Origin of the sequence: Proteiniclasticum ruminis, assembly GCF_900115135.1 — a bacterium.
Classification (GTDB): Bacteria; Bacillota; Clostridia; order Clostridiales; family Clostridiaceae; genus Proteiniclasticum; species Proteiniclasticum ruminis_A.
Map to the genome: position 1 here is coordinate 692,059 of NZ_FOVK01000001.1, position 57,671 is coordinate 749,729.

The following is a 57,671-nucleotide window of genomic DNA, read 5'->3' on the forward strand; positions in this document are numbered from 1 at the left end:
CTTCTACAGCAGGATTTTTCGCAGAGGTCACCGTATCTCCGACACGAGCATCTCTTACATTTTTTATACTGCCTGTGATATATCCGACATCACCAGCCTTCAATGCATCCACTGGCAAGTACTCCGGAATAAACACGCCTACTTCAGTTACTTCGTACTCTTTTCCCGTTGCCATAAACTTGACTTTCATTCCTGGTGTAATGGTTCCTTCCTTTACACGAACAAATGATACTACTCCTTTGTAGGAATCATAGGTGGAATCAAAGATTAAAGCTCTTAATGTGCCGTTCTCATCGCCTTCTGGTGCAGGAATATGTTGAATGATCCCTTCCAGTACATCCGGAATATTTAAACCGGTTTTTGCTGATATCTTCGGACAGTTTTCTGCTTCCAAGCCAATAACATCCTCAATCTCCTTCACTACCTCATCAACTCTCGCGGAAGCTAAGTCAATCTTATTAATCACTGGAAGAATCTCCAAGTCGTTATCCAGCGCGAGATAGCAGTTCGCAAGGGTCTGGGCCTGAACACCTTGTGTTGCATCAACAACTAGGATGGCACCTTCACATGCCTGCAGACTTCTTGAAACTTCATAATTAAAATCCACATGACCTGGTGTATCGATCAAATTCAAAATATAATCGCCATCTTCACGATGATAAATCAGCCTCACCGCTTTTGACTTGATCGTGATGCCTCTTTCTTGCTCCAGTTCCATATTATCAAGGACTTGTTTGTCCATTTCTCTTTGTGACAGCGTTCCTGTATATTCAATCAAACGGTCTGCAAGGGTGGATTTTCCATGGTCAATGTGTGCAACGATGGAAAAATTTCTAATTTTCTTTTGTCTTTCACTCTGCATAACTTTCACCTCATAATTTTTTCCCACATTATATTATAGCATAATCGATACTCTTCTTGATTATTTCTTTGAATTTATTTACCCGAACTGTTAGAATAATACTTTATACTTTATAATCAAATACATTTAACACTTCAATATACCTACCGATTTGAATCATTAATCACTCTTTTCTTCTTACAATGGTTTCTTGCCCTAGTAAACTCCTTTTCTTTGTTTCTCTTTTCAAACAAAAGTTACTTTTCAATCAAGGAAATCGAGTCTTTAATCATTATCACATGATTTTCTTCTTGAATATAATCAGTGGTGATGATATAATACCAATGTTAATGACTCGCAAGCATATTTCCCCAAATTGCTAGAGTTAACCCTTTAGAAGCTGTTGAGAAATTACAGCTTCGAAATATGATTGGAGGGGGTGAAAAAGTGGCAAATATTAAATCTTCAAAGAAGAGAATTAAGGTTACACAAGCAAAGACACTTAGAAACAAAATGGTGAAATCCGCGCTGAAGACTTCTATCAAGAAGTTCGAAACTGCAGTAACAGCAGGAAACGCTGAGGAAGCTAAGGTACTTCTTGGTTCTGCGATTAAGTCCATAGATATGGCTGCATCTAAGGGAATTATCCATAAGAACGTTGCTTCAAGAAAGAAGTCAAGACTTACCATTAAGTTCAATAAAATGGCATAATTAATACCCGAGAGTACTAACGTATTCTCGGGTTTTTACGTTGTCTGAAGAATCAGACCAATAAGCAGCATCTCATTTTATATCCCTTGAGTTCACCATCGAAATAATCAGCATCTCCAATAAAGCGCTGCTCTCAACCGATGTAGTCTTCAGCATATACTCATGCTCAAGAAGCACACGAAAAAGTTTGCTGTATTCCTTAAATGACAAGGAACCACTAATCTTTGACATTCTATCAGCATACCAGGCACTACCTGTTCTTAGATGCTTCATAATCTCTTGGGAAGAAGCACTTCTATCTTGAAGAATTTTCACTTTGAAAAGCACTCTAAGCCTTGATCCAACGAGGCCAATGATCATCTCGGGTTTCTCCCCTCTGTAAAGCAGATCATTGATCAGATTCAGAATTTCCTTAATATTTCTCCCCAGACCTTTTTCTGTAAATATCAGATCCAAAAGATTCATTACATGACGCTCATCTGAAACTTCCATAATGGCTAGAACATCCTCTTTTCTTATTTCGCCACCGTCAGTATAGGCAATTAATTTCTCGATTTCTTTCTCTAGCTGCAAGCTACTTCCTCGAAAAACTTCGCCAATAAAGACAGGTATATTCTTAGAAACCTGAACGTTCTGTTTCATAAATAAATCTTCGATAAGTGAAACCATCCCTTTTTGCTTAAGAGAATCTATAGACTCAATGAAAGAAAGCGATGGAACTTTTTTCTTCAGTCCATCCAGATAACTATTTCTTTTACTTAGATCATTCTCATACTTATACGTCGCAAAAAAATAAAGTTCTTCTCTTGGATTTTTCAAGTAATCCTCAATGATTTCTTTCATCGGATGCTGCGTAGCACTCTCCATAAAGTTACAGTTGGAAAGCTCCACCAATATATCCTCTTGAAACATCGAGTACGTGTTTAGTGCATTCTCAAGATCCAACGGTGTACAGCGATTTGCGTCAAGCTTTATATGACTCATTGAATTCTCATCACCTATGACTCTTTTCCGAAGTATATCACGGATTTGAAACAACAACTGCTCATCTTCTGCATAAAGAAAATAAGCTCTTTTTTGATTTTTACTTGCAATCTCTTTAACTTGTGTAAACTCCATTAATGTACCTTATATACCAAATCTCGCCAGAATAAAATATGATGATGTTTTTGTACACCTCGATAGTACGGAAGTTCATCTGATAAACTCAGAGCTTTACCGTTGACAAGAATACTTGGCACTCCTTTCTTGATGAGGTGTGGCTTAATTAATACAGTCTTTCGACCAAGTTTTAAAGATACTTCCCCCCTAAGAGGTATAAATCCTTTTTCTGCCACTCTATAATCCATCATATCATATTTGCGAAAGTTATGGATAACTCGAATATATGGCTTTCCATAGTTACTATAAACGCTGACACTTGTTCCCAAAGGGAGGCTTAGGCACAGAGCAAAAATCATCACCATAAAAACCATTCGTTTTTTATGGTATCTGTGCAGAAGATACACTGTAAGAATCCACGGAACATATTGAAGCGAAAGATGTTCCAAGTTCACCGAGCTGTTATATGCACTAAAGAATCTCCCAACGTAAAAAGAAAGCAGAAAAAAAGAATCAATAAACGGATATAGTACCGTTTGAAGCACTGGTATTCCTGATGCCAATACCCCTAGGAAGGATATATACGTTATGATGGAATAAAGTGGAACTAAAATGAAGTTGCCGATAAAAACACCCATCGAAAAATCTGGACTGAATGATAAAATAACTGGAAATGACAGAAAAAGTGCTGAGCATGTGAGTGCTATTGAATCCCTAATAACGCCTGGCAAAATCTTTAGATACCGTAGAAAGTGGGGATAAAAAATCAATATCCCTAAAGATGACAGATACGTGAGAAGATATCCTTGTTTGAATATGTAGTAGGGCATAAAAAAAGCCTGAAGAAACATACCCACGAAAATCCCTGTGAGAGCATTCGTATCTTTTTTTATAATCTTTCCGAACATCCTATAAATTAAGGAAATAATCGTTCTGTACCCCGGAATGCTGTCCAGAAAAACACCATAAACTATCAGCACCAATGGCGCAATCTTTTTCATCCTGAGTTTCATTAATGCACCTTCCAATAAACTGAAATGGAATCCAGAGATTGAAAGAATATGCATTATCCCTAAATCCCCCATATTCTGAGCTCTCTCTTCATTCATAAACTTCTGATTCCCTAGAACTAGGGATCCCATTAGCCCTCCATAGTGCTCTCCATACCTCATAATAAGAAGATCCATAATCCTGTTCTTAAAAGCACGAAACCGTCCTATAGAATCCGTATAAATTTTATAATTGCTTCCTTTTAGCGTACAGATTACACCTTGCTCCGTATTTCCAGACCCTCCATAAAGAAAGTCTCCCATCAGTCTGTCTCCTGCCTCTACAGTACTTATCTGCTCCTCCAACCAGTAAAGCCTAACCCCTGAAGAAACCAATAGCCGATTATAATAGATTTTCTCAACTTTCACCTCATCTGGAATACCTTCAGCATAATACAGTGAGACAGAAATAAACGCTAGAATCGGTATCATCACATAAATCTTCAAGTTTTTTAGTTTGCTTTTTATCACCAGTACCACCACGAAAGCACTAATACTAATCCAGAGTAAATATAAGTTCAAGATCCAACAATACAAGCAGATGAGAAAGTACAAAACATAGGAACCTAATATATACATTCTTTCTGATCCAGCAGACTGATTAACTTCTTTCTTGCTCTTTTCTCTTCTCTGGACACAAAAACCTGGGATTTGTTGATAAGTTCTCCGATTTCTTTCTGAGACAAGTCATCGTAATATCGGTACACCAGTATTTTTTTCTGCAACGGAGTCACTTTTTTCAAAAGATCATCGACCATGATTTTATCATCAGTTATTTTCTGATGGTTCCATTCGTCTTCCCAGGATTTTCGTTCATAACGGATGTAATCCATCGCTTCCTGTGATTCCATCACGACGCCGTCACTATTCCGTATTTGAATATCGGACATGGTCATTTCGCGCTTGGAATGCTCTTCATAGATCCTCTGAACTTCCCCTCGTATGAGATAATAAGCATAGGTAACAAACTTGTTTCCAAGCTCAGGTTTAAAGTTTCTGACAGCCTTAATGAGCCCCAAGCACCCAGCCTGATACACATCTTCCATGTCGAGTACATTCTTCGACGCATAATAGTAGTCTTTGATTATCTTATATATTAGCGCCTTATTGCTTTCGATAATCTCTATTTCAGCATTACGATCTCCATTTCGTATCTTTTCAATCAGTTTCTCGTTACAGTATATATCAATCATCTCCTTTCATCTCCTTCTTAAATTACCTTTGTTTACGGAATATCACAATAAAAAGGAGTCGACAAACAAAAATCAAATGTCATTATAAGCTATTATCAATATTTTTAATTCATTTTATTATATTAATAAATGCTTTATTGTATTTTTATTGAATTGAAATATATAACTGATTATATTGTATATGTATATATTTTTTCTATTTAAATTGCTCTTTCATTTTTGATTTTAACTTAAAAATATAGATTTTAATTTAATGTAAAATATCAATTAGAAGATTCATCACAGAATATCAATATTACAATAAAATTTAATTTAAAAACCTTCACAACCTTTGACGAATAATAAACATGATAAATAAGTGAATAAAAAATACGGAGCAAGCTAGAAGCTTGCTCCGTAAATGAAAATTACTATTTTACATAATCGGAAGGATTTCTATGTACACCATTTACTCTAATTTCAAAGTGCAGATGCGGACCAGTAGATGTTCCGGTAGAACCTATATACCCGATGGTTTGTCCTTGAGAAACTCGCTGACCATAACTCACGGCAAAACCACTTAAATGAGCATATAAAGAGGAAACGCCATCTCCATGATCAACGATGATGTAGTTGCCATAGGAAGCATGGTATTTCGCTAGAATAACAGTTCCTGATCTGGTTGATGCTACAGGCACACCATAACCAGCTGCATAGTCCACCCCGGTATGGAATCTCCTGTCCCCGTATACAGGGTGTATTCGGTATCCATAGGGCGATGTCATCCGACCACTTACCGGTCTTATGTAACCCGTGGATGGTCTTGGAGTCTCAGGAGTGGTAGTGCTGCCTCCATTTTGGGCTTCTTCAGCTGCTTTTCTCGCCTCTTCTTCTCTTCTTGCTTTTTCCTGAGCTTCCCGAATCAGTTTCTGAATCTCCGCTTCTAGGGCAGCATTTTCTTCCATGATATCGCCAATCTCATTTGCTACCCTTCTTTCTTCGGCAGAAAGACTATCAAGAAGTGTCTTCTTCGCCACTTCCAGAGACCGTTGATTATCAAGCTCTCGCTCTAAAGTTGCTTTTTGTCTTTCAAGACTGGTTTTTTCTTCTTCTAGAATAACTTTGTCTTGTTCCAAAGTGAGTTTAATCTCTGACGCTGCCTTCTGGCTTGCTTCAAGCTTTTCACGTTCAATCTCTAGTGTTGATATAATGGAATCGATAAGTTCCATAATTTCGTGATCTTTGGAAACCATCCGCTCAATAAACAAAAGTCTTTCAGTGAAGTCCACGATACTTGTTGACTCAATCAACGTAAAAATAATATTATTGACCGAGTTCGTTTTATATGCCGCACGCACTCTTGTGGCAAGCAGTTCTTCCTGTTTTCTGAGCTCCTCTTCCTGCTCAGAAATTCTTTCTTTTTGCACTACAATATCTGCTTCGATCTCCTGAATTTTCAGTATCATCTCCGCTATCTCTTCTGTTTTAACTCTAATATTCTCTTCTTTGCTCTGAATACTGCTGTTCAGATTACTGATAGTATTTGAAGTGTTTTTGATCTCATCAAGAATTGCATCCAGTTCAGAATTAACGATTTTTTTGTTCTTCTGCAGATCTGACTTTTCTTGTTCCAAAACATCTATTTTTTCATTGTTATCATTAACCTGATCTTTAATGTCATTTGTATTCACAGCAAAAACTGGAATCGATGCAGTAAGTAACGTTGTGACAAGAAGTATAGTAATTTTCTTTTTCATGGCGACCTCCTACTCATAAAGCAATTTTACACCATATACACAAAGAATTTAATATTATTCAAAAACTTTCACATTTATAATTTTATTTTATTCAGTTTATTTTAATTTTTCTATCGATTGCACCTAAATTAGATTATTGTTCACTAAATATTAATAAAAGTCACCGGCACTGCCGGTGACTTTATCAAGCATTCATCTGTTCTACTTTAAATTTATAAACTGTTTTTGCACTGTATTTTTCCCCGCCTTGAACGATCGAATTTTCCATGTTGACTCCGTTCTTTCCAATAGGAAGATTTTGGAACTCCAATGCTACCGACCTTCTGTTTTGCAATATACCGCCACATTGGACATGCTGGTTATCTGTGTAATTCTGTGTATATACCACAACGCATTCTGCTGTAGAGTCTATTTCAAGCACCCTTCCAGAAAATCTATGCGCCAGTCTCACTTTTGGAGAAGCGTCAGGCACTAATAGAAACGGGTGATCATAACCATTACCAATCAGAAGTTGCGGGTGTCTTTCTTTAATATCTTCTCCAATCTCCCGCATATATCTGAAGTCAAAAGGAGTTCCTTCCACTTCCAGCAGTTCTCCTGTAGGTGCTGATGTATCATCAACTTCAGCAAATTTCTCAGCTTTGATCATGAGCACATGATATAGAATACTTTCTTCAAATGAACCAGATAAATTAAAGTAAGTATGATTTGTCATATTGATCAACGTATCTGCTTTTGGAATTGCTTCATAATGAATAGCAAATTCATTATAATCATTCAAGGAGTATGTAACCTCAACCAAAACTTCCCCTGGATACCCCTCTTCTAAATGAGGAGATAAATATCTCAGTGTAACTGATGCATTGTCATTTAGATTACTGCACTCAAACTGAAAGTTCCTTCCCGAAAACCCTATAAAACCCCCGTGGCCCTGGTTTTCGCCGTAATTTTTAGATAGAGAATATATTGTTCCATTCAGTTCGAACTGAGCATTTTTAATTCTTCCCGAAGTTCTTCCAATAATTGCTCCAAAATACCCTGGATTTTTTAAATAGTCCCGATAATCTGTATGAGAAAGAACAACATTTTCATAATGCCCCTCAATATCCGGCACGAGAATCTTAGTGATGATTCCACCTAGAGTTAGAAATGCAACTTCCATCCCATGTTTGTTTTTCATAGTAATTTCATGAACTTCTTGATCAGATATATTGACTCTAGTTATTGAGATTTTCATGTATAACCTCTATAAAGCGCTGAAACGCTTTTTCACCTTGGTTGTCCTTTTTATATACTCCGCAATTTTCCAGCACTTTCATAAAAACATATCCAATTTCATCATATAGTTTTGCTTCGATTTCCTCTTCTGAGGCAAACTGATTTCCATCTAAGATTCTTCGTGCAAAATCACCATGTTTTTGAAGGGTTTCATCTGAATAGATACCGTCCAGATCTTTATTGAACATAAACTGTTTTAAAAGCTCCATCTCATCACGTAGTCTGGCAGGAAGAACAGCCAATCCAAGACACTCGATCAAACCAATGTTCTCTCTTTTTATATGATGATATTCCTTCTGTGAATGAAAGATACCAAATGGATGGTCCTCGTCCGTACGGTTATTCCGGAGAATCAAATCCACTTCAAATACATTATTTCTAAATCTTGTAATAGGAGTAATGGTATTATGTTCAGTATTCCCTGACTTTGATATGATCCCAACTTGCTGATCTTCATAGTTCTTCCAAACAGAAAGAACAAGTTCTGAAATCTTAACAAGTTCTTTTACATCTTTACCCTTAAGACGGATTACACTCATCGGCCAGTACAGTTTACATAGTTCAACCCCATTCTTCTGAAGAAGAGTTCTATCATACTCTTTAGCCTTTGACATCGCAAACTCATACCGACCTCCCTGAAAATGATCATGCGTGAGAATACTCCCACCAACAATCGGTAAATCAGCATTGGACCCGATCATATAATGAGGATATGCGGAAACAAAATCAAGAAGTCTTTCGATCGTTTTGCCTGATATCTTCATTGGTTCATGATTACCTTTAAATACAATGCAATGTTCATTATAGTACACGTATGGTGAATACTGCATAAACCAGGACTCGTCCGCTAAAGTAATAGGAATAATTCTATGATTCTGCCGGGCTGGATGATCCAACCTACCTGCATACCCTTCATTCTCCTTGCACAGTAAACATTTGGGATATTTCATGTTTTCTGTATTTAATCCTTTACTTGCCAAAGCAATGGCACGGGGATCCTTTTCTGGTTTCGAAAGATTTATGGTCATATCAATCAAACCATAGGGAGTTTCATACGTCCACTTTATATCTTTCGCAACTCGCTGCTCCCGAATATAGTTGCTTTTTTTTGCGAAATGATAATAATACTGTGTAGCTTTCTCAGGTGACTCTTCCCAAAGATCATAATATTTCTTTCTGAAATCTGAAGGTTTTGATACAAATACACTCATAAGTTTTGTATCAAATAAATCTAAAACCTCATTAGAATCATTAGGCACAAAATCAGTTTCCACTGCCCATTGCCTAAACTTTGCTAAAATATCCTCAACAGATTCATATCGCATGATATCTGCTCCATCAGAATAATACTCTAAATTGAGTATCTCCAGAATTCTATTCACAGCATAGACCCGATCCTCATTTTCTATGAGTCTTTCACGAACCGCATAATCCACAAGACTAGCAATTTCATTATTAATATTCATATCCATCCACCTCAACACATTTCTAACAGAGTGCTTTGCTTCAATAATATATAATCCATTTCTATCTTAATGTAGATTGTATGATTTATCAAGAAATCTGCATTTCATAGTTTCATTATGTCACCAAAATCAAATACTACAGTATATGGACCCACTGTATTTCAGGAGATCCTAAAACGAATCCTAATACTCTGTTGGATTTTGATATTCTATGCTAGAATATGAATATTATGTAAATTCAGGAAGTGATTTATTGAATAGTAAAACAACGCTATCATCTGGGTTCATCGACAGTTTTCCAATTATGACAGGTTACATCCCTATCGCCATTGCCTATGGGGTCATTGGTACTCAGGCCAACATACCCTCTTGGGTAGTCTTGTCAATGAGTATTTTCATCTATGCTGGCGCCAGCCAGTTTATGGCAATCAATCTCTTTGCGCTGAACACCTCTCCTATTCAGATGATGATTACCATTGGAGTGATCAACTTAAGACATTTGGTTATGGGGTTATCATTTTTCAATAAGGTGAATCTAAACCTAAAAAACCGTATCATCGTCAGTCTGGGTTTGACAGATGAAACCTTCGCGATTCTGTCTCTCAAAGAAAACCTCAGTGCGCCCTATATCAAAGGTGTGATGCTTGGTTTCTATTTATCATGGATATTTGGAGCAATCATCGGAATTCTATTCGGATCCATTCTCCCTGGAATAATTGCAGAAGGTATGGAGATTGCAATATTTACCCTTTTTATTACTCTGTTGGTGAACTCACTACACGGAAACAGCCGTTTAATCGGAATACCTATAGTAAGTATGATGACCAACTATATTGCATCCAGCTTTCTCCCTGGCGGTTTATCAATAATCCTCTCAATCATCGTAGGAAGCGCTGTAGGAATGATGATACAGGGAGATGACGAGGATGAATAAGTATATGCTGTCAATCATATTAATGTCTGCAGCTACGCAAATCCCACGGCTACTGCCAGGACTCAGCAGAATGTCCACGATAAAGAGTAATAAAATCAATAAGCTCTTACGAAGCGTACCTCTGGCCGCACTTGGAGCACTCATATTCCCAGGTATCTTAGACGTTGGTGACACAATAGTAACCGGCATAATAGCAGGCGTTTTTTCTTTCATTCTTGCAACAAAGAAAATCAATATCATGGTAAACATCTTAGTATCCTCTATTTTAACCTCGATACTCATTTATCTCAGTCAGTTGATTTAGGCATTGAATTATTAAAAAAAACCCTCATGATCATCAATCATGAGGGTTTTCTATTTTTCGCTCTTACTCTATAGAAAGATCAATATGACAGTATCCTCTAGGATTTTTCTTTAAATAATCCTGATGATACTCTTCAGCATCAAAGAAATTACTCAAAGCTTCAACTTCTACAACAATAGGCTTCGTATACTTAGGTTGCATTTTGGCAATAAATTCTAACGCTTTCGTCTCATCCTCTGGATGAATAAAATAGATTCCTGTTCTGTATTGGGTTCCTAAGTCATTTCCTTGTCTGTTCATAGAAGTTGGGTCAATGACTTTGAAAAACTTCAGTAATATCGTCTCTAAATTTATGACATTCTCATCATATGTTATATAGACTGTTTCAGCGTGTCCCGTTGTCCCAGTACATACTTCTTCATAAGTCGGATTTAATTTATGACCATTAGAGTATCCAGACTTTGTAGTCAGAATTCCTTCTTTTCTAGAAAAAAACTCATCAACCCCCCAAAAACAACCCCCAGCCAGTGCAATCTCTCTCATGACAAATCATTCCTCCTAATCTTCACTTTACAACTATTGTAACAGAAAATGGACATTTATTGACAAATTATCACGTGAGGAGAAGCCAAGATTTATGGAACTTGTATTTGCAAACGTTACTCACGTCGAACGTTTTGCTATTATAATAATCTTTATGATTATATACTTGAAAATCAGCAATAACTTAATTAAAAACACAAATTTGAATACCAAATTTGTAAATGTAATGAAATACTTATTATTTGCAAGTTTTCTTGCATAAATCTTTATCAATTCACCGTTGACTTGCATGTACAAATTTGCAATAATGTACATGAGAGAAACAAACACACAAGCACTAAAAATCATGGAGGTAATCGATATGAAGAACATGTTGAAAGTAGTTATCCGTTTCATTACAAAAGATGTAATTGCTCCAGACTTTAATCCATGGCTTGTACAAAGAGAAGTGGATGTACCAAAAAGATTCGTTTAATACTAATACTATATAAAGTCCCACCTTCTGTCATTCTTGGTTGGGATCACAGGATTAAAATCCTTGAATATAAAACCGCTGGGTGTCTCCAGCGGTTTTATATTTTTGTGTTTTTCCTTGATTCTCAAGGAAAACAGTATTTATTAGCTTTACTTAAAATATACTTTTTCATGTTCTGTTTATAAAAATATACCGTTCATCAATGCTTGAAACATAACTTATTATATTACTATTTATCATGATAAAAATCAATGTTTTCTCTGTTTTTATTTTACGACAGGCTAAATATTCTGATATTGACGAATATTGTTTCCTGATTTTTTAATTTGAACTATATTATTTTGGTTTTCATATTTTTCGACAATCACTCTTTCTAACATTGATTTTTTCGACTTGTATGGCAGTTAAATAAATTTATATTAATATTATTATTAATTTTGACTAAAACTTCGAATTTTTAGATAAATTGAAGGTTTTTTTTTATTATGATACGATGCACTCATAAAAGGCAATCAATATTTTAATGATAATAAAACCATTTGATAAAAAATAACGAGGTGTATTTATGAAGAAACTCATATCATTAGTAATAGCAACTTCTACTTTGATATCTTCTTACTGGACAATCAACATTCAGAATCGTAAAGATGTCCCCACTGAAGATAACAAGCAAATTGTATTATCCGAGGAAAGCGTAGCAGAAACCATCCATATATTCCAACCCACCGGGTTAGAAACAGAACAGTTCAAGGATGGATTCAGCTTTGATCTTCAAAAAAAGATGATCGAAGTAAGATCAGATCTTTTCTTTCAAAACTTCAAGAACGAACTCGCTGCAAAAGAAGCCAAAAAGCTGGCTGATCAGCAGGCAAAAATAGCTGAAGAAGAGAAAAAAGCTGAAGCAAGTGTTACTCAGAAGAAAACCAGCACACAAATCAATAAACCAGCTGCCTCTCCTGTAAAAACGAGCACAACCACTAAACCTGCTTCAAGCACAGCAGAAAAGGTTTCTCCAAAACCCGCTCCAGCTCCAGCTCCGGCTCCGGCTCCAGCTCCAGCTCCAGCTCCAGCTCCAGCTCCAGCTCCAGAAGCAGTTAATACAACTACTTCAAGCTTTGATTACTTAAGCAGTGTTGAGAAAGAAATCTTAACTGTAACAAACAGATATAGAAGCGAAAACGGTCTAGCTCCATTAACTTGGGATTCTTCCCTATATAGCTCAGCAAGATCCCACAGCGCTCTAATGTTTACTACAAACACATTCAAACACACCACAAAGTATAATGTTGGAGAGAATATCTATATGTTAGCATCTGGTGATAAGAGCAAATACACCGCTGAGTTTATAGTTGCAAAATGGATGAACTCAGAAGGACATAGAGCAAACATTCTGAACCCAAAAGCAACCAGAATGGGCGCAGGCGTAGTTTTCGGCCAGCAGTATTTCGCAAAGTACAACCGTAATTTGCCAACCATCTACGCAACACAGCATTTCAAATAATATTACATCTATAAAGAACAACCACCAGATGATTCTGGTGGTTGTTCTTTATTCTTCGTATTTTATGATGAAGAGTTTCGACACACTTCCCTCATATAAAAATGGAGATCCTCCAAGTTCTTCTACTAAAAAAGCAAGCCTGCTAATTCTTCATTCTGAACATTTACCATATAGTCCGCTAAGGTAACTTCCTTTAAGGCATCCAACACATTTTGCTCCTGATGTTTTACACCAATGAGCTTTTCTTCAAGTTCATGTATGTTCACTGTACCGAAAAAATCACCATAAATTCTTATATTCTCAATACATCCTTTTTGAACATCCAGCGTAACTTCAACTGTACCACCAGTAAATCGCCCTTCTTTTGTCATGGAAAACTTTGGACTTTGCCCATAATTCCATTCCCAGGTAGAATACTTATCCTCTCGAAGTTTTTTGATTTTCTCTTCCTCAATTGCATCAAAAACCGTAATGTTATCGAGCCCTCCGGCTACCGACCTCATAATACGATCCCTGAATTCTAAAACATCCATAGGACTCTCCAAGTGTTCGCTGATATTCGTGATTCTAGAAGCCACAGATTTTACACTTTTCCCAGTGAACTTAATATCCCGAGGTTTAAGCGCTCCTGAAATATCCGATTTTTTTGAAGAAAACAGCAGCGTTCCATGATGCATGACACGATTCTTATATTTACACTGGGCTGTTCCAGAAAACTTCTTCCCATCAATGGTCATATCATTTCTACCCGAAAACTCCGCATTCACTCCCAACTCATTGAGTGCTTTCGTAATAGGCTCACAAAATCCCCTGAAGTCATTAAAACTCTTCTTGCTGTTTTCTATAAAAGTGTAATTGATATTTCCCAAATCATGATAAACAGCTCCTCCACCAGTGAGGCGGCGAACAACTTTAATCTCTTTTTCTTTTACATATTCAACGTTAATTTCAGACAAGGTATTCTGATTTGTACCTACAATAATGGCATTGTCATTTCTCCATAGGTAAAAAATGTCTTCATCTGTATGTTTAAGCAGATACTCTTCCGAAGCTAAGTTAAAATAAGCATCTGTATTCTCACTGATTATATATCTCATGTTATCTCCTCGACTGAACCATATGTACAGCTTCGCCTTTTAGCCCCATAACACTTTCGTAAAAGGCTTCTGCAAGGGTCGGGTGTGCATGGATGACGTGTTTCAGTTCATCCACACTTAATCCCATTTCACAGGCCAAAAGCCCTTCATGGATTAAATCTGACGCATGGACCCCCATAATATGAACACCAATGATTTTAAAATCCTCATCAGAAATCACTTTCACAAGACCTTCGCTTTCACCCATGGTAAGAGCTTTTCCATTAGCCCCAAGCATAAACTTGCTTACATGATAGGCTATATCTTGTTCTTTCAGCTGTTCTTCTGTATATCCTACAGAAGCAACTTCCGGGAACAGGAAAACGCACCCAGGGACAAATCTTCCCATCTTCGGTTTCTTTCCCGCAAGATATTCCGACACATACTCCCCTTGAGCAGAAGCAGCATGGGCTAGCAGCCATTTACCGTTCACATCTCCAATGGCAAATATATTCTCTTGACTGGTTCTGAAATGTTCATCCACCACAATTCCTTTTCGGTTCATTTCCACACCAATCTCTTCCAGACCAAGATTCTGTGTATTAGGTCTTCGACCAGTAGCAACCAGCACCTGGTCTCCTGACACAACTACCGGACCCTTCTTCCCTTCCATTGTCACATAAAGTTTCTGTCCATCTTTACTGATTTCCTGAACCATAGCAGAAGTGATGATTTCAATTCCTTTCTTCTTCAAGATCGGTTTTAGCCTTTTCACAATTTCACCATCAATCCCAGGTAAAATATTTGGCATCGCTTCCAGCACTGTCACCTTTGACCCAAAACTCGCAAAGATTCCAGCAAACTCCATCCCTATCACACCACCACCAACAATAACCAGTTCTTCAGGAATGGACTCAAAATCAAGAAGCTCTGTACTCGTCACCACACCTTCATGCTCTACTCCAACGATTGGTGGGATAAAAGAAGACGAGCCCGTGGCAATGATCAGGTTGTCAAACTCAATCACCTCTCCATTGACAGTAACACTGTTGCTTGAAAGAAGTTTCCCTTCACCATAGAGAACATTGACCCCTGCCGATGATAAAAGTTTCTCCACTCCAGAAACCAGCGTATCTACCACCTGATTTTTCCGTTCCCGAATCTTATGCGCATTGGGTTTTACTACACCGTCAAAATCCAGACCAAAACTTTCCAGATGAGAGGCATGATTTAGAATTTCCGCACTTTTGTAGAGCGCTTTAGTTGGAATACAGCCTACATTAAGGCACACTCCGCCTACTCTGTTTTTCTCGATTAATATTGTTTCAAATCCAAGTTGGCGCAAACGGATGGCGGCCACATAGCCGCCAGGTCCTCCGCCAAGTATCACTACTTTATTTGACATATCTACTCCTTTGTCCAGTGCAGAATCAGCTGTCTTGCCGCAAGAGCTTCATCCAGCCTTCGGACTGGAGTGTCATGAGGAGCATTCTTCAGAAGTTCTGGGGTTTCCTTCGCTTCTGTCGCAATCTGTTTCATGACCTCTATATACGCATCTAATGTTTCCTTGCTCTCAGTCTCTGTTGGTTCTACCATCAGTGCTCCCTCCACTATAAGTGGGAAGTACATGGTTGGAGGATGATATCCATAGTCAATGATTCTCTTTGCCACGTCAAGGGTGGAAACCGCATCGGTTTTTTCCTTTAAACCTGCAAATACAACTTCATGCATGCAGGTCTCATCCACGGCTACTTTATAGTGCTCTCTAAGGCTTTCCTTCATGTAATTGGCATTAAGGACCGCATTCGTTGAAGCAGCTTTCAATCCGTCATGCCCCATGGACAGCATATAGACATACGCTCTCAGCACCACTCCAAAGTTGCCGTAGAAATTTTTCACCTTGCCAATGGTATCTTTGTAGTCATAATCAAGATAATAGGCATCCCCATTCTTTGCTACCACTGGAACAGGCAAGTATTCCTTTAAGATGTTCTTACAAGCCACAGGACCTGATCCAGGACCTCCTCCACCGTGTGGAGTTGAGAATGTCTTGTGCAGGTTATAATGCAGAACATCAAAGCCCATATCCCCAGGTCTTACAATTCCCATGATCGCATTCATGTTGGCTCCATCGTAATAGAGAAGACCTCCCGCTTCATGGACAAGATCTGCAATTTCCTTGATATGTTTTTCAAACAGTCCCAGTGTAGAAGGATTGGTCAGCATAAGCCCAGCAATCTCGTCACTTAGAACAGATTTCAGTGAGTCAATGTCCACAGATCCATCCTTGTGGGAAGCCACTTCAACTACATCAAACCCAGCAACAGCTACTGAAGCAGGATTTGTGCCGTGTGCAGAATCCGGTACAATGATTTTATTTCGCTTTTTATCATTTCTCATTTCATGGTACTTTTTTATCAGCATGAGGCCTACAAGTTCCCCATGAGCTCCCGCTGCAGGCTGAAGCGTGACAGCATCCATTCCGGAAATTTCTTTGATGTTTTCCTGAACGGTATACATTACTTCCAGTGCACCTTGGACGGTCTCCTGAGGCTGGAATGGATGAAGTCTTGCAAATTTAGGATTCGCAGCGACTTCCTCATTGATCTTCGGATTGTATTTCATCGTACAGGATCCTAATGGATAGAAGCCTGAATCAATGGAGTAATTTTTCTTTGAAAGCAGCGTGTAATGCCGAACCACATCAAGTTCGCTTACCTCAGGAAAATCCAGCTCTTCTTCTCTCAGAAGGCTTGGATCAATAAAGTCACTTAAATTCATCTCTTTCAGAGAATCTTCAGGAAGAGCATACGACTTTCTTCCAGGTTTGGATAATTCAAAAATCAACTTTTCGTAAGCCATTAGATCTCCTCCATAATTTTTACAAATCTATCGATTTCTTCAAGAGTTCTATTTTCGGTGACCGCAATAAGCATTGCATCTCCGAGTTCTTCATTTGCCTTCTTCAGATTGAAACCACCCAAGATTCCTTGCGCCCGAAGTTTTTCATTGATTTCGTCAACGGACCGGGGGCAAAGAACCGCAAACTCTTTAAAGAACGGTTTATTGAACAAAGGTTTGTACTTTCCACTCTTAGTCAACTCCTGGAATGCATAATGTGCTTTCTTAAAGGACTGAGAAGCCACTTCCTTCATCCCATGCTTGCCAAGTGTAGCCATATAGATCGCAGCTGTAATAGAATTCAAGGTTTGATCCGAACAGATGTTGGATGTAGCTTTGAATCTTCTGATATGCTGTTCTCTTGCCTGCAGCGTCAGAACAAAAGCACGTTTACCATCTCTGTCTAATGTCTGGCCTACAATACGGCCAGGCATCTTTCTCATGAGCTTTGTTGTGGTAGCCATGAACCCTAGGACAGGACCGCCATAATTGAGGTTCTGACCAAGGGCTTGCCCTTCTCCAACCACAATATCCGCTTTCAGCTCCCCTGGACTCTTTAGTATACTTAATGCAATAGGATCCACGCTCATAAGAAGAAGCGACTTGTTGTTATGAACAGCTTCTTCAATCTCTTTCACATTCTCCACAATACCGTAAAAGTTGGGGTATTGGAGCACCACGCCAGCAACATCAGCTGTAAGCTTTTGCTGAAGATCTGAAACATCTGTAACACCATCCTTTTCATCTACGAAAAGAATGTCGACATTCCTAAACTTCAGATACGTCTCCAGAACCGCCCTTGTTTCAGGATGTACTGTTTTAGAGACCAGAATCTGCTTTCTCTTCGTTTGAACAGAGGCTAGGATTGCTCCTTCAGCAGCAGCAGTGGGCGCGTCGTACATGGAAACATTTGAGACTTCCATGCCTGTAAGAGCACACATCATCGACTGATACTCAAAAACACTCTGAAGTGTTCCCTGACTGATTTCAGGCTGATACGGGGTATAAGCCGTATAAAATTCAGAACGAGTGACAAGAGTTCTGATAATGGATGGAATATAGTGGTCATAGGATCCAGCTCCCAAGAAACAGGTCAGTTCGTCCACACTCTCATTTTTTGATGCAAGGGCACTGACAATTCTTCTAACTTCGATCTCAGACTTGGACTTGGGAAGGTTCAGATCTTTTTGCAATCGGACATTATCCGGAATACTCTTGAACAGAGCTTCCGTGGACTCCACACCGATGACGCCAAGCATTTCCTGAACATCTTCCGGTGTATTCGGCAGATATGGATGCATAGACTATTCCTCCTCAGAAATAAACGCTTCGTAATCCTCTTTGCTTAACAGTTCCTCAATCTCATCTGCGTCTGTAAGCTTTACAATGACTAGATGATTGTCATATGGAGCTTCATTGACAAGTTCAGGATTATCTTCAAGATCTTCATTGATTTCAAGAACCTCACCTGATACAGGCATGATGATATCTGAAGCAGCCTTTACAGACTCCACAACTCCTAGATTGTCATCCTTGCTGATTTCATCTCCTACTGAAGGAAGCTCGACATATACGATGGACCCAAGAGAATGCTGAGCATAATCAGTTATACCGATATAAGCCTTTTCACCTTCCACTCTTACCCACTCATGATCCTTTGTGTAGAATAAACCTTCCATTACTAATGACATAACACTATCTCCTTTAATATTTATTTACGTATTTATTTATTGTTGACTATTTTTGCAGAAACTTTCGGCTTCTCACCGTAGCCTGGGATGTTTTATTTCTGATTTCCACATCGATCTCAGTGCCCATCTTACTATACTCTGTCTTCACCATAGCAAGACCGATAATATCTCCCAAGGTTGGGGATTTATACCCGGTGGTGACAAATCCAATCTCTTCACCATCTTTAAGAATACGATAGCCGTGTCTTGGGATTTTCTTGTCCGACATTGTAAACCCAACAATTTTTCTGGAAACACCGTCTTCTTTTTGCTTTTTAAGCACTTCTTTTCCGATGAAATCTGCTTTATCAGTTTTTACAAAAAAACCATATCCAGCTTCGATGGGCGTCCAGTTATCACTGAGCTCATTTCCATAAAGCGGCAGATTCGCTTCAAATCTTAAAGTGTCCCGTGCACCAAGCCCTATGGGTGCTGCACCGTCTTCAATGAGGTTTGTATAGAGCTCCACAACCTTGTCATTGGAAAGATAGATTTCGAATCCGTCTTCTCCAGTATATCCTGTTCTGGAAACCATACAGTCAATCCCATCAATCTCTACGTTTCTTTTTGCAAAGAAAAACTTGATCTCTGATAAATCTTCATCGGTATGTGCCTGGAGCAGAGATTCCGCCTTCGGTCCCTGAATTGCCAGCTGCGCTGTCTCATTGGAAATATTCTGAATTTCCACATGCTCATCCCTGTGATTCTCGAGAACCCACTGGTAGTCTTTGTCTGTATTAGACGCATTCACAACAAGAAGGATGTCTTCTTTGCTGAATCTGTAAACCAGGATATCATCCACAACCCCGCCGTCTTCTCTGCACATAAATGTATAAAGAACCTGAGAATCGGTAATCTTCTCCAGATCATTGGTGATAAGTCTATTTACAAATGACAGCGCGTCTGGTCCCTTCACAGTTATTTCTCCCATATGGGATACATCGAAGAGTCCAACATTATTTCTTACAGACTCATGTTCTTTGATGATGCCTTCGAACTCCACCGGCATGTACCAACCTGCAAAATCTACGGTTTTACCACCATACTTCTGGTACTCATCAGCTAAAGCTGTTCTTTTTAAATTGTCCAACGGTAAACCTCCTAACTACATTATAGTGTACACTACTATCATACGCATTTTTAGAAACTTATTCAATAAGGCTTGTGTAATAGTTTACAACGATTTTTTGATGACTTTTTCACAAAAATGAAGATATTTAAAACAGATACTCAATTTTTAATTTACTGTACTACCCGATAAAATATGGTTTCAAACAGATTCTGTTTTGAATCAAGCCAATACACTTTATATTTTAATCCTTATTCTCTTGATTTGCATACGAAGTAGTTTCTCTTCCCATATGCCCTGTTTTAGTACAGCATTTTTCAAAAACAATTCCTGAATAAGAAAAAACAGCTATCCTATGAACTATTTCACATAGAGTAGATAAAAACTGATAATTTCATCAAAGATTCTTTAGTTTGATAGTATTTAAATAAAACACAGCGCTTTCTATCTCTTTTCTATGAACATCTAAAGGTTTTCTTTTAACATATCATGAATCATGTAACCTATATGTGTATGTTTGTTGAAACTTCTGTGTCCTTCAAGAATGACCGCATTCCTTTGTTATAATTGAGGCATCAAAACTTATACGAGGTGAATACTATGGATTTTAACCTACTCATTGGTGGCGCTGCCGGTCAAGGGATGGAAACATTCAGTGCCACTTTATCAAAAATTCTGCAGAAGAGAGGATACCACCTCTTTACGCTGCAAGATTATATGTCCAGAGTTCGAGGTGGACATAACTTCTTCCAAATCCGCTTTTCAGAAAAACCTGTGAAAACACATAGGGACGATCTAGATGGAATCATTGCTCTTAACAGTGAAACCATTGATCTACACCTGAATCGTCTTCACGAGAATGGATTTATCATTGCAGATGAGGATGTCCCTCATCATGATCCAAGACTCATCACAATCCCTGCAAAAAAACTTGCTAAGGAAGTCGGAAATCCGAAAGTCCAGTCCAGCGCAATTCTTGGGGCTCTCCTGAAAATATATGGAATGGACCTTGCTTTCGTAAAAGAGATCTTTTCCTACAAATTTGATGACAAAGTAGTTCAGCAAAACATGGAAGCTTTTCAGAAAGGATATGAGCTGACCCAAGCCCGATTTACCGAGCCAGAAAGAAGTACAGAGAAGACCATGATGCTCCAAGCCAATGAAAGTATTGCCTTAGGTGCCCTTGCTGCGGGTCTGAAATTCTACAGCGCTTATCCAATGACACCGGCGACATCTATCATGAGCTACCTTGTGAAAAAATCTTTTGACGCGAAAGTTGTGGTAGAACAGGCCGAAGATGAGATCGCAGCCATCAATATGGCCATAGGCGCTTCTTATGCGGGTGTACGGTCCATGACTGGAACATCTGGTGGTGGATATTCTCTTATGGTAGAAGCTGTCGGTATGGCTGGCATCATGGAAACACCGTTGGTTATCGCTGAAATACAAAGACCAGGTCCAGCTACTGGACTTCCTACACGTACAGAACAAAGTGATTTGAATTTCGTCATTCATTCTTCTCACGGAGAGTTCCCTAAGATGGTGATTGCTCTGAGGCATCCAGAGGATGCATTCTATCAGACAGCGAGAGCTTTTAATCTTGCAGATAAATATCAGATTCCGATCATCCTTCTTGGAGATCAGTATATGGCTGATGCCATTCGAACGGTCAAACCTTTTGATCTCAGTAAAGTGAAGATTGAAAGAAACCTTGCAGATGAGTCTGTGTACCAGAATGGTAAAGAATACAAACGTTATGAACTCACCGAAACCGGAGTCTCTCCCCGACTTATTCCTGGAAAAGTTGAAGGTACTATGGTCAATGTAGATAGTGATGAACATGATGAATCTGGTAACATCACAGAATCCGCTGAGGTTCGTGTCCGAATGGTCGACAAACGAGCCAAGAAACTGGACCTATTGAAAGAGGACCTATTGGAACCTGAACTCCTGGGATCAGAGGATCCAGATATTCTCCTTCTAGGATTCGGAAGTCTTCATAGCCCACTTTCAGAAGCAGTGGATCTTTTAAATGCTGAAAGTGGAACTAAGTTCTCCGCTCTTGTCTTTGGTGATGTATGGCCGTTGCCTACAAAAAAACTTGAGGAACTCTCCTCAAAAGCAAGACTTCTCATCAATGTGGAGCAGAACAGCACCGGACAGCTTGCTGCACTGATCAGTCAAGTCACGGGTATTAGAGTACATCAGTCTGTGCTGAAGTATGATGGAAGACCACTTTCTGCGACTGAAATTAGAGACAAAGTACTGGAGGGACTGAAATGATCAAGAAGAAAGAATTTGTCACATTTGAAACTGCCTGGTGTCCAGGCTGTGGAGATTTCGCCATACTGGAAGCTTTGAAGGAAACTTTGGAAGAAATGAACAAAAGTCCTCATGAAGTTCTTGTTGTTGGCGGTATCGGCCAAGCAGCCAAGACCCCTCAATACATCAATGCCAATGGCTTTGAAGGTCTGCACGGAAGAGCACTTCCTCCTGCCGCTGCAGCAAAAATCGCCAATCATAAACTGACCGTTATCATAGATACCGGAGATGGAGATTCTTATGGTGAAGGCGGAAACCACTTTATCCATAACATTAAACGAAATGTGGATATGACTCATTTCGTTCATGACAATCAGATTTATGGACTCACAAAAGGTCAAAGTTCTCCCACCTCAGACTTAGGACATGTGACTGACTTTACACCAAATGGTGTGAATACAAACCCAATCAACCCAATGGTTGCAGCCATCGGACTCGGATGCGGTTTTGTCGCAAGAGCATTCAGTGGAGATAAAGAGCATTTGAAAACCATCATGAAAGCTGCCATCAACTACAATGGTTATGCACTGGTAGACATCCTCCAGCCCTGTGTGAGCTTTAATAAAGTAAACACCTTTGCCTGGTACAAAAAGCGTGTCTATAATCTGGATCTAGACGCATCCTATAACCCTACAGACAAAGTCAAAGCTTTTGAAAAAGCACTGGAATGGGGAGATAAGATTCCCACCGGCATACTGTATATAAACGATGGCCCCAGCTATGTAGACAAGGTACCATTCCTTCAAGATAAACCACTGGTGGATCTGCCTGTTGAACATGAGACCATACAGACATTCCTGAACGAATTTATGTAGTTTAAAAGGGATTGAGGCATACTAGCAAAACTAGCATTGCCTCAATCCCTTTTATCATATAAGGTCTGAAGTCAACACTTCATGCTCAAATAGACACTATGCTTTTTTTCCTGCTGAAAGCTGCACTGATTTTTGGTTCACCTTTCATAAACACAAAGAAGACCAGGAAGGGGATCCTGGTCTTCTTTGTGTTTAAGGAGTGTATAAAGTATAGGTTGTATTTGTTATATATTCTGAGACTTCTTCAGTGAATGATAGGCCTTCACGGATTATTTCTCAAGGGATTCTAAAATCTCATCCAGCATGACACCTGTTCCACTAAAACCACCGGAAGTGATATACCATACTTCTGGATTGAGGTAATGAATCTTGCCATTCTTAAAGGCTTCTGTTTCCTTCACAATATCGTTATCCATCGCTGCAGATGCATCGGTTTCGCCACCAACCACTGCCGCTCTATCAATAACATAAAGATTCTCTGGATTCTTTTCCAGAATATATTCATAAGTGATGCTCATTCCATGGGTAGCTTCTTCAATATTCTCATCAGCTTCCTTGAATCCCAGCGTGTTGTGAATGATACCAAATCTGGAGACTTTTCCATAAGCGCTGAGTGATCCGTCATTCGCTAAAACCACTAGAGCATTTTCATCTTTTTCTGCTACTTTTCCAGCAATGTCCTCTACTTTAGCTTTAAGAGAAGAAATGTTCTCTTCAACTTCACTTTCTTTTCCAAACAGCTCTCCAATGAGCGTAGCATTATCTTCCACAGAACTCATATAATCTTCACTGTCCACAGTGAGATATACAGTAGGTGCAATCTTAGATAGTTCTTCATAGGCTGCAGCAGTTCTTCCAGAAATAAAAATCACATCTGGAGACAGTTCAAAGATCTTCTCAAAGTCAGGTTCTTTTAAGGTTCCAACATTGGCATATTTGCTCTCATCGTTATACTTCTCGAGGAAGGAAGGAATGTTTCCCATTGGAAGCCCCATAACCTCAATGCCAACATTATCCATGATATCCAGAAGACCGTAGTCAAAAACAATGACTTTTTCTGGATTCTTAGGTAGGGTCACTTCACCAAGCTCATGAGTAATGGTCATTTCACCGGCTTCTTCTGGACTGTTGACACTTTCTACTGTAGTTTCAGGTGTTTCCTTAGGTTCATCAGCCTTAGCGCTGCTTCCACAGGCGGAAAGCACCATGACAGCACTGAGTAGTAAAGCAGAGACGATGATATTTTTCTTGTTTTTCATTTTTGCACCTCTTAATTTATTGTCTTATTGATTCAGATCATTACATGACTTTTTTGGATAATAGTGTTAATGGAGTGCCAGGAACTTCACAGTCACACAAACCTTCCTGGTAGTAAGTACAGATTTTCTTTCCGCCCAGATGATGCACATCAAACTCCATATCAAATACTTCGCTGAGCACCTGAGCATCTATGATATTTTCCGTATCATCGTAGTATTTGATATGACCATCCTGAAGCGCCACAATCTTATCTGAATAGCAGGAAGCAAAGTTGATATCATGAATGACAAGAACAACCGTCTTGCCCAAATCATCTACAATTTTCCTCAGAATCTTCATGATCTCCACCGCATGTTTCATATCCAGATTGTTCAATGGTTCATCAAGCAGAATATACTCTGTGTCCTGTGCAAGCACCATGGCAATATAAGCCCTTTGCTTCTGGCCTCCTGAAAGCTCATTGATATAACTGTTCTCTATATCCTTCAGCTTCAGGTAATCAATGGCCTGATCCACAAACCGCTCATCACTCTCCGTGAGATTTCCCTTCGAATATGGAAATCTGCCAAAAGATACCAGCTCTCTCACCGTGAGCTTAACATTAAGATTATTGCTTTGTCTCAATATCGATATTTTCTTTGCCAGTTCTCTGGATTTCCAATTCTTCAGGGTGATTCCATCAATGGTCACCTCTCCTTCACTGACATCCATAAGCCTCGAAATCATGGAAAGAAGTGTACTCTTCCCAGCTCCATTGGGTCCGATGAATGAGGTGATATATCCTTTTTCGATATTTAGAGTGACATTTTTCACCACTTCTTTGCTTTCATATCTCTTTGTTAGATTTCTTACACTGATCATAATTGATTCTCCCTTAACAGCAGATAAATGAAATAGAGTCCACCAATAAAATTAATGATTACACTGATTGGTGTACTGAACACAAAAATCCGTTCCACCATCAGCTGACCGTACACCAAAGCAGTGGAACTGATGAGCATCGCACCGATTAACAGATATGTGTGCTTAAAAGTCTTCAGAAGCTCTCTAGAAAGGTTTGTCACCAGGATTCCAAGAAAAGTGATAGGGCCAACCAAAGCGGTAGATACCGAAATAAGCACAGCTACGATGATGAGCATAGAATTGACAAGTTTTTTATGGTTGATTCCAAGATTTACCGCATGATCCTTTCCTAAAGAAAGAACATCCAGTTCTTTCGCTTTCATCATCCCCATTGCCATTGTTCCAATAAGAAGCACTGCCGAAATCATAAGAACATCTGTATTGATATTATTAAAACTTGCGAATAGTCTTCCCTGAAGCGTAAGAAACTCATTGGGGTCAATGATGACCTGAAGGAAGGATGAAGCACTTCTAAAGAGTGTCCCCGTGATGATTCCTACAAGCAGCAGGAGATAAATATTACCTCCAACTTTTCGAAGTATGCCACCAAGAATCCCTACACTGAAGAGAACCATAACCACTACTGAAAAGAGAAAGGTAATTCGCACATCCACTTTTGCTATGGCTTCTGATCCAATGAAGAATATGGAGACAGTTTGGATAAATACAAATACGGAGTCTAGTCCCAGGACGCTGGGTGTAAGTATTCGGTTTTCTGTTACTGTCTGGAAGATCAGTGAAGCATAGGCTATGGCTCCTCCAGTAAGAGCGATGGCAAGAATTTTAGGTATTCTTCTGGACAAGGCGTACTCGTAACTGTTGGGGTTAAGCCCAAGAAAGAGAAACAGTGCAATCCCCAGAAGGAGGAGGAGGCTGAGTACAGTTATTTTTTTCTTCATACTACTTCTTCACCCCCTTGAAAATCAGGTATAAGAAGACAATGCTTCCTAATACCCCAACCGTTAAGGATATGGATATTTCATAGGGATAAATGAGAACTCTGCCTAGTATATCGCAAAAAAGAAGAAACACTGCACCAAGTAGTGCGGTAGTACCCAGGCTGTTCTTTAAATTGTCACCACGAATCATGGAGACAATATTAGGCACAATAAGTCCGACGAAAGGAATACTGCCAATGGTGACCAGAACTGCACTGGATATGAGCGCGACGATTGCCAGTCCAATATTTACGATAAGCTGGTAATTAAGACCAAGATTTTTAGCAAAATCCTCTCCCATTCCAGCAATGGTAAACTTATTCGCAAAAAAGTAGGCTACTATGCTTAGGGGTATCGCCAGATAGATGATTTCATAACGTCCCTTTGTCACCATAGAGAAACTCCCCTGAAGCCAGGCATTGATGTTCTGGATAAGATCAAAACGGTAAGACACAAAAGTAGTAATGGAATCAATGAGGTTTCCCAGCATTATTCCTACCAATGGAATAACAATCACATTTTTCACCTTTATTTTTCGGAGAATGAACATAAATAAGAATGTTCCTCCCAAAGCAAAAATAAAAGCGATTCCCATCTTCCCGAGTACCGGTAATCCAGGCAGGAAAATCATAGATACCAGAATGCCAAGCTTTGCGGAATCCATTGTTGCAGCAGTGCTGGGAGAAACAAACTTATTCCTCGTAATCTGCTGCATAATAAGCCCTGATATACTGAGTGCCATACCTGTGATGAGAATACTGATCAGTCTTGGTATTCTGCTTAACATAAATACCAGAACTTCAGTTTCGCCACCATTGAATAAATCTTGAATTGACAAGGTTTTTGCTCCGATAAATAGAGAAATCACCGATAAGATGATTGTGGCCACAATTAAATGTTTATTTTTCATATCTTATAACAGTGTAATTCCCCGTTATGTTTGACACCTCACTCTATTCATTGATATAATTGAACATGACGAAATTGATAATCATTCTCATTTATAGTAACAAAAAGTCGAATAATTATCTAATAGAGTATTTGGTTTTTTATAACGATATTTGGGTAAAAGAAAGGAGAGGTTCATTTGTTCATCGAACGGAACCCAAGAGAAGTGGCTGAAGACTTTTATGCAAGCACCTTCATTGCGGTGAGCGCCTACAGCTATGATGGAAAGATTCAGTATAGTGGCGGTGACCACTACCGATATGCAGATTATGACATTATAAATAATCTTTTAGAAAAAATGTTGTACCCTAAAGATACAAATTATACCTCATTAACTCTGTCCAATGACAAGGGGTATCATTACACAGCCTACTACATCAACAAAACAAGTCCTAAGGACGGCTTTGTCATCATGGGACCTTATAATCAGGATGATCTTGAAAGAGTAAACAACCTGAATATCTGCTACTCCAACAACCTATATATGGCACCACTCAATCAAACATTAGATTTGTGTCCAGCGAATGGTTGTGCGGGCTGTTACAGTCTCAATGTCCGTAGAGCCATGAACTACATTCAAGCTCATTATAAAGAAAATATCACCCTTGATACCCTTGTTTCACATCTTAATCTCAATAAAAGTTATTTCTGTACTCTTTTCAAAAAAGAAACTGGGGTTACTTTTACCCATTACGTGAACTTAGTAAGGGTTGAAAAAAGTAAAAGACAGCTCCTTAAAGATAATCGTTCTGTTCTAGATATTGCCCTTTCAGTGGGATTCAGCAATCAGAACTACTATACAATCACTTTTAAGCGAATCACCAGCATGACACCTATGGAGTTCAGAAAGAAAGCTTACATCTAATTTCTTTTATTATACAATAATAAGTTTATTTTGTAACCATTATAATTTAAGTTAAATCTTAATTAACAGTTTTATAACGATTTTTGGTAGTCTGCAGTACTCTGCAGACTATTTGTTTTGGATCGTCAGCGTTCCGTGCTAGAATCTAAGTATAGCGAAGTTAAACGAGGAGGAACTGAAATGAGAATGTTTGATTTATTCTATGAGGACTATTTCCAGATGAAACGCGAGGATATTCTATCAGCAATTACGAGTACTGAAGGTAGGACAATCATGGCGGAGACAATCATCAGCACATTTCCCCTATTGGATGGTGTGTCCAATCCTGAAACGGCCGCCGCCTTCAGCGCGGACATGGTTACACTGAACACTTTTAATTTTGAAGCTCCATTTATATTTGGATATGATGATTCTCATCTAAGTCCCTTGATTGGTATCCCCGATTATACAACGGAGATCCAAAAGATTATCCTGAAGAATAAAGAAGACCATCAGTATATTCAAAAACTGAAGAAGATTGTAGGAAGATTCCTCGGAGTTAATCTGGAGCCTGTGCCTGAAGACAGCACGTATCCGAAAGGACTCCGCTGCACGGCAGAAAACCTCCAAAAAGTTAAAACACTCGGCTTTGATTATGTGGTTATTACGGCAAATCCAAGCACCGGTGTGACCAGTGAGGGTATCTTAGAAGGCATCAGAACAGCACGTACAATATTAGGTACAGAGATTCTCATTGTGGCTGGTAAAATGCACGGTGCCGGAGCTGGGAACATATATGATGTAGAAACAATTGAAGCATTTATTGCTGCCGGGGCAGATATCATCTTACTTCCAGCTCCAGGAACAGTTCCAGGTTTTACGGTAGAACTTACGAAAAATTTCATTGATCTGATTCATAAGAAGGGCGCGTTGGCCATGACGACCATAGGCACAAGCCAGGAAGGTGCAACCGAAACCTTTATTGAGAGTGTAGCGCAAATGTCCAAAATGGCTGGAGCAGATATACAGCATACAGGCGATTGCGGTGTTTCTGGAATGACGCCTCCTGAAAATTTGCTTCGTATGTCGATCACTATCCGGGGAAGAAGGCATACATATCGTAAAATGTCTCGCTCTCCACATAGAGTCAGATAGAATCAAAAAGAAGCCTAGAGCTTATTGTTCAAAATAAGCCTGTGCTTCTTTTTTAAATCTTGGCACTATAATCCGTAGTGATCCATCCGTTGATTCAAAGTATGTCTATTTTGATGGTACAACAATATTTCCCTTATCAACTTTGAACATAATCATTGGTGTCTCTGATACGCCGGACTCATTATGGAACTGACGAATCACATAATATGTACCATCTTCAGGAAACCCAGTCAGCTGCTCAAATAGAACTGTGTCTTCCATGGTTTTACCTGGCTCAAGCATTCCAAGCATTTCGATAAATGCCATATCTTTTGTCAGTTCAGTATCCTTCAAAGTTCCATCACTTTGCAGCTTATGTATGGTATACGCGAAACCATAGTTCAGAGTGATCTCAGATGTATTTTTCAACTGATATTGAAGACTTTTTCCCCCTCCATCATACTTCATGTCAACAATCTGCAGGTTTTCAGAAAATGTGATGCCTTTCACTGGTATAACAAGATCTTCCGATGATTGTGCCTGATTCTTCTGCCAGAGTGTATAACCGGTGATAGCCAATGCAGCAACTAAAAGTATCGATATTAATTTTTTCATATAGTACCCACCTTTTCTGATTTATTTATAGTAATCGTACCAGAGTGTTCATTTTTAAGAATGACAAAGCAATTACCAAAAAATGACAAAATGACGCAAAAAAAAAGACTGAAATAATCAGTCCTTCATTTGCAAGCAAACCTATAAGCCGAGTTCTGTATTTGATAATCATCTGTCTAGGTCCAGTATTACTAAAGGACTCAAGCGGCGCACCCGGGGACGAGACGAGCAGCCTCTTCATGTCCCTCTATTCGGCCTTGCATCAAGTGGGGTTTACATAGCCGCAAAGTCACCAATGCGCTGGTGAGCTCTTACCTCACCTTTCCACCCTTACCTCAATTGAGGCGGTATCTCTCTGTTGCACTTTCCTTAAGGTCACCCTCACTGGGAGTTACCCAGCACCCTGCTCTATAATGCTCGGACTTTCCTCTCCTGATTTACATCAGCAGCGATTATCTGGCTTACTTGCTCATTTATCATATCAGAGTTTTCATCATTTGTAAAACGAAGCTCCCTCAGTTATGGTTTCAAGCCATATTTTTATAGTCCACAAAATTCAAAGAATCTTCTAATTTGAATTATCAGATGAACTTATAGGGATCTTCTTCTCTTTCCGAGAAAAAATAGGGCACATCATGGACGATAGAAAATTCTTTCATCATTCTCTCCATAATTTTATAGAATACTTTCTTTTCTGAAAGAAAATGCCCAGGATCAACTACAGCGATCCCTTGTTCTTCCAGTTCCTGAACATGATGATACGTTGTATCCCCCGTAAGAATACAGTCTGCCCCCTCTCTCAATGCTTGTCGGATATAACTTTGACCGCTTCCATTGATAATGGCAACACGCCTGATTGTTTGGCCTGGATTCCCAACATATCTTAAATTTTGAACTTCAAGAACCTTCTTTGTCTTCTCAATAAAATCAATGAGCTTCACAGGTCTCCTAAGATAGACAATTCTTCCGATACCTGAATCAAAATCAAAGGGACACTGTTCAATAATATCAAAATCAACATAATCAAACATGCGCACGATTGTATCATTCATACCATCTTTTACCGAATCCAGATTTGTATGCGCTGCGTACACAGAAATATCATTTTTAATCAGTTCAATGATCTTTCTTCCCTGAAGGGTTTTATTGGTAATGGAGGTTGGCTTCATAAAGAGCATCGGATGGTGTGATACAATCAGATTTGCCCCTTTTTCTTTTGCCTCTTGAATCACATCCAAGGTGGTGTCCATAGAAAATAAAATCCCTTTCACTTCAGCCTTGTCATCACCTACCATAAGCCCAACATTATCATAGTCTTCTTTATAAGAAACGGGTGCATGGGATTCCACAAGCTTCATAAAATCCTTAACATAAGTATTCATCTTTAACTCTCCTTAGCTCTCTCATTTTATGGTTAAGACGTTCCATCTTCATCTTAGCATTCTCTGTGGTTCCATGAATCTTCTCAGAAATAACTGCCAACTCCTGAATTTTAGATTCAATATAAACGTGTAGTAACGGATGTTTTTTCTCAAGCAATATGTTCCCAATGGAATAATCGCAAATAGATGGATAGAAATCCACAGTATTTTCCGATTTTCTCACCAGAAAATATTCATAAAACCTTCGTTCTTCTTGTACCAGTTCTTCATCCATGATCTCAAAATGATTCTGATACAGGTATTTTCTCAAGATTTCAGGATTTTGTGCTGGCTGTAGAAGCAAAAAATCAAGCTTCTCTACGACCGCTTGAGCAGATTCTAATAGTTCCACCATGAGAATTCCTCCCATTCCTGCAAGAATCGCTCCATTTGCTTCACCAGGCTCCAATGTCTCAAAGCCGCTCCCCAAACGAAAGCTCATAAACTCTGATTGGCCTTCCTCTTCTGAATTTCTTCTGGCTTTCTCCAGAGGCATGGCTTTATTGTCAGAAGCAATCCCCTTTTTAATCTTCCCTTTTTTTAATAGTGAAATCAAGGCAAACCCATGATCAGTACCAATATCTGCCACTGTATGGCACATGGGCACCATTTCAGAAACTTTTTGCAATCTTTTGCTCAGATCCATATCTGCTCCTTCTATGTTTGTATAATTCTTTTCAATTATACCACCTATTCTAAACAAATACTGGTATAAGAACATTTGCTAAAGTCAGCAGCAGTAACGATACGATGACAAGGGGAATCAGCATGACTCTATAGTAGTAAATCCGATCAATTCTCTCATATACTTTCCCACCAAAGAAGACAATCAAATTCAGAAAGAATGCGCTGATCCCAACCAGAACGGTTCTATCAAGAAAAACTTTCACAGGCGTATATGATAGTGTTGAAGCATCCAGTTGATGTGTCGACATATATTCCGGGAGTGCACTCTGATAAAACAGAACCAGAGGAACTCCAATATAAATTAAGATCATCAATGTGTTCAAGATAAAATATTGTTTCAGTTTCTCATCGCTTTCCAGAATATCAGATTCAAGCAGAGACCTTTGCGGAAATTTTTCCGGGATCCCCTTTTTCAGCAGCACTTGTGAGAATGCTGCCATGTTCTCTGGCGATATGGCATAATTCTTGTAATCCGTCCCGAAATAAATTGTCTTTCTAGAACTTGTAATATACATCTCTACTTTCCCAAGTCCTTTCATGTATCCTTTTCCCACTGAGAATCTTTTACTGAGCATTCCAGCCAAACCACTGTGGTTGAGTAATGTGATTCTCTCTGTAAAAAAGCGAATATCTTTGAGAGGAATGATATGATTTAAAAATCTAAAAGCACTCCCAATAACAACGTAATCGTCATTTATTTCATAGTATAGCGTCTTCAGCAGCACAAAGTAATACCCTGATATCAGGATAAGCATAACTATCAGAAGCATCATAAGACTTTTCAATAGAACACTATCGCTGAAACGCAAAATTAATCCCATTGTCACCAAAAATCCAATGAGTGCCAATATCAGATTATTTATGAACTGAGACCGTTCAGGAAAAAACTTCATTCTCATCACCTACTGTAATTATAGCATATAATGGCTTGCCGCCTGGTTTCCTGAGCTATTTCCATAATAATATAACAGCCTGAATATATTGAACTGTTTTCATACCTTTGAATCCATCTTTCAGAGAACAGTAAGATTTTAAATCTCTGCACCATTTCCATCTTCAACCACTCTCTTTTATTATTATAGAACAAAAGCACCCGAAGGTGCTTCTTTGTTAATCTAAATAGTCCTTCAGCTTTTTGCTTCTGGATGGGTGTCTTAGTTTTCTTAAAGCTTTTGCTTCAATCTGTCGGATTCTTTCTCTTGTGACATTAAACTCTTTTCCTACTTCCTCCAAAGTTCTGGAGCGGCCATCATCAAGTCCAAAACGCAGTCTGAGCACTTTCTCCTCACGAGGGGTCAAGGTATCCAATACACTGATGAGCTGTTCCTTCAGCATTGTAAAAGCCGCCGCTTCTGCTGGAGCCAATGCATCATCATCTGGGATGAAGTCCCCTAAATGGCTGTCTTCTTCCTCACCAATTGGAGTTTCCAATGAAACTGGTTCCTGGGCAATTTTCATGATTTCCCTAACCTTCTCAGGCGGCATTTCCATGATTTCCGCAATTTCTTCTGCTTGTGGAGCACGTCCCAGCTCTTGCAATAACTGACGTTCTATACGAATGAGCTTATTGATGGTTTCCACCATATGAACTGGAATTCTGATGGTACGTGCCTGGTCTGCGATGGCTCTTGTGATTGCCTGACGAATCCACCAGGTGGCATAGGTTGAGAATTTAAACCCTTTTGTGAAATCAAACTTTTCAACAGCCTTAATCAGTCCCAGGTTACCTTCCTGAATCAGATCTAGAAAAAGCATACCTCTTCCTACATATCTCTTGGCAATTGAGACCACAAGTCTTAAGTTTGCTTCCGCAAGCTGTTTTGCTGCATACTCATCGCCTGCTTCGATTCGTTTGGCTAGAGCAACCTCTTCTTCTGATGTGAGAAGTGGTACCTTTCCGATTTCTTTCAAATACATTCTGACAGGATCATCAATGGCTACACCTTCAGGAACTGAAAGATCGATTTCTGTATCTTCCTCTTCCTCCACATCCCCAATGATTTCAATATTCAAACCTTCGAGGGTTTCATAAATCTTATCAATCTGGTCGGGAGAAAGATCGATTTCCTGAAGATCGTCAAGGATTTCCTTTTCAGTGATATTCCCAGCTTTTTTGCCTTTGTCGATTAATTTCTTAACCACAGACATCTGATACTCTTTATCCTGTACTTTCTTCTCTTCCTTATTCATGTCATCCAGAACATCATCGCTGTCCAGATTCTCTTCATCTTCTTGCATCTCATCTTTTTTTGGAGCAACTTTCTTCTTTCGCCCTTTCGTAGATGTCAGCTCTTTCGCAGCCCCAATGCCCTCACTTTTCGCTGACTTCTTCGCTTTTGGCTTCTGTACCTCTTCCTGATTCTCTGTCACCAGGTCTTCAGCAATACTTTCCATATTCTCTGTGCTTATTTTCTTTTTTGCAGCCATATCAATACCTCCCTAAAGTCTTTTGAAGAGAAATCAGTTCATTGGCAAGTTTTACCGACTCTTCAAAATTTCCAGCTTTTTCTAAAGCCTTTATTTCCTGTTGTAACTTTTTTTGCTTTATTTTACCCTTATAATGATTGATTGTTCTTAAGAAGTCATCAATAAGAACTTCTACATCCACCTCTGGTATCTCTGCCACCTGACCAATCAGAGACCACTCCTTCGAGCTTTCTGCATCATCGCATTGACTCAAAACATAACTTTGAAGACTGATTTCTCCATCTTCGTAGCTTTCTAAAATCCGGAATATCTTCTGATGTGCTGGCACAATGAAATCACTCAAACTGATTCGTTCGTTGAGATATGACCGGTTCTCAGATAATATCTTAAGAAGACTCCGCTCTGCTTTCACATGACCTTGCTCAATATAAACAGTAAGATTCTCTGGATACGATGTGTCCATTGAAGAATTTTCATTCTGATTTCCCATGTACTTTCTAATGGCACGTTCAGAAATACCTGCATCTTCTGATACCTTTTGTAAGTAGACCTCTTTCTCGATGGGATCCAGTTCATTCAGGATTTCAGCGATCCGTTTCGTATAGGTAATACGCCCTTCATCGGAATCCAGATTAAGTCCTTCTTTCTCCTGAATCAACTTATACTCCATCAGAGGTAATGCATTTTCAAGCAACTTCAAAAATCCTTCTTTACCTTCTTCACGAACATAATCATCCGGATCTTTCCCCTTTGAGATTTGCACAACCTTGACTTTCACACCTTCAGCTTGGAGAATCTCCAGACCTCTTACGGTAGCTTTTTGTCCTGCAGTATCTGCATCATAGCAGATATAAACTTCTTCAGAATTTCTTCGTAAAAGTCTCCCCTGAATTTTAGTTAATGCTGTTCCCAGTGAAGCGACAACGTTTTGAATCCCCGCTTGGCTTAAGCTGATTAAATCCATATACCCCTCTACCATAACAAGGCTTGTTTCTTTGCTGTTTTTCTTAGCAAAATTTAATCCATACAAATGGGTGCCTTTATTGTAAATGGGTGTTTCTGGAGAATTCAGATACTTGGGTTTCGTATCGTCAAGTACTCGAGCCCCAAAAGCAATCACTCTACCTCGAATGTCAAAAACAGGAAAAATGATCCTATTTCTGAATCTGTCATAAACTTTTCCTTTTTCACTCTTTGTTGCTAGACCGCACTTAACGATATCCTCTTCTTTATATCTTCTGGACCGAAGATATTTCAGTAAACTGTCCCAGGAATTCAGTGCATAGCCTAATCCAAAAGATCTGATGGTTTGGTCCTTGATCCCTCTTTTATAGAGATACTCCCGAACTTCTTTATTATTCGAGAGATTCTGAAAGAAAAACCGTGCTGCATCCACATGCATCTTATAGAAAACTTCAAGCTTATCCTTTTCTCTTTTCTTCTCAGGGCTCTCCTCGAATGGGATGTTTGCCCTCTCAGCAAGGATTCTCAAAGCTTCATTAAATCCGAGATTGCGGGTTTTCATGATGAAAGTAATGACATTTCCTCCTTCACCACACCCGAAGCACTTAAAAAGCTGCTTATCCTGAGTGACACTAAAGGAGGGAGTTTTTTCATTATGAAATGGACACAATCCCCAATAGTTTCTACCTGATTTTTTAAGCGGCACGGTTTCAGAGATAACATCTAGAATATCGTTGCTGTCTTTAATTTTTTCAATGATCTCTTCAGACACGTACAATGCATTCACACCTTTTCTTCATAGTCCCAAACATAAATTATACCATTAACCTCAGTAGATGACAATTTTGGGCACAAATATCTGATTGAAGAGGATTATCGCATAATCATCCGTCATTCCAGCGATATAGTCTGCTACAGCACGCTCTTTCCCCTCTTCTTCAGCAATTTTCTGATATAGTTCAGGCATTTCCTCAATTTTCTTCAGATAATAATCATAAAGCTGTCCTAGGAGAAATTTAGCCTTATCTCTCTCTTCTTTCAAGTGCTCTCCATTATAAATATTCTTAAAGAGAAACGACCTAAGACCATAGAGTGCATGAAAGATGTCTTCAGGCAGAGCTACTGTAAACTCCCCTTTAGAGATGTTCCTATTGGTCTCATCCACCAACATACGTACCAGAGTATCTATTCTTTTGCTGTGGGTGTAACCCAAAACCTCAATATGCTCCTTTGGTAAGTCTGTGACATTCAATAGACCGGCACGGATTGAGTCATCAATATCATGGTTGACATAAGCTATTTTATCAGCGAATCGAGCGATTTGGCCCTCGATTGTACTGCTGGTTTCTCCTGACTTCAAGCCACTATGATGCAGTACTCCATCCAACACCTCGAAGGTAATATTCAAACCCTTTCCATCTTTCTCCAGTTTCTTTAAAACGCGCACGGACTGCTCGTTATGCCTGAATCCCCCAGGCAGTCTTTCATTCAGCACTTCTTCGCCATTATGAGCAAATGCTACATGGCCAAGATCATGTCCTAAGGTTATAGCTTCCACCAAATCCTCATTCACCGCAATGCCTCGCGCAATAGTTCTCGCTATCTGTGAGACCTCCAGTGTATGAGTTAGTCTCGTACGATAATGATCACCAGTGGTTTTGATGTATACTTGAGTCTTATGTTTTAATCTTCGAAAGGATTTTGAATGTATAATCCTATCTCGATCATGCATAAAACACGTCCGATAAGAGTCCAACTCTTCTTCCACTTCTCTTCCTCTTGAATCTTTGGAGAAACAAGCCTCTTTAATCAACGTCAGTTCTTCATTCCGTTCTATTCTCTCTCGAATACTCAATATCCCACCTCCTATATTGTATTATTCTACAAAAATCCTTTGAATCCTTTATTTGGATTTGAGAGATATTCATATATAATCATTATCCTCCTATGTGTTTTTACCCATTCATTGATTTCATATATAAATAAAAAAACTTGCTGCAAAGCAGCAAGTTTTGTGTACTTAGTAAAACATAATCCAAGTCAGGAGGGCAAAGAAAGCATAGAAACCGACAACAATTGGGAACAGATAGGTAGCCATGGCAAACGCCATTGCCATCAGATCGCCTCTTTCAAGCTTTACATCTGCTTCCATATCGGGTTCCACATCATCAAATCGATGTTTCCCAAAAATCTGCATTAAATTATCCCTCCTTTTTAACCTATGAGTTACAAATATTATATTTCGCCTGCGAAGTGACAAGCTACAAAATGATTCGGATGCTTCACTGGATTAAACTCTCTTAGTATTGGAATCTGCTCTTTACAGATATCCTTTGCATAAGGACATCTTGTGTGGAACTTACATCCTGGTGGAGTATTTACATTACTTGGCAGTTCTCCAATGATTGGCTCCATCTTTCTCAGATGTGTTGGATCTGGAACAGGAATCGCAGCCAAAAGCGCTCTTGTATATGGGTGAGTAGGTTGATCATATAGTTCATGCTTACCAGCCAGTTCAACCAAAGAACCTAAATACATAACTCCAATTCTATCACTGATGTGTTTTACAACACTAAGGTCATGGGAGATAAAGAGATAAGATAGTCCCATTCTTTCCTGAAGATCCATCATCAGATTCAGAATCTGTGATTGAATCGACACGTCAAGAGCGGAAACTGGCTCATCAGCCACAATAAAATCAGGATTCAAAGCAAGTGCTCTCGCAATTCCAATTCTTTGTCTTTGTCCACCAGAGAACTGATGAGGATATCTATAGATGTGATATGGTGAAAGACCACACATCTCGATAATCTCCATTACTCTGTTTTTATATTCTTCTCCAGGCTTAACAAGATTATGGGAAAGTAATGATTCACCCACAATATTACTTACATTAAGTCTTGGGTTCAGGGAGCTGTATGGATCCTGGAAAATCAGCTGCATTTCACGTCTTAGTGATTTCAGCTGCGCTCCCTTCAGTGATGCAATATCACCATCAATGGCTTTACCATGATAGATGATCTGCCCATCTGTTGGGTCATATAATCTTACGATGGTTCGTCCAAGGGTAGATTTTCCGCACCCTGACTCTCCTACGAGACCAATGGTCTCCCCTTCATTTAGTTTGAAGGTTACACCATCTACAGCCTTGATAAAAGACTTTTTACCAAAAGCACCAGATTTCACTGGGAAATATTTTTTAATATCATTTACTTCAAGCAATACTCTATTATTATCGTTCATATTTCCCTCCTACTTATCTTCGTACAAGAAGCATTTAACCTGATGCGTCTCGCCGTTTTTCTCTTTGTCTATGAAATATACTCCAGGTTCTTCCTGCCAGCATTTATCCATAGCAAACTTACATCTTGGAGCAAAATAACAACCCTTTGGAAGCTCCATTGGATTAGGAACTACACCCTCAATACTATTCAGTCTCTTCTTCTCTGACTTAAGATCTGGAATGGATTCCAGAAGTCCTTGAGTGTATGGATGCTTTGGATTCCCATAAAGTTCTTTTACTTCTGCAGATTCTACTACTTTACCAGAGTACATTACAATAACATCATCAGCCATCTGCGCTACAACTCCAAGGTCGTGTGTGATCAGCATGATTGCGGTATTGGTCTTCTCCTTAAGATCGTTCATCAAAGACAGAATCTGTGCCTGAATGGTTACATCAAGCGCAGTAGTAGGTTCATCCGCAATCAGAACCTTAGGATCGCAGGCAAGGGCCATAGCGATCATTGCTCTTTGTCTCATACCACCAGAGAGCTGGTGAGGATAATCATAAACTACACGCTCTGCTCTAGGAATACCAACAAGTTTCAGCATATTTACTGCCTTGTCATGGGCTTCCTGTTTACTTAAATCCTGATGAAGTTTGATCGATTCAATAATCTGATCTCCAATTCTAAAAACAGGGTTTAAGGAAGTCATTGGTTCCTGGAAAATCATAGAAATTTCATTTCCTCTGATTTTTCTCATTTCTTCTACAGGAAGCTGTACGATATCTTTATCCCCATACATAATGCTTCCTTCAACAATCTTACCATTCTTATCAATGAGCTTAAGAATACTCATGGAGGTAATGCTCTTTCCGCAACCGGATTCACCAACAATACCTAGAGTTTTCCCTTCATACAAATCAAAATTAACACCATCTACAGCCTTAACAACACCCTTATCTGTGAAGAAGTGTGTCTTAAGGTTTCTTACTTCTAATACTTTCTTCATAATCAACCCTACCTAATTTCCTTTGGATCAAAAGCATCTCTCAGCCCTTCACCAAGCAGATTTATACTCAACACAGTCAACATAATCATTACACCGGGTGGTACCCAAAGCCATTGCATATTTCTGAAAACATCTGAGTTTCTGGCTCTTTCAATCATATTACCCCATGTTGGTGTTGGAGGTGTTACTCCAAGACCCAGGTAAGATAAGCTCGCCTCCGTAAGAATCGCACCAGCCATTCCAAGAGTTGCGCTTACAATTATATATGCGTATGTATTTGGAAGAAGATGTTTAGCAATTCTGGATCTAGTGGAAAGTCCCAGGATCTCAGTTGCTTGCATAAACTCCTGCTCTCTCAGAGATAGAATCTGGCCTCTTACCATTCTAGCAAGTCCTGGCCAGCTTAAAATACCAATGAGGAACATAACTAAGTACATCTTATATTTTGAGTCAACCCACATAAGTGCACCAGAGATGGTAATAACGGTTGGTGTAAACGGAATGGAGTAAACAATTTCTGCAAATCTCATAAGAATATTGTCAACAACTCCACCATAATAACCAGCAACACCACCAACAATAGCTCCAATGAGCACGGTGAATCCGGCTGCGATTAACCCAACCATGATTGAAGTTCTGCCGCCTAGGAACAGTCTTGTAAATATATCTCTTCCCTGTTCGTCCGTACCTAGCCAATATTTACCAGATGGAGGCAATTTCTTGTCATCCAGTATAAAATCATTCAATTCAAACTTAGAAAATATCGGTACAAAAATGACAGCCAGCAATATTAGTATAAATAATACTGCTCCGAACATAGCTGTTTTATTCTTCTTAAATCTACCCCAGGCAATCATCCATGGTCCTACGATATTGGCAGCTTGGGTAGTTTTCTCATAGTTTTTCTTATTGTCTTCCATAATAAACCCTCCTAACTAACCTTTACTCTAGGATCCACCAGTGCATAACTGATATCAGCCAGCAGGTTTCCTGCGAGCATGAGCACTGCGTAGAAAATATTGATTGCCATAACTAATGAAGTATCTTGTTTAAAAATCGCTTCATGAAGGGTATTTCCGATTCCTGGCCATTTAAAAATGGTTTCGAGAATCAGAGAACCACCAAATAATGAAGGAATATAGCTACCAAGCAATGTAACAATCGGTAAAAGAGCATTTCTAAATGCATGCTTGTAAATAACAACTTTCTCAGAAAGTCCTTTAGATCTTGCGGTTCTGATGTAGTCCTGATTAATTACTTCAAGTACAGCATTTCTCACATATCTTGTCAAACTAGCAAGAGAAGAAATAACAAGTACGATCAGAGGCATAATCATGTGTCTGCCTACGTCAACAATTTCTGCCCACAAACTTGGATATCCACGAACAACCATCAATGGATCTCTCATAAGTGTAAGTGGTAATCCTGCTGGTATACCTACAAAGAAAATCAGAATCATCGCAAAGAAGAAGGAAGGCATGGAAACACCAATTAGGGAAAACACCGTCCAAAAATTATCGAAATTGCTGTATTTATTTACTGCAGACTTAATACCAACTGGTATTGAAATCGCAAAAGCAAAAATCATCCCTATAAAGTTGATCAAGAAAGTATTCCAAACACTCTCTCCAATGATATCTTTAACTGGTGCTCTTTTCAGAATCGATTTTCCGAAGTCTCCGCTAAGAGTTCTTCCCATCCAGTTCATATATCTTTCTACAATATTTCCATTTAATCCAAGCTGTTCTTTTAACGCTTGTTGCTGCTCTGCAGTAACACCTGATCCAACACCCAAATAGGCTTGGACAGCATCACCTGGCATAAGCTCCATAATTCCGTAGATGACCATGGAAATCACGATCATAACAGGAATCAGGTGCAGCAATCTCCTTGCTATATATTTTAACATTGTTTCACTCCCCATAGCTCCTATATATTTTTGTAGTAGAAAGGCAGTCTGAAACAGACTGCCTTAAAACTTCTCAAATTAGAATATTATTCTATTCTTCGATGTAAGCATCTCTAACAGCCTTTACCCAACCATACAGGGAGCTGGTGTTAAAGTTCTTAACCTTTGAATTGTAAAGGTCAAAGTAAGTGTTTGCATAAACAACAATCTTTGGCATTTCTTCGTTCAGAATCTTTACAACTTCAGCATAAAGTGGCTTAGCTTCTTCTGGATCCATAATCTTTCTAGCTTCATCAAGAAGTCTGTCAACTTCAGCATTCTTGTATCTGGAAGTGTTGTCCTTACCTGAACCTACATCATTTGAGTGGAACTCAGAGTAGATGGAGTCTGGGTCAGCACTTGTGATGGATGTTGCAAGGAAGAACAGGCTCCACTTGTCAACGTTCGCATCTGAGTTGTAGATTACATAGTCAAGAATGGTGTTGAATTCGAGGTAAGAAATATTCAGCTTTACGCCAAGTTCCTGACCCCAAGCCTTTTCCCACATTGGGATAAGTGTAGCAAGAATGTCATGTTCTGGCATAGCTGCGATATTCAGCTCCAGAAGTTTTCCATCCTTAGCTCTGATTCCGTCTGCTCCAGCTACCCAGCCAGCTTCATCCAGAATGGACTTAGCCTTTTCGATATCATAGGAGTAGTCAATCAGGGAGCTAACAAGTTCATCGCTCATAACCCAAGAAATCTGGGAGAATGGATGATTCTGTGTTGTAGCAAGTACCATACCTGAATCAGGATCCTTGTAGTAGCTGTTTACGAAGGACTCTGTGTCAAATGCATATGCAAGAGCCTGTCTTACAGCAACTTCAGCTGTTGGTCCAGCTTCTGTGTTGAAGTTTACATAACCGTAACCGGATCTTGGATATTCGTTGATGGAGTATCCGCCATCTCTAGCTTCCTTGATCTTAGCAGGTTCGATAACGCCAGCAAGAAGGTCAACTTCACCGTTCATCAGCTGAACGATATCTGTGGACTGGTCTACGAACTGAAGAAGGATTTCTTTAATCATGTAGCCTTCACCAGTATACTTGTCATTTCTTGTCAGGTAGATAAACTGAGCTTCAGTAAAGTTGTCAAGTACGTATGGTCCTGATCCAACAGGAGTAGCGGACTTTTCTTCAACTGGAGTAGTATTCTTGTATGTTACACCTTCACCATAGTAGTGTTCTGGCATAATAGCAAATGTTGTGTTAGCAAAGTTTGTTCTCTTGCCTTCAGCAAAAGTAAATGTAACTTTGTAGTCTCCATCAGCAACAACACCTGGGAATTCTTCTGATTCACCAGCTGCATAAGCTTCATAACCTTCAAGGTCCTTAACTACTGAACCGTATCTTCCAGTATAGGAAGGGTCAGAGATCAGCTTGTAGGTCCAAACAACGTCACTAGCTGTTAATGGTTCTCCGTCAGAGAAAACAACGTCTTCTCTTAAGTTAAAGGTAATAACCTTACCATCTGGAGAAATATCCCAATCTTTAGCAACAACAGGAATGTATTCATCCCCTTCGAAGTTAAGTGTAGCAAGTCCCTGGAACACAAGATCTACTACATATCCGTCATAGGATGAGGAGTAGTATGCTGGGTTAAAGTTACCTGATGCTTCGGTGATACCAACCTTCAATGTACCGGATGGTTCATTGGATGGTTCTTCTGGTGTTTCACCTGGAGTTTCGGTGCCTGGAGTTTCCCCTGGTGTCTCAGGAGTCTCTTCTTTAGGACTGCAAGCGGTAAATACAACTGACATAACCAGTGTAAGTGCTAACAGTAAGCCTATTCTCTTTTTTGTCATTCTTTCTTCCTCCTTGAATAATCTTTTATTTTAAGCTGATGTCGCCAGCAGCTAAAAACCGAACAATGTGTAATTGAGAATGTGTTGCTTAAGATATTACTCATTTTATTATAAAACGTACAATTTATCAACTAATTTTTAATAAAAGTTCATAATCTCTGATTTTTGAGTCAAAAATAGAACGTTTTCTTAATCAATTTATCAGTAAAGAAGTTAAAAGGAACATTCTTACTGAAAATAAGCCAATAAATAGTGTGCTTTTTTAACAAATCATAATTCAACTTATTAGGCATAATTATTTACTTTTCAAATAACGAGAGCTTGATCCGGTGAGATTTTACCAGTTATTAGCATTTTCAATAATGTAATAAACAGAATTAAAAATCATCAATCAATAAAGCTTAGTCCTATTTTACCACAACATATGGAAAACAGAAACTTTTTGTTTATACTATATTCATAATCTGACAGATTTCACGGATTCTGTATTGGTTGTTTATTGCTATTTCTATCACTTACACTGCTTACATCCATGTAATTTGATAACTTTTGTATCTGTTCACTGGTAATCTTGTTAATTAAAGAGATTTTAATTTTTTTTTGAACTTATTATAGGATAATAGATACCATATTATACATATTATGCAAAAAAAATCATAAGTATTCAAATACAGATTTAAAAATTTGTATTTCAGGAGGTCACTATGCTCTATTTAAATGTTTACATGCTGTTAATAAATACCGTTGGTTTCTATTTTATGTTATTTGACAAGCAATCATCACGAAAATCAAAACGAAGGATTCCAGAAAAAGTATTGTTCACTTTCGCATTCCTTGGAGGAAGTGCCGGAGTCTTTCTTGGAATGTTGTTTTTCAGACATAAAACCAAACACGTTATGTTCACTTTACTCATTCCTTCACTGACAGCAGCCCAGATAATCGCATATTTCTTTATAAGAAATTACCTAGTTTAATATACATCCCATACGAAAAAAAGAATTTATGTAATGTAAACGTTTCCTGTTAATTTCATGAATTCATCATGTAAATGTTTACTTATACTAATTCTATTCATTATGGAGGTTTTATCTCTATCTCAATCACTTGAACCTCCATAAGTTCAGCAGAAGCCAAGCAGTTGTTATAGTGGTTCTAATTATAGCGTTTCACCTTAATAAAAGCATAAACTCACAATAAATATCACGTTAACGTATCTTAAGTAAACCACACAACAGATTTTGATCCTCTCTGTTCAACTAGTATGGTCTCTCTATTCTATACTTCATATTATCGCAAATCATAGTGATAACTCGAAGTCACTTATTTATCACGCGCTGCTATTTACATACAAAACAAGAATTCCGCAGTTCTAGCGGCTAATTTCACTTAGGTAGAATTTCTTTATCCACATGATTCTGTGAAAGCATCGCTTCAGGTATCGCCTGATTTTCCAAAGGGTTCTGATGTTATGACGGATCATATGATCTGCTCAGAGCAACCAAATAGAAAAGAGGACATTACAGCTGTCGTCACAGCCATAATATCCTCTTTTTGATTAGGTTCAGTGATACATATCACCAAATGAATACTATCTTGGATTCTTAACCTGAGCCTGAGCTGCAGCAAGTCTAGCTACTGGAACTCTATATGGTGAGCAGGAAACATAATCCAGTCCATTCTCATGGAAGAAGTGTACAGAGGATGGATCTCCACCGTGCTCTCCGCAAACACCAAGCTTAAGGTTTTCCTTAACGCCTCTTCCCTTTTCTACTGCAATCTTCACAAACTGTCCAACACCTGTCTGGTCAAGCTTTGCAAACGGATCGAAGTCGTAGATCTTCTTATCATAGTAGTGCTTCAGGAATGTACCAGCATCATCTCTGGAGAATCCGAAGGACATCTGTGTAAGGTCATTGGTTCCGAAGGAGAAGAAATCAGCTTCTTTAGCAATTTCATCAGCTGTTACACAAGCTCTTGGAATTTCAATCATGGTACCAACCAGATACTTCAGTTCAACACCCTTTTCAGCGATGATAGCATCAGCTGTCTTCTTAACGATGTTCTTCACATACTTCAGCTCATTTACTTCACCAACCAGCGGAATCATGATTTCTGGAACAGTATTCCATCCCATTTCTTCATTAACTTCGATGGCAGCTTCAATAACTGCTCTGGTCTGCATTTCAGCAATTTCTGGGTAAGAAATTGAAAGTCTGCATCCTCTATGACCCATCATTGGGTTGAACTCATGAAGGTCGGATATAATTCCATTCAGGTCAGCAACGGAAAGCTTCAGCTCTGCTGCAAGATCTGCAATTTCCTTTTCCTTGGTAGGTAGGAACTCATGCAGTGGTGGATCCAGGAATCTAACGGTTACTGGATGTCCTTCCATAGCCTTGTACAGTCCCTTGAAATCACCCTTCTGCATTGGAAGCAGCTTCTCAAGAGCAGCTCTTCTAGCCTCTTCTGTTCTAGCTACGATCATCTGTCTCATAATAAAGATTCTATCTTCAGCGAAGAACATATGCTCGGTTCTTGTCAGACCGATACCTTCTGCACCAAATTTGATAGCCTGTGCGGCATCGTGTGGTGTATCTGCATTTGTTCTAACCTTAAGTGATCTGATTTCATCAGCCCAGGACATGAATGTGCCAAAGTGTCCAGAAATTTCTGGTTCAACTGTAGCAATGTTTCCTTCATATACGTCACCAGTGCTTCCATCAAGGGAAATATAGTCCTCAGAAGAGTATACCTTTCCATTGACAGTCATGGTCTTGTTCTTTTCATCAACTTTGATTGCACCTGCACCAGCTACGCAGCATGCACCCATGCCTCTAGCAACTACAGCAGCATGGGAAGTCATTCCGCCTCTTACAGTCAGAATACCTTCTGCCGCAATCATTCCTTCGATATCTTCTGGTGATGTTTCCTGTCTAACAAGAATAACCTTTTCGCCAGCTTCGTGTCTTTCTTTAGCTTCAAGAGCAGAGAAAGAAATCTTTCCTGTAGCAGCTCCTGGAGATGCAGGAAGACCTGTGGCAATGATTTCGTGCTTCTTCATTTCATTTGTATCAAAAGCAGGGTGAAGCAATGTATCAAGCTGCTTAGGATCCATCATCAGAATTGCCTGTTCTTTGGAAACAAGTCCTTCTTCTACCATATCAACCGCAATCTTAAGAGCCGCCTGAGCAGTTCTCTTACCATTTCTGGTCTGAAGGAAGTACAGCTTACCTTCTTCAATGGTGAACTCCATATCCTGCATATCGTGATAGTGGTTCTCCAGCTTGTTTACGATGTCAACAAACTGATTGTATGTTTCAGGCATCTGCTTTTCAAGTTCTTCAATTGGCTGTGGTGTTCTGATACCAGCAACAACGTCTTCACCCTGTGCATTCATCAGATACTCAGCAAAAATCTTTCTTTCTCCTGTTGCAGGGTTTCTGGAGAATGCTACACCTGATCCTGATGTCTCACCCTTGTTTCCGAATACCATTTCCTGCACGTTTACAGCGGTTCCCCAGCTGGATGGAATATCATTCATTCTTCTATAAACATTAGCTCTTGGGTTATCCCAGCTTCTGAATACAGCAGTTATTGATTCTATCAGCTGTGCTCTTGGATCCTGTGGGAAGTCTTCTCCCTTTCTTTCCTTGTAGTAGTTCTTGAACTTCACTACAAGTTCTTTCAGATCCTCAGCAGACAGTTCGGTGTCAAGTTCTACTCCCTTTTCTTCCTTCATTTCATGAAGGATCTCTTCGAAGTCTTTCTTGTCTACATCCATAACTACGTCTGCAAACATCATGATGAATCTTCTGTAAGAGTCATAAGCAAATCTTTCATTGCCAGTTTCCTTAGCAACTACTTCAACTGTCTCATCATTCAGACCAAGGTTCAGGATAGTGTCCATCATACCAGGCATGGAAGCTCTTGCACCTGAACGTACGGAAACAAGCAGTGGATTAACTGTTCCACCAAATGATTTTCCTGTAACTTCTTCAAGCTTGTTCATGGTTGCATGAATCTCTTCGATGATTTCTGGTGTAATAACCTTTTCATCATCATAGTATTTATTGCAAGCCTCAGTAGTAACTGTGAATCCCATTGGTATTGGAATTCCGATGTTAGTCATTTCTGCCAGGTTGGCACCCTTACCTCCAAGGAGGTTTTTCATTGTAGCATCACCTTCACTGAAAAGGTATACATACTTCTTTGACATAGATTTCCCTCACTTTCAATCTTTTATGTGTAACCACATATATTTGAATCCGGTAGAACCGAGAGTTCACGAAATTATGAAGCAAAATGCTTCAAAATCCTCATATATTATAGCATAAGTCCTAAGCGAATTGTACAACATTTCTAATGGTTTTTAGTTTATTCATTAATTTCGGACGGTACAAACCATGGATACGATTACAAACTGTGCTACAATATACAATAAATCGACAAATTATAAGACTTCCCCATCATAACAGAGAAGTCTTAAGTAAAGATGAAGTTTATGAAAATTTAGTATAGATCTGAAGAGAAATATCCACCAAAATCATCTTCTTGTTTTTCTTCCTTCCTGAAGTGAATTTTACTGGTAAAATCATCCATCTTCCTTGACACTGAAACCTTTGACAGTCCAAAGGCGTTGGCCATTCCAAAGAACTTTGCTCTTAAAGGTTTTGTCAGTTCTATCTCTCTATGGTCTGATTTGACTTTCACGTCAACTCCAAACAGGAACAGCGCACCCAACGCCCCCAATAGAATCTTAGGTTTACGGGCCAGCAACAAGGTACCAATGGCTACTACAGGCAAAGGCGCTTCCACGGATTGCCCTTTATAGGAAAAATCTACCATCTCTGATGTGGTCTTTCGAATACTCTCCACCGTCTTGTCTTTATAATCCCGAATTTCATCAAATCTTTCTTCTTTCATGTTTTCGAGATAGATCACAGCTTCAAGTACATCATTTCCGCTTTGATCTAAGGCATTTTTCGCTGCTTCGTAAGTCACTTTCTTTCTTTTCCTGACCTCATCTACTTTCGCAAGCATTTCATTCTGCAGTTCCATTTTTTACCTCCTTATGGTCTTTACATATACTTCAGTAAATCCAGACTTTTAGGTTTACGCTGATAACTGTCTCTAATGATAAAGGATGTGATTCTTTGGAGTTCTGACTTGACCGTATGATCCATCCTATACTCTGCACTCTTTGCATATTCATTCCTTAAAAAGAACTCCGCAGCTTGTAGTGCTTCATTTGAAACGGCAAAAGGCACTGATTGACGTCCAATCCGGTATCCCGTCAGAGTGATGAGTTTGATTTCGTAAACCAGCGTAATGACTTCAACGTCAATGGCCTCAGACTCTAAGAGGTAGAGTGCTGTCACCAGATTCCTGTATAGATAAGGCTGCACTTCCTCGTCCAGTGTCACAATATCAATCATTTCCAAAAAATAGGATGCATATGTCAGAAGCTCTAAAGATGATGTTACATCTGAAAAACCATGTATCAGTGTACCTTCATTAAAATTATACAGTGACTTTCCTTTGAACAATAAAAAGTCACCAAAAATCATGGGACGTGTCATGAACTGGTACCGGTATTTGGGTGATCGTGCACCTTTACACAAAACAGAGACTTTACCCAGTTCTTCTGTAAAGATCCATAGAATCTTATCCTTCTCTTTGTAATCCATGGTTTTGATCACAATACCTTTTGCCTTTACCTGCATTATTCTTTATACCCGAGCTCCTTCAGGAGCGTTTGATTGTCTCTCCATTCCTTACGAACTTTCACAAAAGTCTTCAGGTCCACTTTACCTTCCAGATATACTTCCATATCTTCTCGAGCCCAGGTCCCTATTTTTTTTAGGGTCTGGCCACCTTTCCCTATAATTATCCCCTTATGAGAGTCTTTCTCACAGATGATATCTGCCTCAATATACCAGTTTCCATTTTCTTTCTCTTGCATTGTTGTAATCTCAACAGCAATACCATGAGGTATCTCCTGTTGGAGGAGTTTCAATGCCTTTTCACGGATGGTTTCTGCCGCCATAAATCTTAAATGGACATCTGCTACCATATCTTCAGGATAATACATAGGACCTTCAGGCAGATACTTTTTCACCAGAGCTAGAATATCCTCGGTATTCTTTCCTTTCAGTGCCGAAATTGGAATGATTTCATCAAACTCTGCCGCTTTTCCGTAGAGCTCTAAGGTTTTAGCCACTCTGTCCTGAGTGAACTCATCAATCTTATTCACCAGAAGAAACTTAGGTGTCTTGAGTCCTTTCAGCTCTTCCAGAATAAGCGCATCGCCAGGATGAATCTCTCCAGAAGCAGTTGTGATAAAAATCACCAAATCCACTTGACTTAGGCTCTCCTTAGCAACATGGACCATATATTCCCCCAGTTTATTCTTTGCTTTATGAATTCCTGGAGTGTCCACAAAAATGATTTGAGCATCGTCGTCTGTATAAATTGCATTCATATTTTTTCTTGTCGTTTGGGGTTTATTGGATACAATGGATAGCTTAGCCCCCATTAAATGGTTGATTAGTGTCGACTTCCCCACATTTGGTCTGCCCACAACTGTAATAAATCCTGATTTAAACATTTTTAACTTCCTTCTCTTTATCGAGGTCAATCTTAGTAAAAGCACCAGGCAAAATATCTTCCATTGTTTTTACAATGTACTCTTCTTTGCTCTTTATAATAATAATCGGAATTTCCTTGCTTTCAGCAAATTCTACAATCACTTGTCTGCAGATTCCGCATGGATAAGTAAAATTATGGATATCTCCAACAACCGCTATAGCCTTAATCTTATGGTGTCCATGGGACACCGCATTGAATATTGCAGTGCGTTCTGCACAGTTTGTAGCACCATAGGATGCATTTTCAATATTACAGCCACTGAATATGGAATCATCTTCCATAAGTACTGCGGACCCAACTTTGAAACCTGAATATGGAACATAGGCATGTTCTCTTGCTTCTAGAGCTGCCTCTATCAATTTTTTGTACATATTATCCCTCATTTCTTTATTATTTTAATAACCGAAAACTCTAAACAAGAGAATTGTGATGAGAAAGCCCAACAACCCTCCAACAAACACTTCTTTTATTGAATGCACTTTAGAATCCACTCTTGACTGGGCTACAATTAGCGCCATGATAAAGCTGAGTGTAATGGCTATGGTGGAGTCTGACAGATAGCTGATGACCGTTGCCAAACTGAAGGCCACTGCTGCATGTCCAGACGGCATACCTCCTTTTAATGGCGTACCCTCTCCGACGACAGCTTTCGTGAGAATTACAGAAAGAGCCACAATAACCAGTATAACAATGACAAGATACGGACTTGAATGCTTGACAAGCTGTACCCCCCTGTAGGTAAATGTGGTGATCTCTTCCCAAAATATAAAATAACCCACAGCCAGTGCATTTACAGCTGTCAGAAGCACCGCTGCCGCTGCAGTATTCTTAGCAATTTTCGCCAGTGGATGATAGTGATTCGTCGTGGCGTCAATGGCACTTTCTATGGCAGTGTTGAGAAGTTCAGCAGCCATCACCATGGTCATACTGACAAAAAGAATCAGAAGCTCAACTTTTGTGATATTGGTGAATAGTGAGAATAATATCACCACGATGGCTGCTACCATATGAATCTTCATATTCCGTTGGGTTCTTACGGCATAGATGAACCCGGAAATTGCATAATTAAAACTGTCCAACAGACCCTTTAAATCCATATTAGCACCACCTTATTCACGGGATATGTCTAGAGCATGAAGAATCCGCTCTTCTGCTTCACGCATTCTTTGTTTGTCCATGTCTGTCATATGATCATATCCCAGAAGATGCAAGATGGAATGTATCGTGAGATAGCATGCTTCTCTTTTTAGTGAATGTCCAAACTCAAGAGCCTGTTCATTGGCTTTTTCCATGGACAGAACCACATCCCCCAGAAGAAGAGCATCTCCGTCATAAAACTCCGGACCAAACTGATGGTTCAGATATTCATCACGAAAAACCTGTCCTTCCTCATAAGAAATCATCGGAAAAGAAAGAACATCCGTCTCCTTATCAATGTTTCTATATTCTCTATTCATTTCTTTTATCGCATCGTTATCCACAAGAAGCATGCTGATTTCCGCTTCCTCTTCAACCCCCTGGTCTTTCAACGTAAACAGAATCGCTTCCTTGATGCCTTCCAGCAGGGATTCCGGAACTTCTATCTGATCTTGTTCATTTTCAATAATAATCATTGTTTTCTCCTAACCGTTGGCTTTTTTTCGCTTATCTTCCGGATACTCTATTCGCTCATGATAAATAGAGCCAAAAGTTTTCAAAAAGTTCTTTCTGATCTTTGATACATCACTGAAGGTAATGTCACATTCATCAAGCTGCCCATCCTCCAATTTGTCTTTAAATATCTTATACACCATGGCTTCCACTTTTCCTTGAGTCGGGTCCGAAATGCTTCTTACTGCCGCCTCAACACTGTCAGCCAGCATCATAATCCCCGCTTCCCTGGTCTTTGGTTTGGGTCCAGGATAGCGATAGTCCTCTTCTTTCACAGAATCAGGATCTTCAGCGTTGTTCTTCATGGTCAGATAAAAATACTTCACCAGAGTTGTGCCATGATGCTGAGCAATCAGATCTTTGATTTCCTGTGGTAATTTGGCTTTTTCAGCCATTTCCAAACCAATCTTCACATGATTAATGATGATCAAAGTAGATAGGTTCGGTGAGATTTCATCATGTGGGTTCTTCGATCCAATTTGATTCTCTTTAAAGAATTGAGGCCTAGAGAGCTTTCCGATATCATGATAGTACGCAGCAACCCGAAGGAGGATACTGTTTGCGTGCAGCTCTTCAGCAGCAGCTTCTGCAAGATTCCCCACCATGATACTGTGGTGATATGTCCCTGGCGCCTCCATCTGAAGCCTCTTTAACAATGGATGATTTGGATTTGCCAGTTCCAGAAGCTTAATCTCCGTTACCACATTAAAGGTATTCTCAATGAGCGGCAAAAATCCAATCACAAGAATTCCAGATAAAATGACACCACTTGCAGCAAACAATGAGTTCCTTATAGAATCCATGACCGAATTGGAAAGCAAGAAGCCCAGGGAGAGCGATACCACAAAAGTCACGACAGAAATATAAAAGCTTGACTTTAAAATATCATTTCTCTCTTCCACTTTATTGATAAAAATCACACTGAGAATGGATGTCAGCATCAGAAGCAGAAGCACCTGCACATTGAATCCCGTCACGATGCTGAGAAAAACAGCACTGTAAAGTGCCAAACTTTGCCCCACACGTTTTTTCACAAGAATGGTCAGAAGCATTGGAAGAAATGTGTAAGGAACAATAAACGGACTGATGATCACCATTGCTCTTGCCAAGGCAAGAGCAAGATTCATAAGAAGGAAGATCAGCGCATTCTTTTTTGTATCTTCATAGATTGCTTTATAAAAACGCTTGAGATAAAAAACAATGATCAGATGGATGATCAGCACCGCAACGACCAAACCGCTGTATGGAAGGGCATTGAACCCGCTATCGCTAAGATATCCAAGCTCAGCGAGAATCTCCAGCTGATTTGCATTGACTGGATCCCCCTCTTTTACAATAGTCTGGTTTTTCTTGATGAGAACAGGTGTAATGCTATTTTCAGCCTCTTCCCTCAGTCTCGCTGTTGCTTCCTCATCATAAAAATAGTTCGGTTTTACTAAGGTCACTACAAACTGCTTAATAGCATTTTTCGCAGCCTCATTAAAGCTGAAACTATCCACAATATCTGTCATCTCAGTTTTCGACCGCATGATTTTGTTCTCATCATCTTCTTCCAACGGAGTCTCATAAATTTTATTAATTCCATTATTAATGGTATTTAAAGCATATCTCAAATCACTATTGTCAATAGAAAGAAGTGCAAAGTACCCCTCTTCACTAATCCCATAGGTTCCACGTTCTGAAAGAACTGTGGCAATTTCATCCAACGAAACCATAGGGTTTCTGGAGTTGATGATCCCATTGAAAAAGTCATTGCTCTCTTTCAGCGCATTTCGTCTTACTTCCAGTTCCTGGGTATACTGATTCTGCACAGAGGCAACTGCATCCTCAATTAATGCTTTAGTTGTCACTTCATCCACCAAGTCCACATTCGCTCTGAAATCAACAGGCGCAATATCTCCAACCTTAAGATCATACTTCTTATTCACGATACTAGTCAAAAGGATAATAAATGTTACGATGATGGATACCATGAAAATTCCATACCGCCACCAGGTTTTTCTTTCTATTCTCATTGCCGCTCCTTATGTTATCGTATGTTTTGATTATCAGGATATTCAGTGTATTACCGTATGGATCTGGATTACTCCTCCCCTAACACATTCACTCTATTATAGTTTCAGTTTATCAAACTATGCTCTGAAATACTACTGATAGAAATCACATACTCATGTCAACCAGAACTCTACCAGATCCTTCTGAAGGATGAAGAAGTTCATCATGCAGTTCCTTGAAAGAAACTACTTTATTTACTGTTCTTTCGAGATCCGCAGAATACCACGAAGTAGCTAGTTTTTTGAAGATCTCATTTCTCTTGGCATGATCCACCATCACACTATCAATCCCTTTTAATGTAATCCCCCTTAAAATGAAGGGAAATACCGTACTCTCAAACCTGATACCAGATAGGTTTCCACTGGTGCAGACAACTCCGCCGTACTTCACTTCCGTAAGAATATTCCCCAAAGCTTCTCCGCCCGTTGTATCCAGCACTCCATCCCACTTTTCCGTAGACAACGCTCTTCTTTTTTCCAGCAAACCATCAAATAAAAGCACTTCCTGAGCACCTAGAGACTCCAGATATTCTCTCTTCTCCATAGTTCTGGTAGTAACCGCTACCTCCGCGCCTAGTTTACGAAGAATCAGCACACCGTGAGAAGAAACACCCCCACTTCCTCCTGTAACAAGGATCTTTTTCCCTTTGAGACTTCCAAGGGCTTTCTCAATGGCATCCACTGATAAAGCCGCCGTGAACCCGGCTGTACCATAAATCATCACATCTTTCATAGACATTTCTTCAGGAAGCCTCATCAAATGTTCCTGCTTTACAATGGCAGTTTCCTGGTATCCTCCTGGCTGATCCGTACCATAGCCATATCCTGTCACAAATACTTGATCTCCAACAGAAAAATCTCCCGCTTTACTTTCCTCAACAATACCAGAAAAATCAATCCCAGGTGTCATCGGGTACTTTCTCACCACCTTGCTTGATGCATCCACCGCAAGTCTGTCTTTATAGTTGATGCCTGTATAGGACACCCTGATTCTCACTTCTCCATCTGAAAGATTCGGAAGCTCTATATCCTGATACTTCAGCACAGAACCTTCCTCTGTCTTTTCCAGTAATAATGCTCTTTTCATAAGTTCCCCTTTCTCAGGTATTTTCCCTTTATTATATCCTTTTTCCAGGTTTCTTACACCTTGTTTAGAGACAAAAAAACTCATCTTATTTCACAGAAACAAGATGAGCCATTTTTTATTTCGTTAAATAATTCTTCACCAGAGTGCTCACAAGTTTGCCATCGGCTTTTCCTGTGATCAACGGCTTGAGTGCTGCCATGAGTTTCCCCATGTCTTTCATGTTATTTGCTCCGATTTCTTTAGCTGTATTCTCAACCAATTCAATTATTTCATCTTCTTTTAACTGCTTTGGTAGATAACTTAATAAAGTTTCTATTTCGAAATTGCTTTGTTCAACTAGGTCAGCTCTTTGACCTTTTTCAAACTCAGCTACAGCATCTCTTCTCATTTTCACTTCTCTAGCGAGAATCTCAATGATTTGTTCTTCAGAAAGTGAGGTTTGAGCATCTTTTTCAGCGTAGAGGATTGCAGATTTTGCCATGCTTAAAACACTGGCTTTTCCCTTATCCTTGCTTTTCAACGCTTCTTTCCAATCATTCTGAATCTGTTCTTTGATCATAGTTTGATCACACCTTTTCTAAAAAAAGAAAACTACTTGAACTTTCTCTTTCTTGCTGCTTCGGACTTAAGCTTCTTCTTTACACTTGGCTTCTCGTAATGTTCTCTCTTTCTTACTTCACCAAGAATTCCGGATCTTGCACACTTCTTCTTGAAGCGTCTCAGTGCGTTCTCTAAAGATTCATTCTCTCCAACTTTGATTTCTGACATTCATTATCCCTCCCTCCGCTAGTTAAAAATATAAATATCAGCCTTTCGGGCAAAATAACACACTAGTAATTATAGTACATATTTTCAAAACAGTCAACGTTTTTAGCCAGGTGGCCAAGTGAGACTTCTTCCTCCCAGGAGATGGAAATGAAGATGCGCCACAGTCTGCCCTCCATCAGAAAGAGTATTCACAACAACACGATACCCGGTTTTATCAATCCCTTCCTCTGCAGCTATGGTTTGCACAGCTTTATACACCTTTCCAAGCAAAGCGGTATCTTCAGCTTCCAGCTCATTCACCGACGAAATATGCTTTTTGGGTACAATCAGCACATGGGTTGGCGCTTTAGGATCAATATCCCTGAATGCATAGACAAAATCATCTTCATAAATCTTAGCAGATGGGATTTCCCCTTGTATGATCTTACAAAATAAACAATCCATATCGATCCGCCTCTCAAATTTTACTTCTTAATTCAGTATATCAAATAATTCTTGTCTGTGGTAAGTCTGTTTAGATGAATTCTCCAATCAGGTAATCCTCATTCAAGCCCACTATCTTTGTTTCCAGATACTTTCCTTGAATATCCTCATTGCTCTCTACTCTAATCTTCAGATAGTTCGCTGAATATCCGAAATGAATACCGCCTTTTCCTTCCTCATAAAGTACCATAAGCGATTTTCCAAGATATGATTCAAGAAATACTGTTTCTTTTTCATTGCTTTGAGTCATAATCTGTTTGCTTCGTATATCTTTAATCTCACCCGAAACCTGATCCTTCATCTGGTAAGCTGGTGTCCCTTTTCTCTGGCTGTACTTAAAGGTATGTACCTTTGTTAGATTCAACCGGCCCAAAAAATCAAATGTTTCCTGGAACTCTTCTTCAGATTCGCCTGGAAATCCAACAATCACATCCGTGGTAATCGAAACATCAGGCATCTTCTGCCTAAGCTCCGCTACTACCTCTTCAAAATCTCCAGCTGTATAACGGCGGTTCATCCTCTGCAGTGTGCGGTCTGATCCAGACTGAAGAGAGAGATGAAAATGAGGACAGAGCTTTGTCAGCTTGACGATACGGTCCATTCTCCCTTCTTTGAAGAACATAGGCTCAATGGAGCCAATTCTAACTCTTCTGATGCCATCAATGTCTTCAATCTGATCCAGAAGATCCAGAAGATCCCATTTTTCTTGAAGATCATGTCCATAAGAGGCGATGTGAATTCCAGAAAGAATCACTTCGGTGTATCCTTCTTCAGACAGTTTCCGGATTTCATCAAGAACTTTTTCGGGATTCTTACTGGATAGTCCTCCTCTTGCATATGGGATAATGCAGTAGGTACAGAACCTGTTGCAGCCATCCTGAATCTTTAAAAACGCTCTCGTCTTTCCCTCGTATCCAGTCACCCCTAAATCTTCAAACTTTGAGTTCAGAATCAGTTTATCTGTAACCTCTACGATTTGACGTTTCTCTGCTCTTGCCTGGTTCACATGATAGACGATATCACTTTTGTTTCTTGATCCCAGAATGACATCTACCCCCGGGATTTCCATCACATCCTCTTTGCTCACCTGTGAATAACAGCCTACGACAGCCACTGTAGCTTGAGGATTCTTCCTCTTGGCTCTACTGATGTACTGCCTGGACTTTTTATCTCCCATGTTCGTCACGGTACAGGTATTGATGACATATACATCAGCTGACTCATTAAAATCAACCAGCTCATACCCGTCTTTCTTGAACATTTCAATCATGGCCTCCGAATCATAAACATTGACTCGGCAGCCAAGGGTCTGAAATGCGACTTTCATCAATTATTTTCCTCCCATATCTCCATACAAAAGCTGAGCCATGGCCACAGCTGTAAATCCTGCAGTTTCCGTTCTTAAGATCCGGTTGCCCAGAGTTAGGATCTTAGCCCCCTTGTCTTTTAAAAGATCAATCTCTATCTCAGTGAAACCACCTTCTGGTCCCACAAAGATCCCCATGGAACTGATGCTTGACAGTTCTTTTTTAAGTGTCAGAAAACCGTACTCCTCCTGGTTCTCATAAGGCACCACAAGGACATCCAGCTTTTTCATCTCCACCAATAGATCTGCGAAGCTCATGGGTTCTGTGATCTCAGGAAGCACACTGCGCTTTGATTGTTTTGCCGCTTCCAGACAGATTCTCTTCAGGCGATCTAGTTTTTTGAACTCAGATGAGTTCTTGACGACCACACGTTCAGTCACCACAGGGACGATTCTTTGAACACCAAGCTCAGTGCATTTCTGAACAATGAGATCCATTTTT

Annotated in this window: 54 protein-coding genes and 1 other RNA gene (2 of these 55 only partly in view); 9 read left to right on the top strand and 46 right to left on the bottom strand. The window is 39.4% G+C overall.

Translation table 11 applies throughout. The features are described 5' to 3' along the window. A protein-coding gene (gene lepA, locus BM243_RS03250; protein ID WP_074910253.1) for a translation elongation factor 4 crosses the window boundary here: on the bottom strand, positions 1–862 show its 5' portion. 941 nt of this gene lie to the left of the window's left edge; the window shows 862 of its 1,803 coding nt (coding positions 1–862); the start codon lies at positions 860–862; its stop codon lies off the left edge, out of view. Between the two features lie 426 nt (positions 863–1,288). Here lepA and rpsT point away from each other — a divergent pair, with 426 nt between their 5' ends. Continuing rightward, on the top strand, positions 1,289–1,552 hold the full coding sequence (rpsT, locus tag BM243_RS03255; protein WP_031573022.1) for a 30S ribosomal protein S20: 264 nt from the start codon (positions 1,289–1,291) through the stop codon (positions 1,550–1,552). A 72-nt stretch (positions 1,553–1,624) separates the two neighbouring features. Here rpsT and holA read toward each other — a convergent pair whose 3' ends face one another. From holA to BM243_RS03285, 6 genes are all read right to left on the bottom strand, one after another. Beyond that, positions 1,625–2,671, bottom strand: coding sequence for a DNA polymerase III subunit delta (gene holA, locus BM243_RS03260; RefSeq protein ID WP_074910255.1), 1,047 nt, complete (start codon positions 2,669–2,671; stop codon positions 1,625–1,627). Beyond that, the gene (locus BM243_RS03265; RefSeq protein WP_074910258.1) at positions 2,671–4,173 is read right to left on the bottom strand and encodes a ComEC/Rec2 family competence protein; all 1,503 of its coding nucleotides are present in this window, start codon (positions 4,171–4,173) and stop codon (positions 2,671–2,673) included. The genes holA and BM243_RS03265 overlap by 1 nt, the downstream gene beginning before the upstream one ends. Positions 4,174–4,268: 95 nt before the next feature. Then, positions 4,269–4,895, bottom strand: coding sequence for a sigma-70 family RNA polymerase sigma factor (locus tag BM243_RS03270; RefSeq protein ID WP_074910260.1), 627 nt, complete (start codon positions 4,893–4,895; stop codon positions 4,269–4,271). Positions 4,896–5,305: 410 nt separating this feature from the next. After that, positions 5,306–6,631: a M23 family metallopeptidase gene (locus BM243_RS03275; protein ID WP_074910263.1), complete on the bottom strand. Its 1,326-nt coding sequence runs from the start codon at positions 6,629–6,631 to the stop codon at positions 5,306–5,308. A gap of 184 nt (positions 6,632–6,815) precedes the next feature. Then, entirely contained in the window at positions 6,816–7,868 is a 1,053-nt protein-coding gene (locus BM243_RS03280) for an aldose epimerase family protein (protein ID WP_074910265.1), read from the bottom strand. Then, entirely contained in the window at positions 7,849–9,375 is a 1,527-nt protein-coding gene (locus tag BM243_RS03285) for a UDP-glucose--hexose-1-phosphate uridylyltransferase (protein ID WP_074910268.1), read from the bottom strand. Before BM243_RS03285 ends, BM243_RS03280 begins: the two co-directional genes overlap by 20 nt. Positions 9,376–9,628: 253 nt before the next feature. On the opposite strand from BM243_RS03285, the gene BM243_RS03290 reads away from it, so the two are divergent. Continuing rightward, entirely contained in the window at positions 9,629–10,309 is a 681-nt protein-coding gene (locus BM243_RS03290) for an AzlC family ABC transporter permease (RefSeq protein WP_074910270.1), read from the top strand. A 4-nt stretch (positions 10,310–10,313) separates the two neighbouring features. Continuing rightward, positions 10,314–10,613: an AzlD domain-containing protein gene (locus BM243_RS15535; RefSeq protein WP_431602435.1), complete on the top strand. Its 300-nt coding sequence runs from the start codon at positions 10,314–10,316 to the stop codon at positions 10,611–10,613. A 63-nt stretch (positions 10,614–10,676) separates the two neighbouring features. Here the strand turns inward: BM243_RS15535 and msrA are convergent, their stop codons facing one another. Then, positions 10,677–11,156, bottom strand: coding sequence for a peptide-methionine (S)-S-oxide reductase MsrA (msrA, locus tag BM243_RS03300; protein WP_074910277.1), 480 nt, complete (start codon positions 11,154–11,156; stop codon positions 10,677–10,679). 1,040 nt (positions 11,157–12,196) lie between these two features. Between msrA and BM243_RS03305 the strand changes: the two genes are divergently transcribed. Beyond that, complete coding sequence (locus BM243_RS03305; RefSeq protein ID WP_074910279.1) at positions 12,197–13,132, top strand: CAP domain-containing protein; 936 nt, start codon at positions 12,197–12,199, stop codon at positions 13,130–13,132. Positions 13,133–13,257: 125 nt separating this feature from the next. Here BM243_RS03305 and BM243_RS03310 read toward each other — a convergent pair whose 3' ends face one another. From BM243_RS03310 to gcvT, 6 genes are read right to left on the bottom strand one after another with little or no spacing between them, the layout of a single operon-like run. Beyond that, the gene (locus BM243_RS03310) at positions 13,258–14,229 is read right to left on the bottom strand and encodes a lipoate--protein ligase (protein ID WP_074910282.1); all 972 of its coding nucleotides are present in this window, start codon (positions 14,227–14,229) and stop codon (positions 13,258–13,260) included. Between the two features lies 1 nt (position 14,230). Then, positions 14,231–15,613 (bottom strand): dihydrolipoyl dehydrogenase, encoded by a 1,383-nt coding sequence (gene lpdA / locus BM243_RS03315; RefSeq protein WP_074910284.1) that lies wholly within the window; start codon positions 15,611–15,613, stop codon positions 14,231–14,233. A gap of 2 nt (positions 15,614–15,615) precedes the next feature. Then, entirely contained in the window at positions 15,616–17,070 is a 1,455-nt protein-coding gene (gene gcvPB / locus BM243_RS03320) for an aminomethyl-transferring glycine dehydrogenase subunit GcvPB (RefSeq protein ID WP_074910287.1), read from the bottom strand. Further along, on the bottom strand, positions 17,070–18,410 hold the full coding sequence (gcvPA, locus tag BM243_RS03325) for an aminomethyl-transferring glycine dehydrogenase subunit GcvPA (protein ID WP_074910289.1): 1,341 nt from the start codon (positions 18,408–18,410) through the stop codon (positions 17,070–17,072). Before gcvPA ends, gcvPB begins: the two co-directional genes overlap by 1 nt. Before the next feature lie 3 nt (positions 18,411–18,413). Beyond that, on the bottom strand, positions 18,414–18,800 hold the full coding sequence (gcvH, locus tag BM243_RS03330) for a glycine cleavage system protein GcvH (protein WP_074910292.1): 387 nt from the start codon (positions 18,798–18,800) through the stop codon (positions 18,414–18,416). 46 nt (positions 18,801–18,846) lie between these two features. Then, positions 18,847–19,929 carry a glycine cleavage system aminomethyltransferase GcvT gene (gcvT, locus tag BM243_RS03335; RefSeq protein ID WP_074910294.1) on the bottom strand — a complete coding sequence of 361 codons (1,083 nt, stop codon included), beginning with the start codon at positions 19,927–19,929 and terminating at the stop codon, positions 18,847–18,849. A gap of 579 nt (positions 19,930–20,508) precedes the next feature. Between gcvT and BM243_RS03340 the strand changes: the two genes are divergently transcribed. Beyond that, the gene (locus BM243_RS03340; protein WP_074910297.1) at positions 20,509–22,191 is read left to right on the top strand and encodes a 2-oxoacid:acceptor oxidoreductase subunit alpha; all 1,683 of its coding nucleotides are present in this window, start codon (positions 20,509–20,511) and stop codon (positions 22,189–22,191) included. Next, complete coding sequence (locus tag BM243_RS03345) at positions 22,188–23,045, top strand: 2-oxoacid:ferredoxin oxidoreductase subunit beta (RefSeq protein ID WP_074910300.1); 858 nt, start codon at positions 22,188–22,190, stop codon at positions 23,043–23,045. The genes BM243_RS03340 and BM243_RS03345 overlap by 4 nt, the downstream gene beginning before the upstream one ends. A 269-nt stretch (positions 23,046–23,314) precedes the next feature. Here BM243_RS03345 and BM243_RS03350 read toward each other — a convergent pair whose 3' ends face one another. From BM243_RS03350 to BM243_RS03365, 4 genes are read right to left on the bottom strand one after another with little or no spacing between them, the layout of a single operon-like run. After that, on the bottom strand, positions 23,315–24,304 hold the full coding sequence (locus BM243_RS03350) for a siderophore ABC transporter substrate-binding protein (protein ID WP_074910303.1): 990 nt from the start codon (positions 24,302–24,304) through the stop codon (positions 23,315–23,317). Positions 24,305–24,344: 40 nt separating this feature from the next. Next, the gene (locus BM243_RS03355; protein ID WP_074910305.1) at positions 24,345–25,166 is read right to left on the bottom strand and encodes an iron ABC transporter ATP-binding protein; all 822 of its coding nucleotides are present in this window, start codon (positions 25,164–25,166) and stop codon (positions 24,345–24,347) included. Further along, complete coding sequence (locus tag BM243_RS03360) at positions 25,163–26,107, bottom strand: iron chelate uptake ABC transporter family permease subunit (protein ID WP_074910308.1); 945 nt, start codon at positions 26,105–26,107, stop codon at positions 25,163–25,165. Before BM243_RS03360 ends, BM243_RS03355 begins: the two co-directional genes overlap by 4 nt. A gap of 1 nt (position 26,108) precedes the next feature. Then, positions 26,109–27,056, bottom strand: coding sequence for an ABC transporter permease (locus BM243_RS03365; RefSeq protein ID WP_074910311.1), 948 nt, complete (start codon positions 27,054–27,056; stop codon positions 26,109–26,111). A gap of 177 nt (positions 27,057–27,233) precedes the next feature. On the opposite strand from BM243_RS03365, the gene BM243_RS03370 reads away from it, so the two are divergent. Together BM243_RS03370 and BM243_RS03375 are read left to right on the top strand one after the other, a co-directional pair. Next, positions 27,234–27,959 carry a helix-turn-helix domain-containing protein gene (locus BM243_RS03370; RefSeq protein ID WP_074910313.1) on the top strand — a complete coding sequence of 242 codons (726 nt, stop codon included), beginning with the start codon at positions 27,234–27,236 and terminating at the stop codon, positions 27,957–27,959. A gap of 180 nt (positions 27,960–28,139) precedes the next feature. Further along, complete coding sequence (locus tag BM243_RS03375; protein ID WP_074910315.1) at positions 28,140–29,093, top strand: DUF7916 family protein; 954 nt, start codon at positions 28,140–28,142, stop codon at positions 29,091–29,093. Between the two features lie 105 nt (positions 29,094–29,198). On the opposite strand, the gene BM243_RS03380 is transcribed toward BM243_RS03375, so the two are convergent. The 14 genes from BM243_RS03380 to BM243_RS03440 form a co-directional block, all read right to left on the bottom strand. After that, positions 29,199–29,687 carry an immunoglobulin-like domain-containing protein gene (locus tag BM243_RS03380; RefSeq protein ID WP_074910317.1) on the bottom strand — a complete coding sequence of 163 codons (489 nt, stop codon included), beginning with the start codon at positions 29,685–29,687 and terminating at the stop codon, positions 29,199–29,201. Between the two features lie 128 nt (positions 29,688–29,815). After that, positions 29,816–30,155, bottom strand: an RNA gene (gene rnpB / locus BM243_RS03385) — RNase P RNA component class A. 113 nt (positions 30,156–30,268) lie between these two features. Further along, a complete protein-coding gene (locus BM243_RS03390; protein WP_074910320.1) occupies positions 30,269–31,069 on the bottom strand; it encodes a Nif3-like dinuclear metal center hexameric protein in 801 nt (266 codons plus the stop codon). Then, on the bottom strand, positions 31,053–31,754 hold the full coding sequence (locus tag BM243_RS03395; protein WP_074910323.1) for a tRNA (adenine(22)-N(1))-methyltransferase: 702 nt from the start codon (positions 31,752–31,754) through the stop codon (positions 31,053–31,055). The genes BM243_RS03390 and BM243_RS03395 overlap by 17 nt, the downstream gene beginning before the upstream one ends. 49 nt (positions 31,755–31,803) lie before the next feature. Continuing rightward, positions 31,804–32,688: a PH domain-containing protein gene (locus BM243_RS03400; protein ID WP_074910324.1), complete on the bottom strand. Its 885-nt coding sequence runs from the start codon at positions 32,686–32,688 to the stop codon at positions 31,804–31,806. 217 nt (positions 32,689–32,905) lie between these two features. Next, entirely contained in the window at positions 32,906–33,985 is a 1,080-nt protein-coding gene (gene rpoD / locus BM243_RS03405; RefSeq protein WP_074910925.1) for an RNA polymerase sigma factor RpoD, read from the bottom strand. 238 nt (positions 33,986–34,223) lie between these two features. Next, complete coding sequence (gene dnaG / locus BM243_RS03410) at positions 34,224–35,972, bottom strand: DNA primase (RefSeq protein WP_177213447.1); 1,749 nt, start codon at positions 35,970–35,972, stop codon at positions 34,224–34,226. Positions 35,973–36,014: 42 nt separating this feature from the next. Beyond that, on the bottom strand, positions 36,015–37,040 hold the full coding sequence (locus BM243_RS03415; protein ID WP_074910329.1) for a deoxyguanosinetriphosphate triphosphohydrolase: 1,026 nt from the start codon (positions 37,038–37,040) through the stop codon (positions 36,015–36,017). A gap of 165 nt (positions 37,041–37,205) precedes the next feature. Continuing rightward, positions 37,206–37,382: a hypothetical protein gene (locus BM243_RS15200; protein ID WP_155953233.1), complete on the bottom strand. Its 177-nt coding sequence runs from the start codon at positions 37,380–37,382 to the stop codon at positions 37,206–37,208. 38 nt (positions 37,383–37,420) lie between these two features. Then, positions 37,421–38,428, bottom strand: a complete 1,008-nt coding sequence (locus tag BM243_RS03420; RefSeq protein WP_074910332.1) for an ABC transporter ATP-binding protein — start codon at positions 38,426–38,428, stop codon at positions 37,421–37,423. 9 nt (positions 38,429–38,437) lie between these two features. Continuing rightward, positions 38,438–39,421 (bottom strand): ABC transporter ATP-binding protein, encoded by a 984-nt coding sequence (locus tag BM243_RS03425; RefSeq protein WP_074910334.1) that lies wholly within the window; start codon positions 39,419–39,421, stop codon positions 38,438–38,440. 8 nt (positions 39,422–39,429) lie between these two features. Next, positions 39,430–40,344 (bottom strand): oligopeptide ABC transporter permease, encoded by a 915-nt coding sequence (gene opp4C, locus BM243_RS03430; protein ID WP_431602436.1) that lies wholly within the window; start codon positions 40,342–40,344, stop codon positions 39,430–39,432. Positions 40,345–40,352: 8 nt separating this feature from the next. After that, positions 40,353–41,330, bottom strand: a complete 978-nt coding sequence (locus BM243_RS03435) for an ABC transporter permease (RefSeq protein ID WP_074910339.1) — start codon at positions 41,328–41,330, stop codon at positions 40,353–40,355. A gap of 91 nt (positions 41,331–41,421) precedes the next feature. Next, complete coding sequence (locus tag BM243_RS03440) at positions 41,422–43,173, bottom strand: ABC transporter substrate-binding protein (RefSeq protein WP_074910342.1); 1,752 nt, start codon at positions 43,171–43,173, stop codon at positions 41,422–41,424. 704 nt (positions 43,174–43,877) lie between these two features. Between BM243_RS03440 and BM243_RS03445 the strand changes: the two genes are divergently transcribed. Then, on the top strand, positions 43,878–44,147 hold the full coding sequence (locus BM243_RS03445) for a DUF1294 domain-containing protein (RefSeq protein WP_074910345.1): 270 nt from the start codon (positions 43,878–43,880) through the stop codon (positions 44,145–44,147). Between the two features lie 614 nt (positions 44,148–44,761). Here BM243_RS03445 and ppdK read toward each other — a convergent pair. The 14 genes from ppdK to BM243_RS03515 all read right to left on the bottom strand — a co-directional run. Further along, entirely contained in the window at positions 44,762–47,389 is a 2,628-nt protein-coding gene (gene ppdK / locus BM243_RS03450) for a pyruvate, phosphate dikinase (protein WP_074910347.1), read from the bottom strand. Positions 47,390–47,682: 293 nt separating this feature from the next. Further along, positions 47,683–48,231 carry a UBA domain-containing protein gene (locus BM243_RS03455; protein ID WP_074910350.1) on the bottom strand — a complete coding sequence of 183 codons (549 nt, stop codon included), beginning with the start codon at positions 48,229–48,231 and terminating at the stop codon, positions 47,683–47,685. Between the two features lie 20 nt (positions 48,232–48,251). Continuing rightward, positions 48,252–48,896: a DNA repair protein RecO gene (gene recO / locus BM243_RS03460; RefSeq protein WP_074910355.1), complete on the bottom strand. Its 645-nt coding sequence runs from the start codon at positions 48,894–48,896 to the stop codon at positions 48,252–48,254. Next, complete coding sequence (gene era, locus BM243_RS03465) at positions 48,896–49,780, bottom strand: GTPase Era (protein WP_074910357.1); 885 nt, start codon at positions 49,778–49,780, stop codon at positions 48,896–48,898. The genes recO and era overlap by 1 nt, the downstream gene beginning before the upstream one ends. Next, positions 49,773–50,192 carry a cytidine deaminase gene (locus BM243_RS03470; RefSeq protein ID WP_074910361.1) on the bottom strand — a complete coding sequence of 140 codons (420 nt, stop codon included), beginning with the start codon at positions 50,190–50,192 and terminating at the stop codon, positions 49,773–49,775. The genes era and BM243_RS03470 overlap by 8 nt, the downstream gene beginning before the upstream one ends. 24 nt (positions 50,193–50,216) lie before the next feature. After that, positions 50,217–50,918 carry a diacylglycerol kinase gene (locus BM243_RS03475; protein ID WP_074910364.1) on the bottom strand — a complete coding sequence of 234 codons (702 nt, stop codon included), beginning with the start codon at positions 50,916–50,918 and terminating at the stop codon, positions 50,217–50,219. Between the two features lie 12 nt (positions 50,919–50,930). Then, positions 50,931–51,434, bottom strand: a complete 504-nt coding sequence (gene ybeY / locus BM243_RS03480; protein WP_074910366.1) for an rRNA maturation RNase YbeY — start codon at positions 51,432–51,434, stop codon at positions 50,931–50,933. Between the two features lie 9 nt (positions 51,435–51,443). Next, positions 51,444–53,486 (bottom strand): HD family phosphohydrolase, encoded by a 2,043-nt coding sequence (locus BM243_RS03485; RefSeq protein WP_074910368.1) that lies wholly within the window; start codon positions 53,484–53,486, stop codon positions 51,444–51,446. Positions 53,487–53,631: 145 nt separating this feature from the next. Continuing rightward, entirely contained in the window at positions 53,632–54,612 is a 981-nt protein-coding gene (locus BM243_RS03490) for an acrylyl-CoA reductase family protein (protein ID WP_074910926.1), read from the bottom strand. Positions 54,613–54,727: 115 nt separating this feature from the next. After that, positions 54,728–55,171 carry a GatB/YqeY domain-containing protein gene (locus tag BM243_RS03495; RefSeq protein ID WP_031573181.1) on the bottom strand — a complete coding sequence of 148 codons (444 nt, stop codon included), beginning with the start codon at positions 55,169–55,171 and terminating at the stop codon, positions 54,728–54,730. Positions 55,172–55,203: 32 nt separating this feature from the next. Then, a complete protein-coding gene (gene rpsU / locus BM243_RS03500) occupies positions 55,204–55,380 on the bottom strand; it encodes a 30S ribosomal protein S21 (RefSeq protein WP_031573182.1) in 177 nt (58 codons plus the stop codon). Positions 55,381–55,482: 102 nt separating this feature from the next. Next, a complete protein-coding gene (locus BM243_RS03505) occupies positions 55,483–55,824 on the bottom strand; it encodes a histidine triad nucleotide-binding protein (RefSeq protein ID WP_074910371.1) in 342 nt (113 codons plus the stop codon). A gap of 70 nt (positions 55,825–55,894) precedes the next feature. Then, complete coding sequence (mtaB, locus tag BM243_RS03510) at positions 55,895–57,190, bottom strand: tRNA (N(6)-L-threonylcarbamoyladenosine(37)-C(2))-methylthiotransferase MtaB (protein WP_074910928.1); 1,296 nt, start codon at positions 57,188–57,190, stop codon at positions 55,895–55,897. Positions 57,191–57,193: 3 nt separating this feature from the next. Then, positions 57,194–57,671: the 3' portion of an RsmE family RNA methyltransferase gene (locus BM243_RS03515; RefSeq protein ID WP_074910373.1), read on the bottom strand. Its footprint extends 257 nt past the window's final position; 478 of the gene's 735 nt are visible here — the last part of the coding sequence; its start codon lies off the right edge, out of view; the stop codon is at positions 57,194–57,196.

Coding starts and splice junctions, on each gene's coding strand:
- holA (WP_074910255.1), bottom strand. CDS start 2,671: ATGGAGTTTACACAAGTTAAAGAGATTGCAAGTAAAAATCAAAAAAGA.
- BM243_RS03270 (WP_074910260.1), bottom strand. CDS start 4,895: ATGATTGATATATACTGTAACGAGAAACTGATTGAAAAGATACGAAAT.
- BM243_RS03275 (WP_074910263.1), bottom strand. CDS start 6,631: ATGAAAAAGAAAATTACTATACTTCTTGTCACAACGTTACTTACTGCA.
- BM243_RS03280 (WP_074910265.1), bottom strand. CDS start 7,868: ATGAAAATCTCAATAACTAGAGTCAATATATCTGATCAAGAAGTTCAT.
- BM243_RS03285 (WP_074910268.1), bottom strand. CDS start 9,375: ATGAATATTAATAATGAAATTGCTAGTCTTGTGGATTATGCGGTTCGT.
- BM243_RS15535 (WP_431602435.1), top strand. CDS start 10,314: ATGCTGTCAATCATATTAATGTCTGCAGCTACGCAAATCCCACGGCTA.
- msrA (WP_074910277.1), bottom strand. CDS start 11,156: ATGAGAGAGATTGCACTGGCTGGGGGTTGTTTTTGGGGGGTTGATGAG.
- BM243_RS03305 (WP_074910279.1), top strand. CDS start 12,197: ATGAAGAAACTCATATCATTAGTAATAGCAACTTCTACTTTGATATCT.
- BM243_RS03310 (WP_074910282.1), bottom strand. CDS start 14,229: ATGAGATATATAATCAGTGAGAATACAGATGCTTATTTTAACTTAGCT.
- lpdA (WP_074910284.1), bottom strand. CDS start 15,613: ATGTCAAATAAAGTAGTGATACTTGGCGGAGGACCTGGCGGCTATGTG.
- gcvPB (WP_074910287.1), bottom strand. CDS start 17,070: ATGGCTTACGAAAAGTTGATTTTTGAATTATCCAAACCTGGAAGAAAG.
- gcvPA (WP_074910289.1), bottom strand. CDS start 18,410: ATGCATCCATATCTGCCGAATACACCGGAAGATGTTCAGGAAATGCTT.
- gcvH (WP_074910292.1), bottom strand. CDS start 18,800: ATGTCATTAGTAATGGAAGGTTTATTCTACACAAAGGATCATGAGTGG.
- BM243_RS03340 (WP_074910297.1), top strand. CDS start 20,509: ATGGATTTTAACCTACTCATTGGTGGCGCTGCCGGTCAAGGGATGGAA.
- BM243_RS03345 (WP_074910300.1), top strand. CDS start 22,188: ATGATCAAGAAGAAAGAATTTGTCACATTTGAAACTGCCTGGTGTCCA.
- BM243_RS03350 (WP_074910303.1), bottom strand. CDS start 24,304: ATGAAAAACAAGAAAAATATCATCGTCTCTGCTTTACTACTCAGTGCT.
- BM243_RS03355 (WP_074910305.1), bottom strand. CDS start 25,166: ATGATCAGTGTAAGAAATCTAACAAAGAGATATGAAAGCAAAGAAGTG.
- BM243_RS03360 (WP_074910308.1), bottom strand. CDS start 26,107: ATGAAGAAAAAAATAACTGTACTCAGCCTCCTCCTCCTTCTGGGGATT.
- BM243_RS03365 (WP_074910311.1), bottom strand. CDS start 27,056: ATGAAAAATAAACATTTAATTGTGGCCACAATCATCTTATCGGTGATT.
- BM243_RS03375 (WP_074910315.1), top strand. CDS start 28,140: ATGAGAATGTTTGATTTATTCTATGAGGACTATTTCCAGATGAAACGC.
- BM243_RS03380 (WP_074910317.1), bottom strand. CDS start 29,687: ATGAAAAAATTAATATCGATACTTTTAGTTGCTGCATTGGCTATCACC.
- BM243_RS03390 (WP_074910320.1), bottom strand. CDS start 31,069: ATGAATACTTATGTTAAGGATTTTATGAAGCTTGTGGAATCCCATGCA.
- BM243_RS03395 (WP_074910323.1), bottom strand. CDS start 31,754: ATGGATCTGAGCAAAAGATTGCAAAAAGTTTCTGAAATGGTGCCCATG.
- BM243_RS03400 (WP_074910324.1), bottom strand. CDS start 32,688: ATGAAGTTTTTTCCTGAACGGTCTCAGTTCATAAATAATCTGATATTG.
- rpoD (WP_074910925.1), bottom strand. CDS start 33,985: ATGAATAAGGAAGAGAAGAAAGTACAGGATAAAGAGTATCAGATGTCT.
- BM243_RS15200 (WP_155953233.1), bottom strand. CDS start 37,382: ATGCAGATTTTTGGGAAACATCGATTTGATGATGTGGAACCCGATATG.
- BM243_RS03420 (WP_074910332.1), bottom strand. CDS start 38,428: ATGAACGATAATAATAGAGTATTGCTTGAAGTAAATGATATTAAAAAA.
- BM243_RS03425 (WP_074910334.1), bottom strand. CDS start 39,421: ATGAAGAAAGTATTAGAAGTAAGAAACCTTAAGACACACTTCTTCACA.
- BM243_RS03435 (WP_074910339.1), bottom strand. CDS start 41,330: ATGTTAAAATATATAGCAAGGAGATTGCTGCACCTGATTCCTGTTATG.
- BM243_RS03440 (WP_074910342.1), bottom strand. CDS start 43,173: ATGACAAAAAAGAGAATAGGCTTACTGTTAGCACTTACACTGGTTATG.
- BM243_RS03445 (WP_074910345.1), top strand. CDS start 43,878: ATGCTCTATTTAAATGTTTACATGCTGTTAATAAATACCGTTGGTTTC.
- ppdK (WP_074910347.1), bottom strand. CDS start 47,389: ATGTCAAAGAAGTATGTATACCTTTTCAGTGAAGGTGATGCTACAATG.
- BM243_RS03455 (WP_074910350.1), bottom strand. CDS start 48,231: ATGGAACTGCAGAATGAAATGCTTGCGAAAGTAGATGAGGTCAGGAAA.
- recO (WP_074910355.1), bottom strand. CDS start 48,896: ATGCAGGTAAAGGCAAAAGGTATTGTGATCAAAACCATGGATTACAAA.
- era (WP_074910357.1), bottom strand. CDS start 49,780: ATGTTTAAATCAGGATTTATTACAGTTGTGGGCAGACCAAATGTGGGG.
- BM243_RS03470 (WP_074910361.1), bottom strand. CDS start 50,192: ATGTACAAAAAATTGATAGAGGCAGCTCTAGAAGCAAGAGAACATGCC.
- BM243_RS03475 (WP_074910364.1), bottom strand. CDS start 50,918: ATGGATTTAAAGGGTCTGTTGGACAGTTTTAATTATGCAATTTCCGGG.
- ybeY (WP_074910366.1), bottom strand. CDS start 51,434: ATGATTATTATTGAAAATGAACAAGATCAGATAGAAGTTCCGGAATCC.
- BM243_RS03485 (WP_074910368.1), bottom strand. CDS start 53,486: ATGAGAATAGAAAGAAAAACCTGGTGGCGGTATGGAATTTTCATGGTA.
- BM243_RS03490 (WP_074910926.1), bottom strand. CDS start 54,612: ATGAAAAGAGCATTATTACTGGAAAAGACAGAGGAAGGTTCTGTGCTG.
- BM243_RS03495 (WP_031573181.1), bottom strand. CDS start 55,171: ATGATCAAAGAACAGATTCAGAATGATTGGAAAGAAGCGTTGAAAAGC.
- rpsU (WP_031573182.1), bottom strand. CDS start 55,380: ATGTCAGAAATCAAAGTTGGAGAGAATGAATCTTTAGAGAACGCACTG.
- BM243_RS03505 (WP_074910371.1), bottom strand. CDS start 55,824: ATGGATTGTTTATTTTGTAAGATCATACAAGGGGAAATCCCATCTGCT.
- mtaB (WP_074910928.1), bottom strand. CDS start 57,190: ATGAAAGTCGCATTTCAGACCCTTGGCTGCCGAGTCAATGTTTATGAT.